The following is a 57671-nucleotide window of genomic DNA, read 5'->3' as shown; positions in this document are numbered from 1 at the left end:
GTCGCCGACCAGCTCGGCCGGGCCCGTCAGCGCCAGCGTCACCTTGCCGCCCGCCGACGCGCGCAGGGTGCCGTAGCGGTCCGTCACCGCCACGACGACGCGGGTCGCGTCGGCGCCGTCGGCCCGCAGGTCCGTGTCGTCCGGGACGCAGCTCAGCGCGTCCCGGCTCCGGTCGCCGCTGTAGCGCCGGGTCACGACCAGGCGGTCACCCAGGTAGCCGTCGATCCGCAGCTCGGCCCGGGTCAGCGGGAAGTCCACCGCGAACGGCGGGTGCGCCAGGTGCGGGAAGTCCGCGCGGCGGCTGCGGGCCGGGCCCGCGTGCCGGCCGCCGAGGAACAGCTCCAGGCGGTCGCAGTTCGACCAGATCGTCGCGCCCGGGCCCGGCAGCGGCACCCCGTCGTCCCACGCGAACCCGGCCTCGACGACCGCGCGCACCCGCGGGTCGCCCTGCGAGGCGTAGAACGCCGCGGCCGGCTTCGGGATCCGGAAGATGTCGGACACGCCGGCGAACTTCGAGCCGCCCAGCGAGCGCTGCCAGCCCGACGGGTAGTCGAACGCGCACCAGGCGAGCAGCCCGCTGTAGTGGTCGTCCGCCGCGGCCAGGTCGTGGGCCTTCGCGTGCAGCTCGGCCTGCAGCTGCTGGGTCGCGTTCGGGTCGGTCCGGCGGTACGCGCGGACGCCGGCGAGCGTGCCGATCGACTCCGTCACCAGGTACGGCACCCCGGGGCGCGGCGCCTTGAGCTGGAACGGCGCGCCGCGGTGCGCGGTGTAGTCGTTGTAGGCGAGGACCTGCTCGTCGGTGCCCGGCGGCAGCGCCAGCCGCGCGCCGGTGGTGCTGGCCAGCGCGCCGCTGGTCGGGCGCGACGGGTCCAGCTGCTTCGCCAGCTTGCCGGTCTTCAGGTACATCTCGGTCGTCCCGGCGGCCTCGTTGACGCGGGTGCCCCAGACGACGACGCTCGGGTGGTTGCGGTCCCGGATCACCATCGCGGAGACGTCACGCAGGTTCTGCTGCTGCCAGGCGGCGTCGCCGACCCGGCCCCAGCCCGGGATCTCCTCCCACACCAGCAGGCCCAGCTCGTCGCAGGCGTCGAGGAACGCGCTCGACTGCGGGTAGTGCGAGCAGCGGACCATCGTGCAGTTCAGCTCGCGGCGCAGGATCTCGGCGTCGCGCCGCTGGACGCGGTCGGGCATCGCGCCGCCGGCGAACGGGTACCACTGGTGGCGGTTGAGGCCGAACAGCTTGAGCCGGCTGCCGTTGAGGAAGAAGCCGTCCGGGGTGAACTTGGCTTCGCGGAACCCGACGCGCACCACGCGCTGGTCGAGCCGCCGCGGTCCGGAACGCACGCTCACCGTGACGTCGCACAGCGCGGGGTCTTCGACGTCCCACAGCCGGACCGCGCCGAGCCCGCTCACCTCGAACGTGACGGTCTTCGTGCCGACCGGCATCGGCCCGACGGTCGTGGCGGCCTGGGCCAGCTCGCGCCCGGCCTGGCTCACCGACGCCGTGAGCTGCAGCGGTTCGGCGATCACGGCCGTCGTGTCCAGTTCGCAGGTCAGACGCAGCGACCGGGCCGGGGTGAGGACGTCAGTGGGGCAGGCGAAGACGTCGGTGAGGCGGGTGCGCGGCACCGTGCCGATCGTGGCCGGGCGGTAGATCCCGGCCGGCTGGTAGAAGTCGATCACCGACGGGCCGGCCATCCGCGGCAGGTTGGGCGGGACGTCGAGCTGCCACCGCCCGTCGACCACCACGGCGAGGATGTTGTCGCCCGCCGTGACCTGCGGAAGCTCCACCTCGAAGGGCAGGTAGCCGCCGTTGTGGGAGGTGACGAGCGTGCCGTTGAGGTAGACGGCCGCGTTGGTCATGACGCCGTCGAAGCGAGCCCGGACGCGTTCGGCGACCATCGCCGGGGACACCGTGAAGTGCTTGCGGTAGATCCACCGGTCCTGCCACGACGCCGGGTCCCAGCCGGTCCACGACAACGGCGTCACGCAGTGGGGGAGCTGTACAGGCGAAAGGTCTTCTTCGTCGAAGTCGGCGTCGGCGCAGCCGTCCTCGTACCGCCCGAACAGCCAGAAATCGCCCAGCCGCACGGCATCGGGGTCGGGTTCCCCCATCCCCGCGGACCCGGCAACGGTGGTCCCCACGACGGCGGCCCCGAGCGCGGCCCCGCCCGCGGCGAGGAACCCGCGCCGCGAGAGCCGCCGTCCGTCCGCCATGCCGACCTCCGTGCCCGGGCGAGCACCGCGCTCGTCGGCTCCAGTGTGTCCCCAACGGACCCACCCTGGCATCGCACCTGATCAACACGCCATTACGGGGGCCAGGTCAGCGCAGGGTCGAGGTGCGCACCACCAGTTCCGGGGTGAAGACGACCTGCCGGTGCTCGTGGGCGGTTTCGGTGGTTTCGGCCAGTAGCAGCTCCGCCGCGGTACGGCCGAGGCGGTGGCGGGGCTGGCGGACCGAGGTGAGCGGGACCGCGGCCGCCGCGGCGAACTCGATGTCGTCGTAGCCCACTATCGCCAGGTCCTCCGGGACGCGCATGCGCAGGGTGGCGCACGTCTGCAGCAGGCCGAGGGCGACCAGGTCGTTGGCGCAGAACGCGGCGGTCGGGCGGATCGCCGACGGCAGGCCCGCCAGGCGCTCGCCGGCGCCGCGGCCGTCGGCGACCGTCAGCGCCGTCGTCGTGAGGTCGACCAGGCGGTCCGGGGCCAGGCCGGCCGCGGCCAGTGCGCGCAGCGCGCCCTGACGCCGGTCGCGCACCTGGCCGACCGTCGTGTGATTGCCGATGAACGCGATCCGCTCGTGGCCCTGCTCGATCAGGTGCCGGACGGCGATCTCGCCGCCGTAGACGTCGTCGACCGCGACCGAGCAGTGCGCGGTGCCGTCCGGGGTGCGGTCGACGACGACCACCGGCGTGCCGCGGCGGGCGATCTCGTGCAGCAGCGGCGCGTCCGGGTCGACCGGCGTGATGAGGATGCCTTGCACGCGCTGCTGTTCGAGGCGGCCGAGGTAGGCCTCTTCCCGGGACGGCTGGTGGGCGCTGTTGCAGAGGAACAGGGACAGGTCGCTCTCGTCGGCGGCGTCTTCCATGCCGGCCGCGACGTCGGTGAAGAACGGGTTGCTGCCGTCGAGCATCACGTAGGCCAGCACGCGGCTGCGGCCCGCCCGGAGCTGCCGCGCGGATTCGTTGCGCACGAAGCGGAGTTCGGCCATCGCGGCCTCGACCTTCGCGCGCGTGGCGGGGCTGACGCGGTCGGGCCGGTTCAGCACGTTGGACACCGTGCCGAGGGAGACGCCCGCGGCCGCGGCGACGTCCTTCATGCCCGCCGCTCTCGGCTCGGCGCCGGACTCCTGGACCGTCATCTGACCCCCTCCTGAGCACGCACCGTTGAAACGTAACATCGCCACCAACTGCGTGGTCCCGACGACGTTTGGCCACGGTTCGGCGGATGCATTGACTTGTTCTTCGGCTGCATAGTAGCGTCACCGCGCCAGGTTTGTGAAACCTTTCAATAGCCCTTCGAACCGGAGGTCGCGATGACGCGGCAGGACCCGGGCCGAGCCCCTCTGCTGGAGGTGCGCGGCGTGAGCAAGTCGTTCGGCGCCGTCGCGGCGGTCGCCGGCGTTTCGTTCCCCCTGCACGCCGGAGAGGCCCACGCGCTGGTCGGGGAGAACGGTGCCGGCAAGTCGACGATCGTCAAGATGCTGGCCGGCGTGCACAAGCCCGACGACGGCACGCTGCTGCTCGACGGCGAACCGGTCACGTTCGGTTCCCCGGCCGACGCCAAGGCCGCCGGCATCGCGGTGATCTACCAGGAACCCACGCTGTTCCCCGATCTTTCGGTGGCGGAGAACATCGTCATGGGCCGCCACCCGCGCAAAAGCCTCGGCCGCATCGACCGGGCCGCGATCCGCGCCGAAGCCGACCGGCTGTTCACGCGGCTCGGCGTCCGGATCGACCCGGCCCGCCCGGCCCGCGGGCTGTCGATCGCCGACCAGCAGATCGTCGAGATCGCCAAGGCGCTCAGCGCGGACGCCCGCGTGCTGATCATGGACGAGCCGACCGCCGCGCTGAGCCGCGTCGAGGTCGAGCGGCTGTTCACGGTCGCGCGGACGCTGCGCGAGGAAGGCGCGGCGATCATGTTCATCTCGCACCGCTTCGAGGAGATCACCGAGCTCTGCCAGCGCGTCACGATCATGCGCGACGGCAAGCACGTCTCCACCGACCTCGTCGCCGACGTCACGGTCGACGAGATGGTGAAGCGCATGGTCGGGCGCGACCTCGACGCGCTGTTCCCCAAGCAGGACGTCGAACCCGGCGCCGTGGTCCTCGAAGTCGAGGGCCTGGCCCGGGAAGGCGTCTTCCGCGACATCTCCTTCTCCGTGCGCGCGGGGGAGATCGTCGCGTTCGCCGGGCTCGTCGGGTCGGGTCGCTCCGAAGTCGTCCAGGCCGTGTTCGGGGTGGACGAACGCGACGCCGGAACCGTGCGCGTCAACGGGAAGAAGCTCAAGGCGCACTCGTCGCGCGCGGCGATGAACGCCGGGATGGCGCTGGTCCCCGAGGACCGGCGGCAGCAGGGCCTGATCATGGACCTCTCGATCGAGCGCAACGTGACGCTGCCGCGCTCCGGCGCGCTCGCGAACTTCGGGTTCCTCGGCGGCGGGACCGAACGGCAGGAGGCGCGGCACTGGACCGAGCGGCTGCGCACCAAGTACCGCCGCCTCGGCGACCCCGTCGGCACGCTGTCCGGCGGCAACCAGCAGAAGGTCGTGCTGGCCAAGTGGCTCGCGATGGCGCCGAAGGTGCTGATCGTGGACGAACCGACCCGCGGCATCGACGTCGGCACGAAGGCCGAGGTGCACCGGCTGATGTCGTCGCTCGCGGCCGAAGGCGTCGCCGTCGTCATGGTGTCGTCCGAACTGCCGGAGGTGCTGGGCATGGCCGACCGCGTGCTGGTGATGCGGGAGGGGCGGATCGTCGCCGAGCTCCCGCGCGCCGAGGCCACCGAAGACTCGGTCATGTTCGCCGCGATGGGACAGGGGGCCGCCGCGTGAACGCGACCAAGGTGGCCGCACCGCCCCGGGGACCGGTGACCGGGGACCGGCAGTCGTGGATCGCGAACGTCTTCAAGGCCCGCGAGTCCGGGATCGTGCTGGCCCTGATCGTGCTGGTCGTGTTCACCGCGACGCAGAACTCCCGGTTCCTGTCCGGGCAGAGCATCCGCGACATCCTGCTCGGCACGGCGATCCTCGCGGTGCTGGCCGTCGGGCAGGCGGTCGTGATCATCACCCGCAACATCGACCTGTCGGTCGGGTCCGTGCTCGGCCTGTCGGCGTTCGCCGTCGGCTCGCTGATGCGCGACAACCCCGGCCTGCCGGTGCTCGTCGCGGTGCTCGCCGGGATCGTCGTCGGCGCGGTCTGCGGCCTGCTCAACGGCGTGCTCGTCCGGTTCGGCCAGGTGCCGGCGCTGGTCGTCACCCTCGGCACGCTCTACGCCTTCCGCGGGGTCAGCTTCTTCTGGGCCGGCGGCCAGCAGATCAACGCCGACAAGCTGCCGCAGTCCTTCCTGGACTTCGGCACGGCGTCGATCCTCGGGATCCCGTGGCTGGTGCTGATCGCGGTGGTCGTGCTGGTGCTCGCCGGGATCGTGCTGCGCAGCTACCGCGCCGGCCGCGAGCTCTACGCCATGGGCTCCAGCCCGCAGGCCGCGAAGCTGGCCGGCATCAAGGTCGGCCGCAACACCAGCGCCGCGTTCCTGGTCAGCGGCGCGCTCGCCGGCCTGGCCGGGGTGCTGTTCGCCGCGCGGTTCGGCACCGTCGACGCGGCGGCCGGCACCGGCTACGAGCTGAACGTCGTCGCCGCGGCCGTCGTCGGCGGGGTCGCGGTGTTCGGCGGCAGCGGCTCGGTCTGGGGCGCCGGCCTCGGCGCGCTGCTGCTCACGGTCATCGGCAGCGCCCTGGCCGTGCTCGACATCAACCAGTTCTGGCAGCAGGCGATCGTCGGCGCGCTGATCCTGCTCGCGATCGGGGCCGACCGGCTGGTCGCCGTCCGGGTCGCCAAGGCACTGAAGAAGAGGGATTCCCATGTCTGACACCGGGAACCGGTTCGGCAGGCTGCTCAGCTGGGACGCCGCGGTCGTGCTCGTGACGGTCGTCGTGGTGCTGGTGGCCTCCGGCGCCGTCGAGAACTTCGGCACCAGCCGCAACTTCACGTTCCTGCTGCTCGACCTGCTGCCGATCGCGCTGATCGCGCTGCCGATGACGTTCATCATCGTCACCGGCGAGATCGACCTCTCGGTGGCGAGCACGCTCGGGCTGACGTCCGCGGTGATGGGCTCGCTGTGGGACGCGGGCCTCTCGATCGAGATGATCATCCCGCTGTGCATCGTGCTCGGCGCGATCCTCGGCGCGGTGAACGGCTTCTTCGTCACCGTCCTGAAACTGCCCGCCCTCGCCGTCACGATCGGCACGCTCGCGCTGTACCGCGGCCTGGCGTTCGTCGTCCTCGGCGACGGCGCCGTGGCCGACTTCCCGCGCGACTACACGAGCTGGGTCACCGGGACCATCGGCGACGGCCCGATCCCGAACGTCCTGATCCCGCTGATCGTGGTGGCGGCGCTGTTCGGCCTCGTGCTGCACGCGACGCCGGTCGGCCGCAGCGTCTTCGCGGCCGGCGCCGGTGAGCAGGCCGCGCGGTTCGCCGGCATCCGCACCGGACGGCTGAAGTTCTGGCTCTACGTCGTGAGCGGCGCGGTGGCCGGGGTCGCCGGGGTGCTGTGGACGCTGCGCTACTCCAGCGCCCGCGCGGACAACGGCTTCGGCCTCGAACTCGCCGTCGTGGCCGCGGTCCTGCTGGGCGGCGTGTCCATCTTCGGCGGCAAGGGCACCCTGCCCGGCGTGCTCGCCGGCGTGGTGCTGCTGGCCTCCCTGCAGAACGCCCTGCGCCTGCAGGACGTCTCGAACGAGGCGCTCAACATCGTGACCGGCGTGCTCCTGATCGTGTCGGTCCTGCTCCCCAACATCGTGTCCTCGGCCCGAACGGCGCTCCGGCGGCGGAACCGGGCCACAGCTACCGGCGCGGTATCCCCAGAAAGGTGACGAAGATGTCCCGACGGTTCATCACCGGCGCAGTGTCGGCCGGGCTGGTGCTCGTCCTGGCCGCCTGCAGCGGCACGACGAAGAACGACAGCACCGATGCCGGTGCCCAGCAGTCCACGGCGGCGGCGAACCCGAACGCCGCGGCCAAGGAGGGCGTCAAGATGGCGTTCCTCCCCAAGCAGCTCAACAACCCCTACAGCGACATCGAGGTCAGCGGCGGCAAGACCGCGCTCGACGAGCTGAAGGGCGAGTACAAGCTGGTCGGCCCGAACGACGCGAGCGCGTCGTCGCAGGTCAGCTACATCAACACGCTGATCCAGCAGCAGCAGAACGTGATCGGCATCGCCGCGAACGACCCGAACGCGGTCTGCCCGTCGCTGAATCAAGCCCGCACCGCCGGCATCAAGGTCGTCGCCTTCGACTCCGACGCCGCCAAGGACTGCCGCGACGTCTTCATCAACCAGGCCACCACCCAGGGCATCGGCGAGGCGCTGGCCAAGCAGGCCAAGGACCTCTCCGGCGGCTCCGGCGAGATCGCGGTCCTGTCCGCGACGCCGAACGCCACCAACCAGAACGCCTGGATCGACGTCCTCAAGAAGGAACTCGCCAAGCCGGACTACGCGGGCCTGAAGCTGGACAAGATCGCCTACGGCAACGACGACGACCAGAAGTCGTTCCAGGAGGCCCAGGGCCTGCTGCAGTCGTTCCCGAACCTCAAGGTGATCGTCTCGCCGACCACCGTGGGCATCGCGGCCGCCGCGCGCTACGTCAGCTCGTCGAGCTACAAGGGCAAGGTCGCGGTGACCGGGCTCGGCACGCCGAACCAGATGCGCGCGTTCGTCAAGGACGGCACCGTGAAGCAGTTCGCGCTGTGGAACCCGGCCGACATCGGCTACCTCGCCGCGTACGCCGGCGTCGCGCTGTCCTCGGGCCAGATCAGCGGCAAGGAAGGCGAGAAGTTCAAGGCCGGCAAGCTCGGTGAGTACACCATCGGCGCGAGCGGTGAGATCGTCCTCGGCCCGCCGACGACCTTCGACGCGAACAACATCGACAAGTTCAACTTCTGATCAGCTCCCGCGGCCGGACCGGATCGCCGCCCCGGTCCGGCCGCGGGTCCACAAAGGACTACGGAAGATGCCCCGTTACTGCTTCTGCCTGCAGGTGAAGCCGGACCGCGCGGCCGAGTACGCCGAACGGCACCGCGCGGTGTGGCCGGAGATGCGCCAGGCCCTGCACGACACGGGCTGGCGCAACTACTCGCTCTTCCTGCGCGAGGACGGCCTGCTCATCGGCTACGTCGAAGCCGACGACCTCGCCGCCGCGCAGGCCGCGATGGCCCGCACCGAGGTCAACACCCGCTGGCAGGCGGCGATGGCGGAGTTCTTCACCGGCCTCGACGGCGGCCCACCCGACGAGGGGTTCCGGCTGCTGCGCGAGGTCTTCCACCTCGAAACCCCCTCCGTCCGGGAAGGACAGTGATCGTCTTGCGCGACATGACGGCCGTGAAACAGGCCCTGCGGGCGCAGCGCATCGAGACGCCGTCGTGGGCGTACGCCAACTCGGGCACCCGCTTCAAGGTGTTCCCGCAGCCCGGCGTCCCGCGCACGGCCGAAGAGAAGATCGCCGACGCCGCGACCGTGCACCGGTTCACCGGCATCGCGCCGAGCGTGGCGCTGCACATCCCGTGGGACCGCGTCGACGACTACGGCGCCCTCACCGCGTACGCGCGCGACCTCGGCGTCGAGATCGGCGCCATCAACACCAACGTCTTCCAGGACGAGGACTACAAGCTCGGCTCGGTGACCAACCCCGAGGCCGGGATCCGCCGCAAGGCGACCGACCACCTGCTCGAGGCGATCTCCATCATGGACGCCACGGGCTCCCGCGACCTGAAGCTGTGGTTCTCCGACGGCATCAACTACCCGGGCCAGGACGACATCCGCGACCGCCAGGACCGCCTCGCCGCGGCCCTGAAGGAGACGTACGACCGGCTCGGCGACGACCAGCGGATCCTGCTGGAGTACAAGCTGTTCGAGCCCGCCTTCTACGCCACCGACGTCCCCGACTGGGGCACGTCGTACGCGCACTGCATGGAGCTGGGCGAGAAGGCCACGGTCTGCATCGACACCGGCCACCACGCGCCCGGCACGAACATCGAGTTCATCGTGGCGTTCCTGCTGCGCGCCGGGAAGCTCGGCGCGTTCGACTTCAACTCCCGCTTCTACGCCGACGACGACCTGATGGCCGGCGCGGCGGACCCGTTCCAGCTGTTCCGGATCATGTACGAGATCGTCCGCGGCGACGCCCTCGACCCGGCCTACGGCATCGCGTTCATGCTCGACCAGTGCCACAACATCGAGGCCAAGATCCCGGCGATCATCCGCTCGGTGCTCAACGTCCAGGAGGCGACGGCCAAGGCCCTGCTCGTCGACCGCGACGACCTGCGCGCCGCCCAGCAGGCCGGCAACGTCCTGGAAGCCAACGCCGTCCTGATGGACGCCTACAACACCGACGTCCGGCCGCTGCTGGCCGAAATCCGCGAAGAAGACGGGCTCGACCCCGACCCGGTCGCGGCCTACCACCGCAGCGGGTACCAGGACAAGATCGTGGCCGAGCGCGCCGGCGGCACGCAGGCCGGATGGGGAGCATGAGCATGACCGTGCCGGAGGACCTGGTAGCGCGCAGCAACGCGCTCGGCGCCGACCCGCGGAACACCAACTACGCCGGCGGCAACACCTCCGCCAAGGGCGACCTCACCGACCCGGTCACCGGCGCGCCGACCGAGGTGCTGTGGGTCAAGGGCTCCGGCGGCGACCTCGGGACGCTCAAGGAGTCCGGGCTCGCCGTGCTGCGGCTCGACCGGCTGCGTTCGCTGGTCGACGTCTACCCGGGTGTCGAGCGCGAAGACGAGATGGTCGCGGCGTTCGACTACTGCCTGCACGGCCGCGGCGGCGCGGCCCCCTCGATCGACACGGCGATGCACGGGCTCGTCGAGGCCCCGCACGTCGACCACCTGCACCCGGACTCCGGCATCGCGCTGGCCACCGCGGCCGACGGCGCCGCGCTCACCAAGGAGTGCTTCGGCGACCGCGTCGCGTGGGTCGACTGGCGGCGTCCGGGCTTCCAGCTCGGCCTGGACATCGCCGCGGTCAAGGCGGCCAACCCGCAGGCCATCGGCGTCATCCTCGGCGGCCACGGCATCACCGCCTGGGGCGCGACCTCGGAGGAGTGCGAGCGCAACTCCCTGGACATCATCCGCACGGCCGAGGAGTTCCTGGCCGCACGTGGTTCCGCCGAGCCGTTCGGCCCCGTCGTCCCGGGCTTCGAGGCCCTACCTGACGCGTCACGTAGGCAGCGCGCGGCCGCGTTGGCCCCGGTGGTCCGCGGGCTGGCGTCGACCGACCAGCGTGTCGTCGGGCACTACACCGACAGCGACGCCGTCCTCGAATTCCTGGCCCGCGAGAAGCTCGCGCCGCTGGCCGCGCTGGGGACGTCCTGCCCGGACCACTTCCTGCGTACCAAGGTCCGGCCGCTGGTGGTGGATCTCCCGGCGACCGCGTCGCTGGAGGACGTCGTCGCGCGGCTGAAGGAACTGCACGCCGAGTACCGCGACGAATACCGCGCCTACTACGAGCGGCACGCGACCCCGGACTCGCCCGCGATGCGCGGCGCCGACCCGGCGATCGTGCTCGTCCCCGGCGTCGGGATGTTCTCCTTCGGCAAGGACAAGCAGACCGCCCGGGTGGCGGGGGAGTTCTACGTCAACGCGATCAACGTCATGCGTGGCGCGGAGTCCGTCTCGACGTACGCGCCGATCGCCGAGAGCGAGAAGTTCCGCATCGAGTACTGGGCCCTCGAAGAGGCCAAGCTGCAGCGGATGCCGAAGGCCAAGCCCCTCGCCGGGCGGATCGCGCTGGTGACCGGCGCCGGTTCGGGCATCGGCAAGGCCATCGCGCTGCGGCTCGCCGCCGAGGGCGCGTGCGTCACGATCGCCGACCTGAACACCTCGGCGGCCGAAGAGGTGGCTTCGGAGATCGGCGGCCTCGCGGTCACCGCTGACGTCACCGACGCCGAGGCCGTGCAGGCCGCGGTCGACGCGACCGTGCTGGCCTTCGGTGGGATCGACCTGGTCGTCAACAACGCCGGGCTGTCCATCTCCAAGCCGCTGCTGGAGACCACCGAACGCGACTGGGACCTGCAGCACGACGTCATGGCCAAGGGCTCGTTCCTCGTCGCGCGCGCCGCGGCGAAGGCCATGATCGACCAGGACAGCGGCGGCGACATCGTCTACATCTCGTCCAAGAACGCCGTGTTCGCGGGCCCCAACAACGTCGCCTACGGCGCGGCCAAGGCCGACCAGGCCCACCAGGTCCGGCTCCTGGCCGCCGAGCTCGGCGCGTACGGCATCCGCGTCAACGGCGTCAACCCGGACGGCGTCGTCCAAGGCTCCGGCATCTTCGCCGGCGGCTGGGGCGCGCAACGCGCCGCCGTGTATGGCGTCGAGGAGGCGAAGCTCGGCGAGTTCTACGCCCAGCGCACCATCCTCAAGCGCGAAGTGCTGCCCGAGCACGTCGCGGCCGCGGTGTTCGCCCTCACCGGCGGCGACCTGACCCACACCACCGGCCTGCACGTGCCGGTGGACGCCGGGGTGGCCGCGGCGTTCCTGCGTTGATCCCGGCTGAAGGAGAGCGATGACCCCCGACCGCATCACGCCGCGCAAGACCCGCGTCGGGCTCGTCGCGGGCGGGCTCGGCGCGTACTGGCCGCAGTTCCCGAAGCTGCTGCCGCAGCTGCAGGCGTCCGCCCGGCGGGTGGCCGAACGACTGTCCGGAATGGACTGCGAGGTCGTCGACGTCGGGTTCGTGTCGGACGCCCAGGAGGGCGCGGCCGCCGCGGAGAAGCTGCGGGTCGCCGGCTGCGACCTGATCATCGGCTTCCTCACGACGTACCTGACCTCCAGCATGCTGGCGCCGGTCGCCCAGCGGTCCGGCGCGCCGGTGCTGCTGCTGAACCTGCAGCCCACCGAGGCGATGGACCACGAGTCCTTCGACACCGGCGCGTGGCTGGCCTACTGCGGCGCCTGCCCGCTGCCGGAGATGGCCAACACGTTCCGCCGGCTCGGCGTCGAGTTCCGTTCGGTGTCCGGGTACCTGGAGGACGCGCGCGCCTGGACGCGGATCGAGCGCTGGATCAAGGCGGCGGGTGTGCGCGCGGCGTTCCGCAACGGCCGCCACGGCCTGCTCGGGCACCTCTACCCGGGCATGATGGACGTCTCGACCGATCCGACGCTGGTGTCCGGCCAGCTCGGCGGGCACGTCGAGATCCTGGAGATCGACGACCTGCGCGTGCGCGTCGAGAAGGTGACCGAAAGCGAGACGGCCGACCGCGTCGCCCTGGCGTGCGACGTGTTCACTGTGGACGAGTCCGTTGTGGACGAAGATTTCGCTTGGGGCGCCCGGGTTTCGGTGGCACTCGACCGGCTCGTCGAGGACTTCTCCCTCGACTCCCTCGCGTACTACCATCGCGGCCTCGACGGCGAGACCCACGAGCGTGTCGGCGCCGGGTTCATCCTCGGCGCGTCGCTGCTCACCGCCCGCGGCATCCCGGCCGTCGGCGAGTACGAGCTGCGGACGTCGCTGGCCATGCTGCTGATGGACCGGCTCGGCGCGGGCGGCTCGTTCACCGAGCTGCAGGCGCTGAACTTCCACGACAACGTGGTCGAGATGGGCCACGACGGCCCGGCGCACCTCGGCATCAGCGCCCGCAAGCCGCTGCTGCGCGGCCTCGGCGTCTACCACGGCAAGCGCGGCTGGGGCGTCTCGGTCGAGTTCGACGTCAAGCAGGGGCCGGTGACGCTGTGCGGGCTGGCGCAGGCGCTCGACGGCACGTTCTCGCTCGTCGCGTCCGAAGGCACGGTCGTGCCCGGGCCGCTGCTGCGGATCGGCAACACGACGTCCCGCGTCGACTTCGGGTGCGACCCGGGGGAGTGGACCGACGCGTGGTCGGCCAGCGGCATCGCGCACCACTGGGCCTTGGGCACCGGCCACCGCGTCGCCGAGCTGACGGCGGTGGCGGACCTGCTCGGCCTGGAGCTGACCGTGGTGCGGGCGTGACGCGGGTCGCGGCCGTCGACCTCGGCGCGTCCAGCGGGCGCGTGATGGCCGGGACCGCGGGACCGGGCCGGCTCAGCCTGGAGGAGGTCCGGCGGTTCCCCAACGGCGGCGTCCAGGCGGGGCCGTTGCTCTACTGGGACGTCCTGGGCCTGTACCGGGAGACGCTCGCCGGGATCCGTGACGCCGGCGCGGTGGACGGCATCGGCATCGACTCCTGGGCCGTCGACTACGGGCTGCTCGACGCCTCCGGCGCGCTGCTCGGCAACCCCGTGCACCACCGCGACTCCCGTACCGACGGCGTGCCCGAGAAGGTGGCCGCGTCGGTCTCCGCCCGCGAGCTGTACGACGTCACCGGGCTGCAGCAACTGCCGTTCAACACGTTGTACCAGCTGGTGTCCGAGCAGGACCGGCTGGCCGCGGCTCACACCATGCTGCTCGTGCCGGACCTGCTGAACTACTGGCTGACCGGCGAGATCGGGGCGGAGCGCACCAACGCGTCGACCACCCAGCTCTACGACGTCCGCGCGCGGACCTGGGCCGCCGACCTGGCCGCGCGGGTGGGCATCCCGCCGCGGCTGCTGCCACCCCTGCGCGACCCGGGCATGGTGGTGGGCCCGGCGCGGGAGCTGTCCGGGGTGCCGGTGATCGCGGTCGGCTCGCACGACACGGCGTCGGCGGTGGTCGCGGTGCCGGCGTCACCCGGAACCAGCTTTGCGTACATCTCCTGCGGCACCTGGTCGCTGGCCGGGCTGGAGCTGCCCGAACCGGAGCTGGGTGACGCGGCGCTGGCCGCGAACTTCACCAACGAAGGTGGTGTCGACGGCACGATCCGCTTCCTGCGCAACGTGATGGGCCTGTGGGTTCTGTCGGAGACCCTGCGGACGTGGTCCCGCACGGACCTCCCGGACCTGCTGGCGGCGGCCGCGTCGGCCCCGGCCCTGGCGGCGGTCGTGGACATCGACGCGCCCGCGTTCCTGCCGCCGGGCGACATGCCCGCTCGCATCGCGGCGGCCTGCCGCGCCACCGGCCAGCGCCCGCCGTCGCGGCCGGCTGAGGTCGTCCGGTGCATTGTGGACAGTCTGGCCCTGGCCCACCGCCGCACACTCCGCGCGGCGGCCGCGATCTCCGGCCGTTCGTTCGACGTGGTCCACATCGTCGGCGGGGGAGCCCGCAACGAACTCCTGTGCCAGCTGACGGCGGACGCGTGCGGCGTCCCGGTCCTGGCCGGCCCAGTCGAAGCGGCCGCGCTGGGCAACGTCCTGGTCCAGGCCCGAGCCCTGGGCGAGGACCTCCCGGATCTGCCATCAATGCGCGCCCTGGTCCGCGAAACCCAGACCCTGAAGCGCTACGAACCCTCCGGCCGAGCCGACTGGGCCGCCGCAGAGTCCCGGCTCGGCTGAGGGTCGTGAGTGGTAATGAGGGTTCTAACCCTCATTACCACTCACGACCGTGGGTCTGGCGTGCCGGTGGACGGGGCAGGAGTGCGCGTTCGTCCCCTTGCGACGGTCCTCGGCGGGCATACTCCCCGCGAGTACCGTTGCGGACCCCGGGTGACCTGGTGACGCTGACGTCGGAACAGTGCCGACCGCGACCGAGGGAGTACGTAATGGCGCACCGATCCCGCACCCTGGCCGCTGTGGCCGCCGCCGCGCTGGGCCTCGCCGTGGCCTTCCCGGCGACGGCGTTCGCCGACCCGCCCGGCGCCCTGCCCGCCAGCGCGAGCGACTTCGAGAAGACGTTCCAGCCGGCCTTCGACTACGACAAGGACGGCTGTTACCCGACCCCGGCGATCGGGCCGGACGGGACCATCGCGCCCGGCCTGTCCCTCGGCGGCGACACCAACGGCCACTGCCGCGACTCCTGGGACCTCGACAACACCAACTCCTACTCGCGCCAGAAATGCAACAACGGCTGGTGCGCGGTGATGTACACGCTCTACTTCGAGAAGGACCAGGCCTCGCTCGGCCCCGGCAGCGCCGGGCACCGCAACGACTGGGAACACATCGTCGTGTGGGTCAAGGACAACCAGGTCGAGTACGTCGCGACGTCGCAGCACGGCGGTTTCGCGGTGCACGACCGCGCGAGTTTGCTGTTCGAGGGTACGCACGCGAAGGTCGTCTACCACAAGGACGGCGGCTCGACGCACTGCTTCCGCTCGGCCAACGGCAACGACGACCCGCCGGAGAACCACAAGGGCGTCTGGCAGTACCCGACCCTGGTCGGCTGGGACGGCTACCCGGCCGGGCTCCGTGACAAGCTCGTCGCCGCCGACTTCGGCAGCGCGACCTTCGGCATCAAGGACGACCAGTTCAACGGCAATCTCGGCAAGGCCAAGCCGGGCGGCATCCCGTTCGACGAGAACGCCTGACGCTCAGCTCGTGACCGGCCGGCCGCGGCCGCGCTTCAGCTCGAAGAAGCCCGCCGTGCCGGTCACGAGCACGACGCCGTCCCACAGCCGTCCGGCCGCCTCGCCGCGGGGGACCGGGCTGACGACCGGGCCGAAGAACGCGTTCACCGCGCCGTCGTCTCCGGGCAGGTGGAGGGCCGGGACGCCGAGGTCCTCGCCGATCGGGTCGAGCGCCGCGCGGTTGCTCTTCAGCAGATCCGCGTCGAACTCCTTGCTGCCGGCCGCGTCCGCGAGAGCGGCGGGCAGTCCCGCCTCGGCGAGGGCGGCTTCGAGCGTGGCCCGGTCGACCGGCGCCTTGTCACGGTGCACGCGGGTGCCGAACGCGGTGTAGAAGCCGCGCAGGACGTCGTTGCCGTGCGCCCGCTCGGCGGCCAGCGCGACGCGGGCCGGGCCCCAGCGCTCGTCGAGCCACTCCCGGTACCAGGCGTCCACTTCGCGGCCTTCGTTGTGCACGGCCAGGCTGAACACGTGGAACCGCGTCCGCACCTCGCGCACCTGTTCCACTTCGAGGAGCCACCGCGAGCCGATCCAGGCCCACGGGCACACGGGGTCGAACCACAGGTCGACGGTCTTCACTTCGGTCACGCCCCGCACGCTAAGCCCGGCGACCGGCCCGGCAGAAGATCCAATTCCACGTCAGCGGACCGGGCCAATCAGAGCCAGCCGCGGTCGTCGGCGATCCGGACGGCGTCGACGCGGTTGCGCCCGCCGGTCTTGGTGATCGCCGCGGAGACGTAGTTCCGCACGGTGCCTTCGGACAGGTAGAGCCGGGACGCGATCTCGGCGACGGTCGCGCCGGTCCGCGCAGTGATGAGGACGTCGCGTTCGCGCGCGGTCAGGGGGGATTCGCCCGCGGCCAGGGTCGCGACCGCGAGGGCCGGGTCGACCACGCGCTCGCCCTTCACGACCCGGCGGATCGCGTCGGCGAGGGCGTCGGCCGGCGCGTCCTTGACGACGAACCCGACCGCCCCGGCCTCCATCGCCCGGCGCAGGTAGCCGGCGCGGCCGAACGTCGTGAGCATGACGACGCGGCAGTCCGGCACCTGGGCGGCCAGCACGGCCGCGGCGGCCAGCCCGTCGAGGCCCGGCATCTCGATGTCGAGCAGCGCGACGTCGGGCCGGTGTTCGCGCGCGGCCGCGACGATCTCGTCGCCCCGCCCGACGGACGCGACGACCGCGAAGTCGTCCTCCAGGTCCAAGAGGGTGCCGAGGGCCTGGCGGACCATCTCCTGGTCGTCGGCCAGCAACAGCCGGATGGTCACGGCACCTCCACCGGGGTCAGGGACACGGCCAGCCGCCAGCCCCGCGGGCTCGCCGGCCCGGCTTCGACGCGCCCGCCCGCGTCGGCGACCCGTTCGCGCAGCCCCGCGAGCCCGCTGCCTTCGGTGGTCGCGCCGCCGACGCCGTCGTCGAGCACCTCGACCGACGACGCGGAAAGCGTGACGGCGCAGCGGGTCGCGCGGGCGTGGCGGGCCACGTTGGTGAGCCCTTCGCGCACGACCCAGCCGAACAGCTCCTGGTGGTCCGGGCCGACGACGTCGACGGCGGTGGGCAGGTCGGCGGTGACCCCGCACGCGCGCAGCAGCTCGCGACCGCGAGCCAGCTCCCCGGCGAGGGTGACGTCCCGGTAGCCCGAGACGGCGGCCCGGACGTCGGTCAGCGCCTGGCGGGCGAGCGTCTCGACGGCCGCCATCTCCTCGCCGGCCCGCGCGGTCTCGGTGCCGAGCAGCCGCCGGGCCAGCGTGCTCTTGACGGTGATCGCGGTCAGCGAGTGGCCGAGCAGGTCGTGCAGGTCGCGGGCGATCCGGGTGCGCTCGGCCTCCGACGCCAGCCGCGCGACCTCGGCGCGGGCCTCGACGAGGGCGATGTTGGCGTGGATGGCTTCGGCGAAGGCGTAGACCACGAGCACGGTGAAGAACAGGGCGATCGCCTGCGGCCAGCCCGGTTCGGCCCGCCACGACGGCACGGCCAACGGGACCAGGACGGCGGCCAGCGCGACGACGGCGCCCAGCGCCGGGGCGTAGCGGCCGATGCGCGGCGCGACCAGCGAAACGACGACCGCGGCGAGGAAAAAGGCCTCCCCGTGGGCGAAGGGGAGCGCCGCGGCGAAGAGCACCGTGCAGACGCCGAGGGACACCCAGTACCGCCGCCAGGTGCGGCGGGCGGCGGCGACCGCGCCGACGACGTAGGCGACGGCGAAGGCGGCCACGATCACGCAGCCGGCCACCGCGGCGGCGCCGCTCGAGTGCTCCAGCACCGCCGGCACCGTGACGATCGGGAAGGCGAGCAGGCCCGCGTCGAGGACCAGCCGCCGCCAGCCGCGCACCCACCGCTGCGCGTCGGCGGGTGCCGTCGAGTCGTTCATCAGCGGCACGCTACCGCGCCCGGCCTCAGCGGGCCGCGAACCGCGACCGCAGCTCGCGGCCGTTCACCAGCACGGTGACGCCGAGCAGCAGCAGCCCGCAGACCGCCTGCTCGAGCCGCAGCCACACCGGGAACGCGCCCGGCAGCGCGACGATGACGGCGATCGCCACCAGCATCACGCCCGAGACGATCCGCAGCCGCAGGAACGCCTTCTTCGACCCGCGTGCCGCCCGGCGGGCGAAGGAGAGCGTCAGGAGCGCGCTGGCGACCACGATCGTGGCGCGCACCCAGACGGCGTCGGTCACCATCGAGGGGTGGTCGCGGAGCAGGACGATCGCGCCGAGCGTCAGGACGCTGACGCCGAGGTAGGTGCCGATGAGGGCGAGCACGCGGCGGAAGGCCGGCGCGGTGGTCTGGACGGTCACGGTGTTCTCCCCGGGGAGTGCGGAACGGAGTTGCTTGCCCCGGAAATGCTCGTCGCGCGGGCTCCCGGCGGGCAGTGCCGTCCCGCACCGGGCGCTCATGACATTTGTCATCGTGTTGTCGGCCCAGGACTGGGAGAGCGCTCTCACAGGTGCTACAAAGAACGGGTGACGACGCATCCGCCTCCGGCGCCACCGACCCTCGAAGACGTCGCGCGGGTCGCCGGCGTCTCGCGCGCCACGGTGTCGCGGGTGGTGAACAGCGTGCGCAACGTCGACCCGAAGCTGCGCGAAACCGTCGAACGCGCCATCGCCGACACCGGCTACGTGCCGAACCGGGCCGCGCGGTCGCTGGTCACGCGGCACACCGGCGGGATCGCGCTGGTGGTGTCCGAACCCGAGCGGCACGTCGACGCCGAGGCGTTCACCGGCGGCGTGTTCGGCGACCCGTTCTTCGGCCGGGTGGTCGAGGGCGTCGTCGCGCACCTGCGCCCGCACGGCCGGCACCCGCTGCTGATGCTCGTCGACAGCGAGGACGAACGCGCGTCGCTCGTGGCGAAGCTGCGGCAGGAGCAGGTCAGCGGGGTGCTGCTGATCTCGCTGGCCCCCGACCGGGACCCGTTGCCGCTGATGCTGACCGAGGCGGGCGTCCCGACGGCGCTGTTCGCGCGGCCCGCCCGCCCGGCACCGGTCTGCTACGTCGACGTCGCCCACCAGGACGGCGCCCGGATCGCGGCGGACCGGCTCGTCGCCCGCGGCTGCCGGCGGGTCGCGACGATCGCCGGCCCGGGCGGCACCCCGGCGGGCCACGACCGGCTGGCGGGCTTCCGCGACGCGATGGCCCGCCACGGCCACGCGTACGTGGCCGTCGCCGAGGGCGACTTCACCCAGCACGGCGGCGAGCTCGCGATGGAGCGGCTGCTGGCGGCCGAGCCGGACCTGGACGGCGTGTTCGTCGCCAATGATCTGATGGCGTACGGAGCTTTGTCGGTGCTTTCCGACGCCGGGCGGCGGGTCCCGGACGACATCGCGGTGATCGGTTTCGACGACAGCCGCGTGGCGCTGAGCTGCCGCCCCCGCCTCACGACGATCCGCCAGCCGGTCGAGGCCATGGGCGCGGCGATGGCGCGGATGGTCCTGGACCGCATGGCGAACCCCACGCTGCGCGCAGAATCGGTGATCTTCGACCCGGAGTTGGTGGTCCGAGACTCCGCCTGACCCGCCGGCCCACGTACCCAGCCAGTCGGCTCGCGAACTCCGCCGGACGACACGCTGCCCGAGTTCGCCTTGCCGTGTCGTCCTTCCAATCACACGTGTCGACTCCCCAAACACGCGAGCCGACCCTCCAGGCACGCTAGCCGACTCCCTGGGTACGTGAGCCGACCCTCCGGGTACGCGGGTCGGGCGGTCGGATCGGTGGGGACCTTGGTGCGACGGCAACTCGGCGACGAGTGACGGGTTGCCGTCACTCGTCGCCGAGTACCTGCACCGGAGTCCGCGCTCCCGGCCGAGCCGCTCCCGTGGCCGGCCGGGGCCCGGCAGTGGGGCCGGGCGGCGGTCTCCGGTCAGCTCGTCCGGTCCAGGACCTCCGCTTCGCGCGTCGCGGCGGTGGCGAGGTCCCGGGCCAGCGCCTGGGTCGCCGGGTCGGCGCCCGCGGTCTGTTCGCCCTTCGCCAGCACCACGATCTGCTTCGAGTGCGCCCGCAGCAACGCGACGAGCCGCTGGTCGAAGTCGCCGCCGTGGCTGGTCCGGAGCCCGACCAGGTCGGCTTCGGTGATCATCCCCGGCATCTGGTGTCCACTGTGGACGTTCCCGGTCGGCAACCCCGCCCGGTCACGAGCCGCCCGCAGGCGGGTCAGGAACCCGTCCTGGGCCGGCTCGAGGGCCGAGGCGGCGGACCGCACGGCGGTGCTCGCCGCGTGGTCCGCCGCCAGGTGGGCCGCGGTGACGGCGTTCTCCGTCATCGGCACGGTCAGCTGCAACCACGCGATGTCGGTCGGGTTGAACGCCCCGGAGCCGGAACCCGCCCCGGGGCCGGGCGGCGGCGCCGGGGCCGCCGGCACGGCGGTGGTGGCACACCCGCCCATGGACATCGCCACCACCACCGCCGCGACCACCGGCGCCCGCCGCCTCACGGCCGGCCGGGCAGCCGGTAGTTCGGACCGAGGACGGTGCCGCGGTCCGGTTTGTAGAGGTCGAACCCGCGCGGGTCGCACTGGAGCCCGCCGTTGATGCAGTGCGTGACCAGTGCGGCGAGGGTGGGCGGGTCCCACGCGTTGAAGAAGTCGTAGTGCCACGAATACCCGCGCCCGCTGGCCAGGTGGACGCCGGACATGTCACCGCTGACCGGGAACGCGATCTTGAACTCCAGCATCGGCACCGCGACCGGGTGGTCGGCCGGGCACGTCAGCGTCGTCTTGTCCGGGTACGCCATGTGGCTCTTGTGATCGGCGGAGTCCAGGTGGACGCCGTCCCAGCAGCTCGGGGCCTGGTACCGGATGTTCAGCTGGCTGCCCGGCGTGCACTGCACCGGGATGTCCCAGTTGTGGAAGCTGTCCCCGCACTCCCAGCCCTCGATCGCGCCGGGCGCGTTCTGGAACTGGTCCTGCGTCGCCGTGACCGTCCCGGCGACGTAACGCAGGCCGGGCGGGAACGGCACGACCTTGGTGTAGTCGAGGATGCCGGACTTGTAGTACACGACCTGCGCGAAGTTCGGCAGGATCACCTGGTTGCCGTTGTAGACCGTCGGGAACCAGTACGCCGACAGGTCGTCGGGCGCCAGGCAGGTCGTGTTGCCCACGCCCGCGGCCTGCAGCGACTGGGTCGTCGTGGCCGCGTTGGTGGTCTTGTTGCCGATGAACGTGTGGTCGTGCGACGCGCCGGGCAGCCCGGGGAAAACGATCGGGTCGTCCGGCTGGTGGTGGCTGGGGGAGCAGTTGACCTGGAACTCGTGGTGCGTCACCAGGTTGTCGGCTCCGGCCGGCGACGACGTCGCCGCGGTCAGGAAGGCGCCTGCCAGCACGGTGGCGGCGGTGCAGGCGAGGAGCGCGGCTTTCGATGCCAAGGGTCCTCCACGGTGAGGGTGCCTGAGGAATGGGAGAGCGCTCTCCAAGAGCATGCGCACCGTGCTGCCACCCTGTCAAGGAGTACCCGCATCCCGGCGCGGACGGGCATTGTCCGTTTCCAGACGGGAAGCTTGACAACGCGGGCCGCCGTGACGAACGATCGGCCGTGCCGGAGAGCGCTCTCCAACCTCCGTCCCCCTTTCGCGCGGGAGTCATCGTGGACCGACCGTTGCCCCTTCGTGCCGTCCCGGCACTCGTGGTCCTGCTGGTATTGGGCCTGCTAGCCGGCCCGACCCCGGCACACGCCGCGACGTTGTTATCCCAAGGCAGACCTGTGACCGCCTCCAGCAGCGAAGGCGCGTCGACGCCGGCGTCCGCCGCGGTCGACGGCAACGCGGGCACCCGCTGGGCCAGCGCCTGGAGCGACCCGCAGTGGCTGCAGGTCGACCTCGGCACCGCCGCCGACATCAGCCAGGTGACCCTGAACTGGGAATCCGCCTACGCGACGGCGTACGAGATCCAGGTGTCCGACAACGCGTCGTCGTGGACCTCGATCTACAGCACGACGACGGCGACCGGTGGCGTGCAGAACCTCGCCGTCAGCGGCCACGGCCGGTACGTGCGCTTCTACGGCACCCACCGGGTCGGCGGCTACGGCTACTCGCTCTGGGAGTTCCAGGTCAGCGGCACCCCGGGCACGACGACACCGGGCGGCCCCGGCGTCACCAAGGTGACCGGCAGCCAGGGCAACTGGCAGCTGAGCGTCGACGGCCAGTCGTGGACCGTGAAGGGCCTCACCTGGGGCCCGCCGGTCAGCGAAGCCGCGTCGCGGATGCCGGAGCTGCACTGGATCGGCGTCAACACCGTCCGCACCTGGGGCACCGACGGCAGCAGCCAGCCGCTGCTGGACGCCGCCGCGGCCAACGGGATCAAGGTCGTCGCCGGCTTCTGGCTGCAGCCCGGCGGCGGGCCGGGCAGCGGCGGCTGCGTCGACTACACCACCGACACGACCTACAAGAACACGATGCTCGGCGAGATCCAGAAGTGGGTCAACGCCTACAAGGGCAACGCCGGCGTGCTCATGTGGAACGTCGGGAACGAGTCGATCCTCGGCATGCAGAACTGCTACTCCGGCACGCTGCTGGAGCAGAACCGCATCGCCTACGCCCGGTTTGTCGACCAAGCCGCGCAGGCGATCCACGCGATCGACGCCAACCACCCGGTCACCTCGACCGACGCCTGGACCGGCGCGTGGCCGTACTACAAGGCCTACACGCCGAACCTCGACCTGTACTCCGTGAACTCCTACGCGCAGGTCTGCCAGGTCAAGCAGGACTGGATCAACGGCGGTTACACGAAGCCCTACATCATCACCGAGACCGGCCCGGCCGGCGAGTGGGAGGTCCCGAACGACGTCAACGGCGTCCCGACCGAGCCCACCGACCAGCAGAAGCGCGACGGCTACACGAACGCCTGGAACTGCGTGCTGGCCCACCCGGGCGTGGCGCTCGGCGCGACGTTGTTCCACTACGGCAGCGAAGGCGACTTCGGCGGCGTCTGGTTCAACATCACCACGGGCAAAGAGAAGCGGCTGTCCTGGTACGCCGTCCGCAAGATCTACAGTGGACAGACCGGCGGCAACACGCCCCCGGTGATCTCGTCGATGAACCTCAGCCGCACCACCGACGTCCCGGCCGGCGGCACCTTCACCGTGACGGCGAACGTGTCCGATCCGGACGGTGACCCGATCACCTACACCATGGGCTACAACAGCAAGTACATCAACAACGCGGCCGGCCTGATCCCGGCGCAGTTCACCGGCAACGGCACGTTCACCGTCACCGCGCCGCAGGATCTGGGCGTCTGGAAGATCTACCTCTACGCCCGCGACGGGCACGGCAACGTCGGCATCGAGACGCGCTCGCTGCGCGTGGTCGCGCCGCCGGTGCCGGGCACCAACCTGGCCCGCGGCGCGGCGACCACGGCGTCGACCTACCAGGCCGACGGCCCCGGCGCGCCCTACCCGCCGCAGGCCGCGACCGACGGCAACCAGGCGACGCGCTGGGCGAGCGCGTGGGCCGACCCGCAGTGGCTGCAGGTCGACCTGGGCAGCCGGCAGGCGTTCAACCACGTCCAGCTGGTCTGGGAGTCGGCGTTCGGCAAGGCGTACGAGATCCAGGTCAGCGACGACGGGGCGAACTGGCGCTCGGTCTACGGCACCACGACCGGGGACGGCGGCGCCGACGACCTCGCGGTCTCGGCCACCGCCCGGTACGTGCGGGTGAACGCCACCCAGCGCGGGACGGCGTACGGGTATTCGGTGTACGAGTTCGGCGTCTACCGGAGCTGATGACAGGCAGTGGTGGCCCCTCCCGCGCCGGGAGGGGCCACTGTCGTCGGATCCGTGGGGACGGCGGCACTTTGCCGCGCCACACTGCGTGGTCCGCCATGGCGGACACCGTGACCCCTATCGTGCCGCCGTCCCGCGCTGGGCGGCCTGATCGTCGCGCTCCGCCCCGCCGCAGACTTCGACCGCGAAGTCGTCGAACTGCCACGGCTGAGCGACGACCTCACGAAGCCGGCGGGCGCGCACTGAACGGAAGAGGGCCGGCGCGGGGCCGCGGGTTCGGCGCGTGGCCACCCCCAGCGGCCACGTGAGTCACCTCGCGGCCGCCGAGCCGGCCCGGGCTGGTGTTCCGTTTCCGAAACACCTACCGTCGGTATCGTAGTCTTTCCGGTACATGCTGTGTCAAGTTTTCGGGACAGCTAGGCTGGCTGTTGTCACGTTTCACGGTTGAGGGTGGTGTGCGGTGAGCGAGGAGCGCAGTTTCGCCGAACGGCTGGCGCACTTGATCGCGACCGTGCACCCGCCGGACCGCAAGCCCTACTCCTACCGGGAGATCGCGCACGGCGTCGCGGAGCAGACCGGCGTCACGATGTCGGCGACCCATGTGCAGCAGCTCGCCGTCGGCGCGCGCAAGGACCCCAAGCGGTCCCACATCCAGGCGCTGGCCCAGTTCTTCGGCGTGCCGGTGACGTACTTCTTCGACGACGAGGTGGCCGGCGAGGTCGACAAGCAGGTCGAGGACGTCGTGGCCTGGCGTGACGGCGAGGCCCGGAAGATGGCGCAGCGGGCGATGCAGCTCTCGCCGCGCGACCGCGAGACCGTGACCGCCCTGATGGACCAGCTCGGCAGCTACGACGAGACCCGCCGCCGCGAGGGCCGGCGCCGGAAGCCTGAGTGACGTGCGTGCGGTGAACGGTCGGCTACGATGACGTCGTCCGTGATCGCGCCCCGGTGCACCCGGTTGGCGCCCGCTCAGCGGGGAGGGCCCATCGACGCGCACGGCCTGACGAAGCTGCGAGCCGGGGCCCGCGCCCGGGTGCTGGCGGTGCTCACCGCCGTCCCGCTGCCGCGGCCGTGGTCGATGAACCGCTGGGTCGACGGCCTGGAGGCGTGGCGCGGCCGCGAAATCGACCTCGTGCCGGTCGAGTACCGGCCCGGCCAGCCGTCCGGCGCCTGGCAGGCCCGCCCGGCGTACGACCTGATCGCCTACACCGAGCACACGTCGGCGCTGCACCAGGACCACATCATCGCCCACGAGCTCGCCCACATGCTGTGCGCGCACACCGGCAGCTGCCTGATGTCGGAGTCCGAGGCCGCCGAGCTCGCCCCCGATCTGGCGCCGCGGGCGCTGTCGCACCTGCTCACGCGCGTGACGAGCGGCCGCGACGAGTACGAGGCCGAACTGATCGCCGTGCTGCTGATGAGCGCGGCGACGAGCGAACCGCTCGCCGTCCAGCCCGGTGCGTCCGGCCGTGCGGCGGACCAGGCGAGACGGCTGGCGGCGCTGCTGGGATAGTCCGGTCCCGTGATCGACATTCTGTTCCTCGGGGTCGGGCTCTTCGCGCTGGCCGTCGGGATCTGGCGCGCGGTGCGGGCGCGACGGACCGGCGCCGGTGCGGGGCTCGCCGTTTCGCTCATCGCGCTCGGCGCGGCGTTCTGCTTCCTCTCCAATCGTGCGCAGGTCCTGGAGAGCGAGCTGTACCCGAGCCTCGGGCGGCTGCTCTCGAACCTCGCGACCATGGTCGCGGCCTACGGGATCGGGCTGACCGTCGCGGAGATCAGCGGCACCCGCGACCGCGGCCGGCGCACCCGGCTCGTCGCACTGGCCACGGCGTTGACCCTGCTGGTGGTGATGTTCTTCAGCACGCCGGACCTGCCACGCGGCCTCGGGTTGTTCGACGAGCTGTACCGGACCCACCCGACGCTCGTCGTCTACGTCTTCGCCTACACCGTCTACCTCGGGTTCGCGGTGCTCGACATCGGGATCGTGTCGGCGGTGACGATCCGGGCGAGCGGCGGCGCGTTGCGCGCCGGGCTCGCCTTGCTGCTGCTGGCGTCCGCGTTCGCCGTCGCCTACCTCGGCGGGAAGGTCGTCGCGACGATCAAGGCGCTGCAGGCCGACCACCCGGCCAAGGCGTTGTGCGCCGGGCCGTTCTCGACGCTGCCGTGCGCGCTCGACGTCGGCTTCCCGGCCGTGTCGGTGCTGCTGATCGTGCTGGGGCTGACGATCCCGTCGATCCCGGGGCTGGCGGCCGGCCGCCGCGACGCGCGGACCCTGCGTGTGCTGCGACCACTGCGAGAGCACCTCACCCGCCGGTTCCCGGAGATCGTCCGCATCGATCCGGGTGGCCCGTCGCGCCGCGAACGGCTGCTGACGGCGATGAGCGAGACCAACGACGGCCTGATCCTCGCCGGGGTGACGCCGGAGCTGGCGGCGCCGGCGGCCGCGCGGCTGGTGCGCGACCTGCCGGACGAGCCGGGGGAGAACGCACCGCCGGTCGCCGGTGCGGAACCGTTCGCCGCGGACGTCGCGCGGCTGCGGGCGATCGCGCAGGCCTACCGGAGCGGCACCACCGGGTGAGTCACGCGCCGAACGGCGCGGTGAGCCGGGTTTCCCAGCCCTCGTCGTCGAGGGCGACCAAGTGCAGGGCCTCCGCGCGGGCGGTCAGCGGGAGCAGCGGCCGGACCTCGGCCGCGACCCGCTCGAGGTCGGCGTCGGTCCCGCCCATCGCGACGGTCAGGTGAGCGTCGGGCGTCGCGCCGAACCGGCTGCCGTAGGGCGGGACGTCCGGCCAGCGCGCGCAGACCGCGTCCGCGATCGCCTGCAGCGCGGGCACGGGGATCGCCGAGAAACCCGGCGCGGTGACCAGCTCGGTGAGCGGGACGCCGACCGGCGCGGCGGCGGCGGCCAGCGCGCGCACGGCGTCGAGGACCTCGTCGGTCACCTCGGACGCGGGGAGGAACGGGTACAGCGCCGTCACGTGCGCGGGCAGGCCGGGGCGGACCAGCTCGGGGGCGGTGCGCCGGGCCGCGGCGAGCACGGGCTCGGCGGCGGGCAGCAGGATCACCAGCGCGGTGGTTCCGGGTCGGGGCACCTTCGCATCATGGCAGTGCGCCCGGTCGGACCGCCGCCCGCGGCAGCACAGGCGCGCGGACCAGCGGGGTCCCTCGGAACGGAACCCGCTCAGGCGGCGGCGCTTTCCGGGAACCGGCTCGCGCGGGACAGGGCCAGGCTGCGGCGGCACAGTGCGACCAGCTCGTCGTTCGCGCGGCTGCGCGGGCTGCGGCCGCAGAGCCCGCAGCGGATGGCGACCTCGCCGGTGAGCTCGTCCACCGCGACCAGGGCCTGGTGGTCGCACCGGCGGCACCAGCGGTAGCCGATCGCGGAGTTGGCGTGCACCGGGGACGAGACGCACTCGTGCAGCCAGCGGCGGTGCGTCCGGCAGGTGACCCGGTCGGTCGGGTCGAGCCCGCCGGTGTCCTCCAACCGGTCCTCGCGGGCCAGCGTCGTGGCCAGCAGCGGCTGGCGCGGGGCGGCCGGCCTGTCCTGCGGGTTCGGCCCGGCCCACGCGTGGTGGTCGCCGCAGCGGCACTTCTCGGTCATGTCGCTCCCAAGTTCCGGTAAGTCGATGTCTTCGAGTGTGGGCGCGGTCACGCTCGGGGACTACCGGGAAAACGCTCAGTTTCGCCCAGCGGCGCGACGGTGACGGCGGACGGACGAGCGGATTTCGGCGCGCGGGTATGCGAACATATGTTCTATGACCGCCGAGGGCCCCATCCTCCACGCCGACCTCGACTCCTTCTACGCGTCGGTCGAGCAGCGCGACGACCCGGGGCTGAAGGGCCGCCCGGTCATCGTCGGCGGCGGGGTCGTGCTGGCCGCGAGTTACGAGGCCAAGGCCTACGGCGTGCGCACCGCGATGGGCGGCGCGCAGGCCCGGCGGCTGTGCCCGCACGCCGTCGTCGTGCCGCCGCGGATGTCGGCCTACTCGGCCGCGAGCAAGGCGGTGTTCGAGGTCTTCCGCGACACCACCCCGCTGGTGGAGGGCATCTCCATCGACGAGGCCTTCCTCGACGTCGGCGGATTGGCCAAGATCGCCGGACGGCCGAGCGCGGTCGCCGAACGGCTGCGGCAGGCGGTCGCCGAGCGGGCCGGGCTGCCGATCACCGTCGGCGTCGCGCGGACGAAGTTCCTCGCCAAGGTCGCCAGCCGGGTGGCGAAGCCGGACGGCCTGCTCGTCGTGCCGCACGACGCGGAGCTGGCGTTCCTGCACCCGCTGCCGGTCGGCGCGCTGTGGGGCGTCGGGAAGGTGACCGAGGAGAAGCTGCGGGCGTGCGGGATCACCACGGTGGGCCAGCTGGCCGCGTCCGAGCCGGTGGACCTCGCCGGCCTGCTGGGCCGCGGCGCCGGGCGGCACCTGCACGCGCTGGCGCACAACCGTGACCCGCGCGTGGTCGAGACCGGAGTGCGGCGCCGGTCGATCGGCGCCCAGCGGGCCCTCGGGCGCGGCCGGCGGACCCCGGCCGAACTCGATGTCGTCCTCGTGGCCCTGATCGACCGCATCGCCCGGCGGCTGCGCGCCGCCCACCGCATCTGCCGGACGGTGACGATCCGCCTGCGCTTCGCCGACTTCACCCGGGCGACGCGCTCGTGCACGCTGACCGAGCCGACCGAGGGCACCGGCCGGCTGCTCGCCGCGGCGCGCGAGCTCCTGGAGGCCGCGCTGCCGCTGATCGCCGACCGCGGGATCACGCTGCTCGGCGCGTCCCTGTCCAACCTGACCGGTGACGACCACGTCCAGCTGGCCCTCCCGTTCGAACGCCAGCGGGCCACCCAGCTCGACACGGCCGTGGACTCGGTGCGGGACCGGTTCGGGAAAGCGGCCGTCACCCGCGCGGTTCTGCTGGGCCGTCCGGCCGAGCCGGAGATGCCGCTGCTGCCCGATTGACAGAGAAGCGCGACGGTGCGTCGGGAAAGTGTTCAGCTTTCCCGGGGTGGTGCGGGAATGCGCGCGTGGGTCAGGTGGGAAAGCCGGCTCGGCTTCAGCGCGTCGTCGCGATTCCACTCATCCGCACCCACGCTGCCGCGCTGACCGGTCTGTTCGATCACTTCGAAACCGGTGCCGCGCAGGAGGTCCGCCATGGCGGCGGGGGAGAGGAACGTCCGCCAGGGCTCACCCTCTTCGGCGGCCATCGGCGCGACGGCTTCGGCGTAACCGTTTCCGGCCGCGTCGCGCAGTTCCGCGGGGAGCAGGTGGTCGGCCACGATTTCCGACCCGGGGGCGAGGCCGCCGAGCTCGGTCAAGGTCGTCAGGATCGCCGCCCTGGTCAGGTACATGGTGACGCCGAGCCAGCTGACGAACACGGGACGGCGCGGGTCGAGTCCACTCTGGACGAGCCGGTCGGCGAGCGTGTCGGTTTCGAAGTCGACCGCGACGAAGATCACCGACGGCGGCTCGGTGATCCCCGCGGCTTCCAGGAGTGCGCGTTTGGCCGCTTGGGTCGCGGCCCGGTCGACCTCGAACACGCGGAACCGGCCGGGCGGTGTCCGATAGGCGAACGAATCGAGTCCGGCGCCGAGAATCACATACTGGTATATACCGGAATTGGCCCGCAGAAGACGCTCTTCGGTGAACCGGCTGCGGCAGACGGCCTCGGCTCGCGCGCCGGCGAGGACCGGATGGGTGCCGTGGAGCCGGTGATACGCCAGCAGTTCCTCCGCGCGGGCGCCGAGCAGCGGTGCGGCGAGCGGGTCTGAGAAGAGGGGCGGTGCGGCGTCGACGAGCAAATGTGCGGCCCGTGCGGCGGCCGCCGTGAACGCCGTGCGGCTGACACCGGGCGCATTGCCGGGGGAATCGAGCGAAGTCATGCCGCAACGGTACCGATTTGATTTCGAGCATATCACGAAAACAAAAAGTCTACAAGATCACGCCCATTTCGACTAGGTTGCGATCACGTCTGTACGCGGGCGGCCCCGGCGCCCGAGCGGCCATTGTGGACGCCCCGCGTGCTTGACGGGATTCGACAGGTTAGGGTCTGTCCGACCGTGTTCTGGAGAAGATGAGGAACGACGAACCATGGCGCAACGGGTGCACGTCGAGATGGTGGACGACCTCGACGGGAGCGAGGCGAACCAGACCGTCCCCTTCGCTCTCGACGGGGTGAGCTTCGAGATCGACCTCTCCGAGGAGAACGCTTCGGCGCTGCGGGACGAGCTCGCCCGCTACGTCGGCGCCGCACGGCGCATCGGCGGCCGCAAGGTCCGCCTCGCGACGGGCCAGTCGCTGACGGGCGCGTCGGGCTCGGGCACCGACCGCGAGCGCAACCGGCAGATCCGGGAGTGGGCGCAGGACAACGGCTACGAGGTAGCCGAGCGCGGCCGCCTCTCCAGCGAGATCATCGCCGGTTTCGAGGAACACCAGGCCGCGGCGGCCGAACCGGTAGAAGCCAAGCCGGCCCGCAAGCGCGCAACCCGCAAGAAGGCCTGACGCGGATCCCGTGCTGTGCAAGGGGTCCGGCGCCTGGGGGCGCCGGCCACCCGAAGCGCGGTCGCGTCGAGGAAGTTCCGGACGTCGGGTGCCGGCCTGGAGAAGCGCTGCCAGCAGTGCGAATCCCGGTAGGCACCCGGCGAGCTGCTTGTCTCATCCCGCTGGATGATTGAGTTGAGCGTCGGGAAAGTCGATCGGTCCGGCGCGCAAGCCGGTCGGCCGAGAAGAGCCCGGCGCGCCGCCACGTTTTGAGGAGGCGATCGCCGCTTCCGCAGGGCTGCTGCGATACGCGCCGGCACGACCGCGGCGCGGCTTCAGGCCATGACGATGGTGTCCGGTCGGCAGGCGGAGCGCTCCGCCGATCGAGTTCCCGCTGTAGGCCGAGGACAGTCTGGGGCGATGGTGTCCGGTCGGCAGGCTTGGCACTCCGTCGACCGAGTTGCCGCTGTGGGCCGAGGGGAGTCCGAGGCGATGGTGTCCGGGTGGGCAAGCGGAGCGGTCCCGATCGAGTTGCTGCTGCAGGCCGAGGTGGGTCCGGCGCGATGGCGCCCGGTCGGCAAGTTGAGCGCCTCGCCGATCGAGTTGCCGTTGTGGGGCGAGGAGTCCGGCGCGATGGTGCCCGGCGGGCAGGCTGAATGTTCCGCTGACCGGGTTGCCGCTGTAGATCGAGGAGTCCGGCGCGAGGGTGTCCGGCCTGCAAGCTGAGGGCTCCGCTGACCGAGTTGCTGCTGTGGGCCGAGGAGTCCGGCCGGCAGGCTGGGCGTGCCGTCGATCGAGTTGGCGCTGTAGGCCGTGGAGAGTCCGGCGCGAGGGTGTCCGGCCTGCAAGCTGAGGGCTCAGCTGACCGAGTCGCCGCTGCAGGCCGATGCGGCCGTTGTCAAACCTCGCTCCCGAGCCACGCCCCTCACGGTGTCCCGCTCCGGCCGTCGTGTCGGACTGAAGTCTGCTGCTTCCTCGGCGTGACCACATCGGACCCCCTGGTGGTCCGGCCTGCGATGATCGGCTGGAAAACCGGCACTTCCCAGGTGCCCAAAGGCTTGTCGGAGGGGGTCTCCGCTGGCCAGACTGTCAGTGCTCCTACGCGGCCGGTACCGCGCCGGAGCACCGGCCCGGTGGCCGCCTCCTCCCTCGATGGCCACCGGGCCGCCTTCCGCCCGGCGCCCGGCGTGGGCCACCCCGGAATCCCTGCACCGCACCGAAACCCGTGCTCGCGGCGCGTCCGGCTCACGAAATTCGCAGCACGGACCGCCGATCGGGTCCGGTGGGTGGACATCGCCGCCGTCAAAGGCGCACACTCTGACTACTCCATACTGCATACAATCGGCAGTCGAAACGGGTGGTGGTTGGGATGTCCCAAGTCCGCGAGCTCCGGGACGTCTACGGACGGCGGTACCGGGTCGGGGAGACCGACCTCGAGCTGCTCGGCCGGCCGCGCGGCCGGATCACCTGGCTCGCCGCGGCGGGGATGCTCGCCGCCGGGGTGCAGCAGTACGGCTTCGGCGCGATCGTGCCCGAGCTAAGCCGGGCGCACGGCTGGACGTTCGGCGCGATCGTCCTCACCTTCGCGCTGTGGGCGATCTGTCAGGCCGGGGTCGCCTTCCCCGCCGCGTGGCTGCGCGAACGCGGCACACTGCCCGCGCCCGCCGCGATGACGTTCGGCGCGGTCCTGTGCGCCGCCGGGCTGGTCACGCTCGGGCACGGCGGCAGCCTGCTCACCGTGTTCCTCGGCTACTCCGTGCTCGGCGGTCTCGGCACCGGCCTCGTCTACGCCACCTGCGTGGGCGCCGTGCTGGCCTGGTTCCCGGACCGCTCCGGCCCGAGCGCGGGCGTCGTCAGCGGTGCCTTCGCCTGGGGGAGCGTGCCGTTCGTCGTGCTGGCCGCCCTGCTGCCGGACGTCGGCCCGGTGCTGCTCGACGCGACCGCCGCCGTAGTGCTCGTCGTGATCGCCGGGTGCGGCGCCCTGCTGCGCTACCCGCCGCGGCACTGGTGGCCCGCGACGCCGGAACCGCGCACGTGGGCCCTGGACAAGACGCACAACCGGCACCCGGCGATCCGGCACTACCGGCCCGCCGAACTGTTCCGCTGCGGCACCACCCTCGCGCTGTACCTCGTCGTCGTGCTCGCCGCCGCCGTGCTGTTGTTCGACCTCGCGTACCTGGCGACCTTCGTCGCCGAGCGCAGTGGACCCGGTCTCGCCGCCGCCGCGCTGGCCCTGCTCGCCGCGGCCACCGGGTCCGGCCGGCTGCTCATCGGACGGCTGGCCGACCGGCTCGGCCGCCGCCGGATCCTGCGCCTCGCCCTGCTCGCCGGCGGCATCGCGCAGTTCGTCCTGTACTACTCGGGCGAGCACCGCCACGCCGTCGGCCTGCTGCTCGGTGTCACGCTGGCCGGGCTCGGCAACGGCTGCTGCTACACGCTGCTGGTCGGCTTGGTGCGCGAGTACTTCGGTGAGGAGTCGGCCCTGCAGAACTTCGGGGTCCTCTACAGCGCCAAGGCCGTCGGCGGCGTCGTCGGGGTCGGGCTCGCCGCGGTCGGTCTGCTGGGCGCGTTCGCCGTCGCCGGGGTGCTGAGCCTCGCCGGGGCGCTGCTCACCGGCCGTCTCACCCAGCCCGGCCGGCCGAAGTCCCTGCTGCCCGCGGCGTAGGCCCGGTGGGCGGGGACCTCCCCGCCCACCGGACGCGGGCTCAGCGCGTCGAGTAGGAGTGCGCGCCGGTGCCGGCGAGCTTGCCGCCGTCGACGATCAGGTACTCGTCGCGGATCGGCGACCCCCCGAAGTAGTCCTCCAGGATCTCGCGCGTCCCCGCCGCATAGCGCGCCTGCGCCGAGAGCGACGACCCGGAGATGTGCGGGGTCATGCCCTGGTACGGCATCGTCCGCCACGGGTGGTCGGCCGGCGCCGGCTGCGGGTACCAGACGTCGCCCGCGTACCCGGCCAGCTGCCCGCTCTCGAGCGCGCGGACCACGGCGTCGCGATCAGCGATCTTCGCCCGCGCCGTGTTGATCAGGTACGCGCCGCGCTTCATCGACGCGATCAGCTCGTCGCCGAACAGGCCCTCGGTCTCCGGGTGCAGCGGCGCGTTGATCGTCACGACGTCGCAGTGCGGCACCATCTCCGCGGCACTCGGGTGGAAGGTCAGGTTCAGTTCCCGCTCGACCTCGGCCGGCAGCCGGTGCCGGTCGGTGTAGTGCAGGTGGACGTCGAACGGGGCCAGCCGCCGCAGCACGGCGGTGCCGATCCGCCCGGCCGCGACCGTGCCGATGTGCATGCCCTCGACGTCGTAGGAGCGCGCGACGCAGTCGGCGATGTTCCAGCCGCCGTCCAGCACGACCTGGTGCGACGGCAGGTAGTTGCGCACCTGCGAGAGGATCATCATCACGACGTGCTCGGCGACGCTGATGCTGTTGCAGTAGGTGACTTCGGCGACCGTGACGCCGTGGGCGATGGCCGCGTCGAGGTCGACGTGGTCCGAGCCGATCCCGGCCGTGACGGCCAGCTTCAGCTTCGGCGCCCGGGCGATCCGCTCGGGGGTGAGGTAAGCGGGCCAGAACGGCTGGGAGATCACGATCTCGGCGTCGGCGAGCTCGCGGTCGAACTCCGAGCCGTCGCCGTCCTTGTCCGAGGTGACGACGAGCGTGTGTCCCCGCGACTCCAGGAACTTCCGCAGCCCGAGCTCACCGGAGACGCTGCCGAGCAGCTGCCCGGGCGTGAAGTCCACGCCCTGCGGGGTGGGCAGGGTCTGGCCGCCGGGGTAGCCGTCCAGGTGCGGCAGGTCGTCGCGCGGGTAGGTCTTCGGGTAGCCGTCCACCGGGTCGTCGTAGAGCACGCACAGCACCTTTGCCACGGCGTCACACTCCAGGTTTTTTGTTGCGGGACAAGTACTTTCACCGTCCTCCGCGCGCGCGAGCGGGTCAACGTGAAGGTTTCTATCCCGGGATAGGCACCGGCTATCGGGCCTGTTCGGCGAGGTGCCGGTGCAGCAGCGCGTCGAGGGTGCCGCGGACGTCGACGCCGCGGACGACCTCCAGCAGCGCGCGGGCGAGGATCGGCTCGGGCGAACCCGCCGTCACCACCAGGCCGATCCGGTGCGATCGCGACGGCGTTTCGAGCGGCACCACGCGCATGCCCGGCGGCACACCGAACAGGTGCAGCCAGGCGTGGGAGATGACGCTCGACCAGTGGTGGGTGGCGACGTGCGAGTAGAGCGCGGAGACGGTGTCCGTCTCGATCGCCGGCACGACTGTGGCGCCGGCCTCGGCGAACAGCGCGTCGAGCACGCGGCGGTTGCGCATGTGCGGCATGAGCAGGCACAGCGGCAGCGTGGCGACCTCGGCCCAGCGCACCAGCCGGCGTCCGGCCAGCTCGCCGTCGGACGGCGTCAGCAGCAGGTACCGCTCCTCGTAGAGCGGGACGCAGCGCAGTCCGTGCGGTGGTTCTTCGTCCACATAGGTCAGTCCGGCGTCGAGCTCGAACGCGGTCAGCCGGCGGGCGATCTCGTCGGAGGACAACGACTCCAGCGTCACCCGGGCGTGCGGGTGCCGCTCGCAGAAGGGCGCGGTGAGCATCGACATGGCGGTGAGCGCGGTGGGGATGGCGCCGACGCGCAGCACCCCCGAGAGACTGTCGCGCATCGTCGAGAGGTCCTCGTTGAGCGCGTCGCGCTCGGCCAGGATCCGCTGCGCCCACACCAGGACGCGCTCGCCTTCGGGCGTCAACCCGGCATACCGCGCGCCGCGCTGGACGACCTGGGTGCCGAGCTCGCGTTCGAGCTTCCGGATCCCGGCCGAGAGCGACGGCTGGGACACGTGGCACGCCTCGGCGGCCCGGGCGAAGTGTCCCTCACGGGCCAGCGCGACGAGGTATTCGAGCTGGCGCAGCAGCATGGGTTCAGCCTAGGTGAGCGAGCACGGCGGCGACGGGCGCCGGCGGCTCTTCGCGGTGGCTCGCGGCGAGCTGCCAGAGCGGGGGAGCGGCGAACCGCCGCGCGGTGACCTCGGGAAACCGCGCCGCGGCCGACGCCGGCAGGACGCAGGCGGCCAGCCCGGCCCGCACCAGCGAAGCCGCGGCGGTCAGGTCGTCGGCCTCCAGGCTGACCCGGCGGTCGGCGAACGCGCGGTCGACGGCCTCCCTGATCGCCCACCCGGCCGGGAAGTCGACGAGCGAGAGCCCCGAGAGGTCGCCGGGCGCGGAGCGGGAGCCGCCGGGGGTGGTGGCGAGGACGAGTTCTTCACACGCCAGGGGAGTGGTGACCAGGCCGCTGGAACCCGGCAGCGACGCGGATCCGAGCCCACCCGAGCCGGTCCCGGTGCGGGGATCCGGGGCGTCCCCGGCCGGGCTGGGAGCACCGCAGGATCCCGGCTTGGCGCCGGCCGTGTCCCGCGGATCGGCGAACCCGGGCCCGGTGAACACCGCCAGCGTGATGTCCACTGTGGACTCGGCGAGCGCGCACCCCAGCCGGTCCGCCGGCAGCTGGCGGACCTCGACGACCAGGCCCGGGTGCGCCTGCCGCAACGCGGAAAGGACCCGGTGCAGGTCGAGCAGCAACCCGGGCGCCAGGCCCAGCCGGACCCGCCCGTGGACGGGGGAGATCGCCGCGCGGGCGCGTTCCACCGCTTCGAGGGCCGCCCGCGCGGCGGGCACGAAGGCCTCGCCGGCGGGCGTCAGCGCCACACGGTGCGTGGTGCGGTGGAACAGCGGCGTGCCGAGGTCGCGTTCCAGCGCCCGCACGACGGTGGACACCGTCGACTGCACGGTGTGCAGGCGCAGCGCGGCCGCGGTGAAGCCGCCTTCCTCGGCGACCGCCACCACGACCGCGAGCTGGCGCAGGTCCATCACGTCACCTCGTCCAGCACGCCGGTCCGCTCGTCGAGGACGAACCCGCGCACCGCGCCGGTGTGCGGCAGGAACGGGCTGGCCCGCAGCCGCGCGATGCACTGCCGGACGTCCTGGGCCGGGTCGGTGAACGACTCCGCGGCCCAGCCCGGCCGGATCCCGGTGCGTTCCTCCAGCCGTCGCGCGAACTCCGTGTCGGTGAAGGTCCGCATCCCGCAGTCGTGGTGGTGCAGCAGCACGATCTCGCGGGTGCCGAGCAGGTGCTGGCTGACGGTCAGCGACCGGATCGCGTCGTCGGTGACGGCGCCGCCGGCGTTGCGGATGACGTGCGCGTCGCCTTCCTGGAGCCCGAGCAGGCGGTAGACGTTCATCCTCGCGTCCATGCACGCGAGCACCGCCAGGCCGAGCCGCGGCCTCGCCGACATCAGCCGAGGATTTCGCGGGCGAGGGCCGCGGTCTCGCTCGGCGTCCGGCCGACGCGGATCCCGGCCGCCTCCAGCGCCGTCTTCTTCGCCTCCGCGGTGCCGGACGAGCCGGACACGATCGCGCCCGCGTGGCCCATGGTCTTGCCTTCGGGCGCGGTGAAGCCCGCGACGTAACCCACGACCGGCTTGGACACGTGGGCGCGCACGTACTCCGCGGCCCGCTCCTCGGCGTCGCCGCCGATCTCGCCGATCAGCACGATCAGGTCGGTGTCCGGGTCCTTCTCGAACGCCTCGACGGCGTCGATGTGCGTCGTCCCGATGATCGGGTCGCCGCCGATCCCGACGCACGTCGAGAACCCGATGTCGCGCAGTTCGTGCATGAGCTGGTAGGTCAGCGTGCCGGACTTCGAGACGAGCCCGATCCGCCCCGGTCCGGTGATGTCGGCGGGGATGATCCCGGCGTTCGACTTGCCGGGGGAGATGACGCCGGGGCAGTTCGGCCCGATGATCCGGGTCCGCCCGCCCGCGGCGACGGCGTGCGCCCACAGCCGCGCGGTGTCGTGCACCGGGACGCCCTCGGTGATCACCACGGCGAGGCCGATCCCGGCGTCGACGGCTTCGACGACGGCGTCCTCGACGAACGGCGGCGGCACGAACAGCACGCAGACGTCGGCGCCGGTCCCGGCCATCGCGTCGGCGACACTGCCGAAGACCGGCAGCGTCGCCGAGGCGATCTCGACGTGCTGCCCGGCTTTGCGCGGGTTCACCCCGCCGACGACGTTCGTGCCGGCGGCCAGCATCCGCGCGGTGTGCTTCGCGCCTTCGGTGCCGGTGATGCCCGAGACGACGATCCGGCTGCTCTCGTCCAGGAAGATGGCCACGGGTCAGACCTCCGCGATCGCGAGCTTCGCCGCTTCGCGCGCGGCGTCGTCCATGGTGGCCACCACGGTGACCAGCGGGTGCGCGGCTCGTTCGAGGATTCGCCTGCCCTCGGCCACGTTGTTGCCGTCGAGCCGCACGACGAGCGGTTTCGTGGCCCGCTCGCCGAGGACCTCCAGCGAGCGCACGATCCCGGTCGCGACGGCGTCGCAGGCGGTGATGCCGCCGAAGACGTTGACGAACACGCTCCGGACCTGCGGATCCCCGAGGATGACGCTCAGCCCGGCGATCATCACCTCGGCCGAGGCGCCACCGCCGATGTCGAGGAAGTTCGCCGGTCCGCGCGCGCCGACCGCGGCGGCGGCCGCCGCGACGACGTCCAATGTGGACATGACGAGCCCGGCGCCGTTGCCGATCACGCCGACGTCGCCGTCCAGCTTGACGTAGTTGAGGCCCTTCTCCCGCGCGGCCCGTTCCAGCGGGTCGCCGTCGTGCGGGTCGTCGAACGCCGCCGAGCGGCGGAAGTCCGCGTTGTCGTCGAGGGTGATCTTGCCGTCCAGGGCGACGATCCCGGTGGCGGTCTTCGCCAACGGATTCACTTCGACGAGCGTCGCGTCCTCGGCGACGAAGACGTCCCACAGCTTCTGGACGACCTCCGCGGCTTCCTCCCGGACGTCGGCCGGGAAGGCTTCGGCCACCGCGGCAGCGTCCACTCCGTGCACGGCGTTCACCGGAACCCGCAGCAGTGCTTCGGGTTTCGTCGCGGCGACCTCCTCGATCTCCATGCCGCCCTCGGTCGACGCCATGGCCAGGAACGTGCGGCCGGCGCGGTCGAGCAGGAACGAGACGTAGTACTCCTCGGCGATCTCGCTCGCCTCGGTGACGAGCACCCGGTGCACGGTGTGCCCCTTGATGTCCATGCCGAGGATGTCGTCGGCGGCCTGCTCGGCGTCGTCGGCCGTGCGCACGACGCGGACGCCGCCCGCCTTGCCGCGGCCGCCGGTCTTCACCTGGGCCTTGACCACCACCGGCCCGCCGAGGGACACGGCGGCGTCGCGGGCGGCGGCGGGATCGGCGGCGACGCGGCCGCGGGGGACGGGCACGCCGTGTTTCTCGAAGAGATCTCGGGCTTCGTGTTCGAAGAGGTCCATGCGGGGCGTCCTTCCGCGGCGCTGCAGGGCAAGGAGGTCCGCCGTGTCCGGGGCAGGCGATCGCACCCCGCGGGGCTGGGAAAAACCCTGCGGATGGGCCTGGACACGGGCTGCTAGAAGGGTGACTATATGCCTACCCCATACGGTATGCAATCTACAGTCTGCCGCGAAGAGGCCGCTGACCTCGGCTGTAACAACCGGACCTTCGGCCCGGGCCGGGGGCTCCGCCACCCGGAACCCCCGAAGGACCGGACAGGGGAGCGGCGACGAGCGAACGCCGGGCCAGAGAGACCCGGCGTGGACCAGAGGAGTCGAGCGAATGACAACCACAGGCACCACCGCGGGGGAGAGCGCCCGGTCGACGAACGGCGCGGAACCCGCGCCGGCGGAGATCTCGGGCGGCCACCTGGTGGCCAAGGCCCTCAAGGCCGAAGGCGTCGACACCATCTTCACGCTCTGCGGCGGCCACATCATCGACATCTACGACGGCTGCGTCGACGAGGGCATCAAGGTCATCGACGTCCGGCACGAGCAGGTCGCCGCCCACGCGGCCGACGGTTACGCGCGGATCACCGGCAAGCCGGGCTGCGCGGTCGTCACCGCCGGGCCCGGCACGACCGACGCGGTCACCGGCGTCGCCAACGCCCTGCGCGCGGAGAGCCCGATGCTGTTGATCGGCGGCCAGGGCGCGCTCACCCAGCACAAGATGGGGTCCCTGCAGGACCTCCCGCACGTGGACATGATGACGCCGATCACCAAGTTCGCCGCCACCGTGCCGCACACCGCCCGCGTCGCCGACCTGGTGTCGATGGCGTTCCGTGAGGCCTACGCCGGCGCGCCCGGGCCGTCGTTCCTGGAGATCCCGCGTGACGTCCTCGACGCGCGGGTCCCGTTGTCCCAGGCGCGCATCCCCGAATCGGGCCGCTACCGGGCGTCCACCCGCAACGCCGGTGACCCCGCCGACATCGAGAAGCTCGCCGATCTGCTGGTGCACGCCCGGAAACCGGCGATCCTGCTCGGCAGCCAGGTCTGGACGACCCGCGCCACCGAACCCGCCGTGGACCTCGTGCGGACGCTGAACATCCCGGCGTACATGAACGGCGCCGGCCGCGGCACGCTGCCGCCGGGCGACCCGCACCACTTCCAGCTCTCACGCCGGTACGCCTTCGACAACGCCGACGTCATCGTCATCGTCGGTACCCCGTTCGACTTCCGGATGGGCTACGGCAAGCGGCTGTCGCCGGACGCGACCGTCGTCCAGATCGACCTCGACTACCGGACCGTCGGGAAGAACCGGGACATCGACCTGGGCATCGTCGGCGACGCCGGCCAGGTGCTGGCCGCCGTCGCCGAGGCCGCGTCGGGCCGCTCCGACAACGGCTCGGTCGGGCGCAAGGTCTGGCTCGAAGAACTGCAGGCCGTGGAGGAGAAGGCGAAGCAGAAGCGGTTGCCGCTGCAGCACTCCGACGCGACGCCGATCCACCCGTACCGGCTTGTCCACGAGATCAACGAGTTCCTCACCGAGGACTCGATCTACATCGGCGACGGCGGTGACATCGTCACCTTCTCCGGCCAGGTCGTCCAGCCCAAGTCGCCCGGTCACTGGATGGACCCCGGTCCACTCGGGACACTCGGCGTCGGCATCCCGTTCGTGCTGGCCGCCAAGCACGCCCGGCCCGACAAGGAGGTCGTCGCCCTGTTCGGCGACGGCGCCTTCAGCCTCACCGGCTGGGACTTCGAGACGCTCGTGCGGTTCGACCTGCCGTTCGTCGGGATCGTCGGCAACAACTCGTCGATGAACCAGATCCGCTACGGCCAGGCCGCGAAGTACGGCCTCCCGCGTGAGCGCGTCGGCAACACCCTCGGCGACGTCCGGTACGACGAGTTCGCCCGGATGCTCGGCGGGTACGGCGAGGAGGTCCGCGACCCGGCCGACATCGCGCCGGCGCTGCAGCGGGCCCGCGAGTCGGGCGTGCCGTCGCTGATCAACGTCTGGGTCGACCCGGACGTGTACGCCCCCGGAACCATGAACCAGACCATGTACAAGTGAGCGGAGACAAGATGGGTAAGGCACTGGAGGGCGTCCGTGTCCTCGACATGACGCACGTGCAGTCCGGTCCGTCGTCCACGCAGCTGCTCGCCTGGCTCGGCGCCGACGTGATCAAGCTGGAAACCCCCGGCCGAGGCGACATCACACGCGGCCAGCTGCGCGACCTGCCTGGGGTGGACAGCCTCTACTTCACGATGCTGAACGCCAACAAGCGCAGCATCACCCTCAACATGAAGAGCGACGAAGGCAAGGAAGTCTTCGAAAAGCTCGTCTCCGGCGTGGACGTCCTGGTCGAGAACTTCGGCCCCGGTGTCGTCGACCGGTTCGGCTACCCGTGGGAGAAACTGGCCGCGCTCAACCCGCGGCTGATCTACGCCTCCATCAAGGGCTTCGGTCCCGGCCGCTACGCCGACTTCAAGGCCTACGAGGTGATCGCGCAGGCGATGGGCGGCGCGATGAGCACCACCGGCTTCGAGGACGGCCCGCCGACCGCGACCGGCGCGCAGATCGGCGACTCCGGCACCGGCATCCACCTGGTGGCCGCCATCCTCGCCGCGCTGTACCAGCGGACGTCCACCGGCCGCGGCCAGCGCGTCCAGGTCGCCATGCAGGACGCCGTGCTCAACCTTTGCCGGGTGAAGCTGCGCGACCAGCAGCGGCTGGCGCACGGGCCGCTCGGGGAGTACCCGAACGACCACTTCGGCGACGAGGTCCCGCGCTCGGGCAACGCGTCCGGTGGCGGTCAGCCGGGCTGGGCGGTGAAGTGCGCGCCGGGCGGCCCGAACGACTACATCTACGTCATCATCCAGCCGGTCGGCTGGGCCCCGCTCACCCGGCTGCTGGGCAAAGCCGAGCTGGCCGAGGACCCGGCCTGGTCCACCCCGGAGGTCCGGCTGTCCAAACTGGACAAGGTGTTCGCGCTGGTCGAGGAGTGGACCGAGACGCACACCAAGTGGGAGGTGATGGAGGCGCTCAACGCCCACAGCATCCCGTGCGGCCCCATCCTGTCGACGCAGGAGCTGATCGAGGACGAGACCCTCGCCGCGCTCGGCTCCGTCGTCGAGGTCGCGCACCCGGAGCGGGGCAGCTTCAAGACCGTCGGCTGCCCGCTCAAGCTGTCCGACTCGCCCGTCGAGATCGAACGCTCGCCGCTGCTGAGCGAGCACACCGACGAAGTGCTCGGCGAACTCGGTTACGGCGAAGCCGAGCTGGACAAGCTCCGTTCGGCCGGGGTGATCTGAGTGGCGGATCGCGCGGCGGTCGAGAAGATCCTCGAACAGGCGGCGGCCGAGGGACGGTCTTCGCTGACCGCGCCCGAGGGGCGTGCGGTGTGCGAGGCGTACGGCATCCCGACGCCGGCCGAACGGCTGGCGGCCACGGCCGAGGAAGCCGTGACGCAGGCGCTGGAGATCGGGCTGCCGGTGGTGCTCAAGATCGTCTCACCGGACATCCTGCACAAGACCGAGGCCGGCGGCGTCCTCGTCGGCCTGAAGGATCCGGAGGCGGTGTCGGCCGGATTCGCGAAGATCGTCGAGAACGCCAAGGCGTACAACACTGATGCGGAGATCCTCGGCGTCCAGGTGCAGCGGATGCTCACCGAGGGCCAGGAGGTGATCATCGGCTCGGTCACCGACCCGACGTTCGGCAAGATCGTCGCCTTCGGGCTCGGCGGCGTGCTCGTCGAAGTCCTCAAGGACGTCACGTTCCGGCTGGCGCCGACCAGCACCGAGGAAGCGCTTTCGATGCTCGACGGCATCCAGGCCGCGGAGATCCTGCGCGGGGTCCGCGGCGCCGAACCGGTGGACCGGGACGCGCTGTCGGGGGTGATCCACGCCCTCGGGCAGCTGGTCACCGACTTCCCGCAACTGTCCGAAGTGGACCTGAACCCGGTGCTGGCCACGCCGTCGGGCGCCACCGCCGTCGACGTCCGGATCCTGATCGACCCGGACGCGGCGAAGGAGCCGGTGCGGTTCACCCAGGAGGAGATCCTCGCGTCGATGACGCGGATCATGAAACCGGCGTCGATCGCGGTGATCGGCGCGTCCGCCGAGGCCGGGAAGATCGGCAACTCGGTGATGAAGAACCTGGTCAACGGCGGGTACGCGGGAGAGATCCACCCGATCAACCCCAAGGCCACCGAGATCCTCGACCGCAAGGCCTACGCGAGCATCGCCGACGTCCCCGGCGACGTCGACGTCGCGATCTTCACCATCCCGGCGAAGTTCGTCGCGGCCGCGCTGGAGGAGGCGGGGGCGAAGGGTGTCGCCGGCGCCATCCTCATCCCGTCCGGCTTCGGCGAGACCGGCAACATCGCGCTGCAGGACGAGGTCGTGGCGATCGCGCGCAAGCACGGCGTGCGCGTGCTCGGGCCGAACATCTACGGCTACTACTACACGCCGGAGAACCTGTCGGCGACGTTCTGCACGCCCTACGACGTCAAAGGAGGCGTGGCGCTCTCGTCGCAGAGCGGCGGGATCGGGATGGCGATCCTCGGATTCAGCCGCTCGGCGAAGATGGGCGTGTCCTCGATCGTCGGCGTAGGGAACAAGGCCGACATCGACGAGGACGACCTGCTCACCTTCTTCGAGCAGGACGAGCACACCGAGCTCATCGCCATGCACCTCGAAGACCTCAAGGACGGCCGGTCGTTCGCGGAGACGGCGAAGCGGGTGTCGCGGCGCAAGCCGGTCGTGGTGCTCAAGGCGGGCCGGACGTCGCAGGGCGCGAAGGCGGCGAGCTCCCACACGGGCGCGCTGGCCGGGAACGACAAGGTCTACGACGACATCCTGCGCCAGAGCGGCGTCATCCGGGCGCCCGGGCTGAACGACATGCTCGAGTACGCCCGGGGCATCCCGCTGCTGCCGACGCCGAAGGGCGAGAACGTCGTCATCATCACCGGTGCGGGCGGATCCGGCGTGCTGCTCTCGGACGCCTGCGTCGACAACGGCCTGAGCCTGATGGAGATCCCGCCGGACCTCGACACGGCGTTCCGGAAGTTCATCCCGCCGTTCGGCGCGGCGGGCAACCCGGTGGACATCACCGGCGGCGAGCCGCCCTCGACCTACCGCAACACGATCGCGCTGGGCCTCGAGGACGACCGCATCCACGCCCTGATCCTGGGCTACTGGCACACCATCGTCACCCCGCCCATGGTGTTCGCCGAGCTGGTTTCCGAAGTCGTCGCCGAATACCGCGCGAAGGGCATCCACAAGCCCGTCGTCGCGTCGCTCTCGGGGGACGTCGAAGTCGAGGAAGCCAGCGACTACCTCTACCAGCACGGGGTCGTGGCCTACCCCTATACGACAGAAAAGCCCGTTGCCGTACTAGGCGCGAAGTACCGCTGGGCGCGGGCCGCGGGACTGCTTTGAACCACCTCCACAGGGGCTGTTCCCACAACCAGGAAAGGACGAAGATCCACCGCACGACTGCACGCAGAGGGACATGAGTCAACGGTGACGAAAGAGAACTCTTATGACCGCAGCGACGTACCAGGAGATCGTTGACGAGAACGGACGGGTCTACCGAGTAGGCGAGACGCCGCAGGACATCATGGGGCGTTCGCGAAGCTGGATGGTGTGGCTGCCCTGGATCGCCATGATGGCGGTCAGTGTCTTCGAATACGGCTGGGGCGCCGTCGAAGGCACGTTGGAAGAGAAGTACGGCTGGTCGCTCAGCGACGCGTTCTGGCTGGCCAGCATCTGGGCGGTGTTCCAGGCCGGGGTCGCGTTCCCGGCGGGCCGGCTGCGCGAGAAGAACATCGTCTCGGCGAAGACGGCCATGCTGGCCGGCGCGGTGTGCAGTGGCATCGGCTACTTCACCATCTCCCACAGCGGCAACCTGGCCGTGGCCTTCATCGGGTATTCCATGCTCGGCGGGACCGGGGCCGGGCTGGTGTACGCGACCTGCATCAACATGGTCGGCAAGTGGTACCCCGAGAAACGGGGTGCGAGGACGGGCTTCGTCAACGGCGGGTTCGCCTACGGCGCCGTCCCGTTCATCTACGTGTTCGCCGCGTTCCTCACCCCGACGAACTACACGGTGATCCTCGACGTCATCGGCGTCTACATGCTGCTCGTCGTCGGGATCTGCGGGTTCCTGTTCAAGGACCCGCCGAAGAGCTGGTGGCCCCGGGAGGTCGACCCGAAGAACTGGGCCGCGAACCGGCGGACCAAGAGCGGCGGGCTGGCCAAGAACCCGCCCGCGGTCAAGCAGTTCTCCCCGATGGAGGCGATCCGGACCGGCATGCTCCCGCTGATGTGGGTGTGCCTGGTGATCATCGGCGGGGTTTCCCTGTTCGGCATCAACTTCCAGGTGCCGTTCGCCAAGGAGAGCGGGTTCGGGGCGTTCGTCGCGGCGTCGTCGGCCGGGGTGCTCTCGATCGTCAACGGCACCGGCCGCGCCGTGGTCGGCTGGGTGTCGGACCGGATCGGCCGGCGGCAGACGCTCACCGTCGTGCTGGTGATCGCCGGTGGTGCGCAGTTCGGCGTGATGTACGCCGGCAACACGCACAACCTGGTGCTGTTCATGGTGTTCGCGTTCCTGACCGGGTTCGGCGGCGGGGCGTTCTACCCGCTGTTCGCCGCACTCGTGCCGGACTACTTCGGCGAGAACAACAACGCGTCGAACTACGGCCTGGTCTACAGCGCGAAACTGATCGGTGGCGTCGGCGGCGGTGGCCTCGCCGCGGGGGTCATCAGCGCGTGGGGCTACACCGGCGCGTACATCCTCGCCGGGTGCATCGCGCTGCTTTCGGCGGTGCTGACGCTGTTCCTGCGCCAGCCCAAGCGGACGCACCACCAGCTCGCCGAAACCGAGCTGGTGGCGCGACCGTCCGCCGCCACTGGCGGCTAGTCCGGTAGCCCGCGCCCCGGTCCTGCGGACATCAGGACCGGGGCGCGTCCGGACGTTCGTGGTAGGCCTGGCGGGTCCGTTCGGTGTGCTTGGTCATGATCTGCTCGGCGGCACCGGTGTCCTTGGCCGAGATGGCGTTGATCAGCTCTTCGTGTTCGTGCCACGCGTCCTGGCCGCGGGGGCGGGCGATCGGCGTGTAGTACCAGCGGACCCGGCGGTCGACCAGGCCGATGAGTTCCGCGAGCACGGCGTTACCGGACAGTTCCGTGATGTACGCGTGCAGGGCGGCGTTCGCGGCGACGAGCCCCTCGGTGTCTTCGTCGGCGAGCGCCTTGACGCCGATGTTCTGCAGATCCCACAGGCGTTTGACGTCGTCCGCGGTGGCCCGCCCGGCGGCCAGCTTCGCGGAGTGCGTCTCCAGCACGCTGCGGACGCTCAGCAGCTGGTCGGCCTCTTCGTCGGTGGGCAGGTGCACGAACGCGCCCTGGGCGGGGCGGAGGTCGACCCAGCCTTCGCTCTGCAGCCGCTGCAGGGCCTCGCGGACGGGCTGGCGGCTGACGCCCAGGTACTCGGCCAGGTCGGCTTCGACCAGGTGCTGCCCGGGTTCGAGGGTGCGGTTGATGATCAGCTCGGCGAGGGCCTCGTAGACGACCTGGCGCAGTGGCGCGGGCCGTTCGACGCGCTTGGCGGGGGTCGAGCCGAGCGCGCCCTTGGTCGTGCGGCGGCCGGTCGGGCCGCGGTCGGGGAGCGGGGAAGCGGGCTGGCTCACGGGACACCTCGAGACGGAGTGGAACACGGCTGTCTGCTCTTAGGATACAGGTTTTGGTATGCAAAATCCCGGAATCTCACCCGGAGCGGGCGTTTTCGGTCGATGTGGATCAGCGGTCACCAGCGGAAATGACCGGTTGTGCCGGATTGTCACGCTTCGCTGCGCCGCCCGGGTGGCACGCCTGGTTCCGATCGTGGATCCAGGATACTGTATGCAATCACGTGCTCGACCGAAGTGGGAGGCACATCATGAAGGTGGCTGTTCTCGGAGCCGGGGCGATCGGAGCCTACGTCGGTGCCGCGCTGCACCGCGGCGGGACCGAGGTGCACCTGATCGCCCGGCGGGCCCACCTCGCGGCGATGCGCGAGCACGGCGTCCGCGTGCTGAGCCCGCGTGGCGACTTCACCGCGCACCCGCACGTCACGGACGACCCGGCCGACGTCGGCGAGGTCGACTACGTTTTCCTTGGCCTGAAAGCGAATTCCTACGCCAGCAGCGGTCCGCTCCTCGCGCCGCTGCTGGGCCCGGAGACGGCGGTCGTCGCCGCGCAGAACGGCATCCCGTGGTGGTACTTCCACGGCCTGAAGGGGCATCCGCTCGAAGGCCGCCGCGTCGAGACGGTCGACCCGGGCGGCGCGGTGACGGCCGTGCTGGAGCTGCGTCGCGCGATCGGCTGCGTCGTCTACTGCTCGACGGTGATCGAGGAACCCGGCGTGATCCGGCACCTGGAAGGCACCCGGTTCTCCCTCGGCGAACCGGACGGCGAGATCTCCGCGCGCTGCACGGACTTGAGCGCGGCGATGGTCGCCGGCGGCCTCAAGGCGCCGGTGGAACCCGCGCTGCGCAACGACATCTGGGTCAAGCTGATGGGCAACGTCGCGTTCAACCCGCTCTCGGCCCTGACCCGGGCGACCATGGCGCAGATGTGCGAGCACGACGACACCCGCGCGCTCGTCGCCACGATGATGACCGAGGCACTGGAGATCGCCCGCGCCGCGGGCAGCGACCCGCAGGTGTCGGTGGAGAAGCGCATCGACGGCGCGTGGCGCGTCGGCCACCACAAGACGTCGATGCTGCAGGACCTCGAGGCCGGCAAGCCCCTGGAGATCGACGCGATCATCGGCGCGGTCGTCGAGCTGGCCGAGCTGACCGGCGTCACGGCACCCGCGCTGCGGCACGTCCACGCCGCCGTCGGCCTGCTCGACCGCACGGTCAACGCCCCGGTCCCGGTCGGATGACCGTCGAATTCCCCGACGTCCGCCAGGCCCGCGAGGAACGCGAGGTGATCGGCGGGTTCACCGCCCACGACCAGCTGCTGCCCGTCCTGCACGCGCTCACCGACCGGATCGGCTGGATCAGCCCGGACGCCCTGAGTCTCATCGCGTCGACGTGGGGCATCCGTCTGGCCGAGGTGGCGACGGTCGTCCGCTCGCATCCGCGGTTCTCGCTGGAGGAGCGCCCGGGACGGCAGCTGCGCGTGTGCACGGACGTCGCTTGCCGGGACGCCGGGGCGGACACCGTGTGCGACGTCCTCACCGAGCACGTCGGCGCCGCGGGGAAGGCGGTCGCCGGGGTCATGTGGCTGCGTAGCCCGTGCCTCGGCGCCTGCGAAGAAGCCCCCGCGGCGCTGGCGTTCCAAGCCGGCGACCCGCCGGTGACCGAACGGCTCGCCCCGGCGACGGGCGCGTCGGCGGTACTGAGCACCCGGCGCCCGCTGGTCCCCGAGTCCGATGTGGACGGCTCCTAGGCGCACGCGTCCGAGGTTTCGTCGACAGGGGTTCGGTAGTGCCCCGGGTGCGTGGGCGCCGTCCGCGCGGGGATCTTCCGGCTGGGACATGGCCGCGAGGTGTCGACGGAGGATTTGGGACGTCGAGCGTCCAGCATCCTCCATCGAGGAAAGCCGAGGACCCTCTGCCGTGGCGCGGCACCGCAGGCCACCTTGGGTGCGTGGGCGCCGTCCGCGCGGGAATCGTCCGGCTGGGACATGGCCGCGAGAAGCGCTGAGGATCCATGCCGCGCCGCGATCGAGGGCGGGCCGGCACCCGTTGACCTCAGCGCAGGTCGCGAGCTATTCTCGATATGCGAAAGAAAAATTCCGGATAGCGAAATTTGAGGACACGATGCCAGAAGAGGGGCACACCCTGCCGTACGTCGCGAACCTGTCGATCCTGTTCAAGGAGGTACCGCTGCTCGACCGGGCGGCGGCGGCGCGCGCGGCGGGCTTCACCGACGTCGAGTACTGGTGGCCGTTCGACGTGGCGGTCCCGGAGCGGGACGACGTCGACGCCTTCGTGGCGTCGATCGAGCGGGCCGGGGTGGCGTTGCGCGGGCTGAACTTCTACGCCGGTGACATGGCGGCGGGGGAGCGCGGCCTGGTGTCGTGGCTCGGCCGGGAAGCCGAGTTCGCCGACAGTCTCGTCGTGGCTCTCGGGATCGCCGAACGCACCGGGTGCCGCAGCTTCAACGCGCTCTACGGCAACCGGCTCGACGGCGAAGACCCCGCCAAGCAGGACGACCTCGCGCTGGTCAACCTCGCGAACGCGGCCGAAGGCGCGGCGAAGATCGGCGCGCAGCTGGTCCTCGAACCGCTCTCCGGCGCGGACCGCTACCCGCTCAAGACCGCCGCGGACGCCGTGGCCGTGCTCGACGACCTCGGGCGCGGCAACGTGCGGCTGCTGGCCGACCTGTACCACCTGGCAGTCAACGGCGACGACCTGGACGCCTTGTCGACGACCCACATCGCCCGGATCGGGCACGTGCAGATCGCCGACGCGCCCGGGCGCCACCAGCCCGGCACCGGGACCGTCGACCTCGGCGGCCACCTCGTGAAGCTGCAACAGGCGGGCTACGCCGGGTTCGTCGGGATCGAGTACGTCCCGGAACCCGACACCCTCGCCTCGCTGGACTGGCTGCCGATCACCCGAAGGGGACGAGCATGAAACTGGGATTCATCGGACTGGGCGTGATGGGCGCGCCGATGGCCGCGCACCTGGTCGCGGCCGGGCACGACGTCAGCGGCTTCGACGTCACCGCCGCGGCCGGCGAGAAGCTGCAGGCCGCCGGCGGGCACGCCGCCACCGACGTGGCCGACGCCGTCGCCGGCGCGGCCGTCGTGATCACGATGCTGCCGAACCACCCGCAGGTCGAAGCGGTCGCGCTCGGCGACGGCGGGGTCCTCGCCACTGCTGCGCCTGGCACGCTGCTGATCGACATGAGCACCATCCGGCCCGAGACGTCGATCGAGGTCGCGAACGTCGCGCGGGACAAGAAGATCCGCGTGCTCGACGCACCCGTGTCCGGCGGCCAGGCCGGCGCCGAGCAGGCCGCGCTGTCCATCATGGTCGGCGGCGACGCGGCCGATTTCGAGGCCGCGAAGCCGCTGTTCGAGGCGCTCGGCAAGACCATCGCGCACGTCGGCCCGCACGGCGCCGGCCAGGTCGTGAAGGCCGCCAACCAGCTCGTGGTGGGCGGGATCTACGGTCTGGTCGCCGAGGCGATCGTGCTGCTGGAAGCGTCCGGAGTGGACGCCGCGACGGGCCTCGACGTGCTCGCCGGCGGCCTGGCCGGCAGCCGGATCCTCGAGCTCAAGCGCAAGTCCATGGTCGGCCGCCAGTTCGCGCCCGGCTTCCGGATCGACCTGCACCACAAGGACATGGGGATCGCGTTGGCCGCCGCCCGGCAGGCCGACGTCGCGCTCCCGCTGACGGGCCTGGTCGCCCAGCTCGTCGCCGCCGGCCGTGCCATGGGGTACGGCTCCCTGGACCACTCGGCCCTGCTCAAGGTCGTCGAACAGTTGTCGGGCCGCGTCCCGGCGGAGGTGTGACATGCCCCGGATCCCCGTCATGCAGGCAGTCGTCGACGTCCTGGAGAGCGAAGGCGTCGACACCGTCTTCGGCTGCCCCGGCGCCGCGATCCTCCCGCTGTATAACGCCCTACAAGGCCGCGCGATCGAGCACCTGATCGTCCGGCACGAAGAAGGGGCCACGCACATGGCCGACGGCTGGTCGCGCACGACCGGCAACGTCGGCGTGGCGATCGGCACGTCCGGGCCGGCCGGCACGAACATGATCACCGGCCTCTACACCGCGCACGCCGACTCGATCCCGATCATCTGCATCACCGGGCAAGCGGCGTCGGACAAGCTGCACACCGAGGCGTTCCAGGCGGTCGACATCGTCGAGATCGCCAAGCCGGTCACCAAGTGGGCGGTGCAGGTCAAGGAAGCGGCGCAGCTGCCGTGGATCTTCCGGGAGGCGTTCCGGATCGCCCGCTCGGGGCGCCCCGGCCCGGTGCTCATCGACCTGCCGATCGACGTCCAGAAGCAGGACATCGAGTGGGACTCCTCGATCGACTCGGCGTTGCCGGTCCCGACGATCAGCCCGGCGCCCGCGCGGGTCGAGCGTGCCCTCGACCTGCTGCTGGCGGCCGAGCGCCCGCTGATCCTGGCGGGTGGCGGGGTCGTGCTCGGCGAGGCGAGCGAGCAGCTGCGGGCCGCGGCCGAGCGGCTCGACGTCCCGGTGCAGGTCACGCTGATGGGCAAGGGGAGCTTCCCCGAGGATCACGAACTGTTCGCCGGGATGGCCGGCATCCAGACGTCGCAGCGCTACGCGAACGCCGCCTTCCTGGAGGCCGACCTGGTCCTGGCGCTGGGCGCCCGGTTCGGCGACCGGCACACCGGCGAGCTGTCGGTGTACCGGGGTGACCGGAAGTTCATCCACGTCGACATCGAGCCGACCCAGCTGGGCAAGGTGTTCGGCCCGGACCTCGGGATCGTCTCGGACACCGGCGAGTTCCTCGACGCGCTGCTCGCGGCGCTGGAGAAGCGCGAGTTGAAGGCCCGACGCGAGTGGGTCGGCCGGATCGCGGAGCTGAAGGAAGCGCTTCCCCGCCGGGAGGACTTCGACACCCTGCCGATCAAGGCGCCCCGGGTGTTCAAGGAGATCAACGAAACCTTCGGCGAGGACACCTACTTCGTCACGGCGATCGGGCTCTACCAGATCTGGTCGGGCCAGTTCCAGAAGGCGCACAAGCCGCGTCACTACCAGGTGTGCGGCCAGGCCGGCCCGCTCGGCTGGGAGATCCCGGCCGCGATCGGCGTCAAGAAGGCGCGGCCCGAGGCCGAGGTCGTCGGCGTGGTCGGCGACTACTCGTTCCAGTTCCTGGTCGAGGAGCTGGCCGTCGCCGCCCAGTACGACGTCGGGTTCGTCCTGATCATGCTCAACAACGAGTACCTCGGCCTGATCCGCCAGGCCGAGACCGGATACGACATGAACTTCGAGGTCGACATCCACTACGACGCGATCGGCACGGACAACGTGAAGATCATGGAGGCCTACGGCTGCTCGGGCACCCGCGTGCACGAGCCGGGGGAGATCCGGACGTCGCTGGAGTGGGCCCGCAAGGAGGCCGAGCGGACCAGCCGCCCGGTCCTGGTGGAGATCATGATCGAGCGTGAGGGCAACGCCGCGATGGGCGCCGCCCTCGACTCGGTCCGCGAGTTCGAACCGGCGGGCTGAGCAGTCTGCCGCAGCTCGTCGTGAGTGCGTAACAGTGTTCTAACACTGTTACGCACTCACGACCCCCAGCGTGACCCAGGCCGCCGTGCGAGACCCCGACCTCGCACGGCGGCCTTTCCGCGTCCGCGGGACGGCGGTTGTCGGAAAGTACAAACGCGGGCCCGAAATTCACCCCTCTTTCAGGGGTTTTGCCGTGGTCCCGGCCACAGCCGAGCGTGTGTACTTCTTCACGAAGCACCCCCGAAAGGACGTCCACAGTGGAATTCCTCCGACCCGCCTCGCTGGCCGACGCGCTCGCCGCGAAGGCCGCGAACCCCGGCGCGGTCCCCCTCGCCGGCGGCACGGACGTGATGGTCGAGATCAACTTCGACCACCGCAGGCCCGAAGCGCTGCTCGACCTCGGCCGCGTGGCCGAGCTGCACGAGCACGGCACCGACGGCGGCCGGATCCGGATCGGGGCCGCCGTGCCCTACACCCGGATCATCACCGAACTGGGCGCACAGCTGCCCGGCCTCGCGATGGCGTCGCGGACCGTCGGCTCCCCGCAGATCCGCAACCGCGGTTCCGTGGGCGGCAATCTCGGCGCGGCTTCGCCCGCGGGCGACTCACACCCGGCGTTGCTCGCGGCCGACGCGGAGGTCGAGATCGCCTCGGTGCGCGGCACCCGGATCGTCGCGGCGAAGGACTTCTACGTAGGGGTCAAGAAGAACGTCCTGGAGCCGGACGAACTCATCACGGGCGTGCTGCTGGAACCGGCCACCGGGCCCCAGCAGTTCAGCAAGATCGGCACCCGCAACGCGATGGTCATCGCCGTCGCCGCCTTCGGGCTGGCGCTGCACCCCGCCGAAAAGCGGGTCGGCACCGGCGTCGGCTCGGCCGCACCGACCCCGCGCCGGGCGTTCGACGCCGAGGAGTTCCTGGCCGGCGAGCTGGACTGGGACTCACCCCGAGCGCTGACAGACTCCGTGAAACGCCGCTTCGGCGACCTGGTCGCGGCAGCCGCCACGCCGATCGACGACGTCCGGGGGAGCGCCGCCTACCGCCGTCACGCCCTGAGCGTGATGGCGCGGCGCACCCTGACCTGGGCCTGGGGCGAATACTGCGAAGGGAGCGCGAAGTGCGCGTGAACGTCACCGTCAACGGCGAACCCCGCCGGGCGGACAACGTCTGGGAAGGCGAAAGCCTGCTCTACGTGCTGCGTGAGCGGCTCGGCCTGCCGGGCTCGAAGAACGCCTGCGAGCAGGGCGAATGCGGCTCGTGCACGGTCTACGTCGACGGCGTGCCGGCCTGCGCCTGCCTGGTCGCGGCCGGGCAGGCCGAGGGCCGCGACGTCGTCACGGTCGAAGGTCTCGCCGAGGGCGACGCGCTCGACCCGGTCCAGGAGTCCTTTGTGGAACAGGGCGCCGTCCAGTGCGGCTTCTGCACCCCGGGCCTGCTGGTCGCCGCGCACGACCTGATCGAGCGCGTCCCTGACCCCAGCGACGTCGAGATCCGCGAGGCGCTGGCCGGGAACCTCTGCCGCTGCACCGGCTACGAGAAGATCCTGGACGCCGTCCGCGACGCCGCCGCGAAGAAGGCGGTCCGATGAGCGCCCCGGCCCGCTCCCCGCAGGAGCTGCACGACACGATCGCCGGCGGCATCGGCGAGAGCCCGCTGCGCCCGGACGGCACGCTCAAGGTGCGCGGCGAGTTCGCCTACTCCTCCGACCTGTGGCACGAGGACATGCTGTGGGGCGCCACCCTGCGCAGCCCGCACCCGCACGCCCGGATCGTCCGCCTCGACGTCTCCCGCGCGCTGGCCCAGCCGGGTGTGCACGCGGTGCTCACCCACGAGGACGTGCCCGGCGAGAACGTCTACGGCCTCAAGTACCAGGACACCCCGGCCCTGGCCGGCGACCTGGTCCGGTTCCAGGGCGAGCCGGTCGCGATCCTCGCCGCGGACCACCCGGAGATCGCGCGGCAGGCGCTCAAGGAGATCGTCGTCGAGTACGACGTCCTCGAGCCCATCACCGACCCCGAGCGGGCCGCGCACGACGACACCCTGCCGAAGCTGCACCCAGGTGGGAACCTGGTCCGCCACCAGCGGATCGTCAAGGGCGACCCGGCCGCGACGGCCGACGTCGTGGTCTCCGGCGTCTACGAGATCGGCATGCAGGACCAGGCGTTCCTCGGCCCGGAATCGGGCCTCGCGGTCCCGGCCGAGGACGGCGGTGTCGACCTCTACCTCGCCACCCAGTGGCTGCACGTCGACCAGCGCCAGACGGCGAAAGCCCTCGGCTTGCCGCTGGAGAAGGTCCGGCTGACGCTGTCCGGTGTCGGCGGCGCGTTCGGCGGCCGCGAGGACCTGTCGATGCAGATCCACTCGTGCATGCTCGCGCTGCGCACCGGGCGCCCGGTGAAGATGAGCTACAACCGCCTGGAGTCGTTCTTCGGGCACGTCCACCGCCACCCGGCCAAGATGTACTACGAGCACGGCGCCACTCGCGAAGGGAAGCTCGTCTACGTCAAGGCGAAGATGTACTTCGACGGCGGCGCGTACGCGTCCAAGACCCCGGTGGTGGTCGGCAACGGCACCACGCTGAGCGTCGGCCCGTACGACGTGCCGAACGCGCACATCGAGGGCTGGGGCGTCTACACCAACAACCCGACCTGCGGCGCGATGCGCGGGCTCGGCGCGGTGCAGCCGACGTACGCCTACGAGTCCCAGATGGACAAACTGGCCGCCGCACTGGGCCTGGACCCGGCCGAACTGCGGATCCGCAACGCGATGAGCGAAGGGTCCACTGTGGTCACCGGCCAGGTGGTCGACTTCCCGGCGCCGGTGGCCGAGCTGGTCCAGCGCGTTCGCGACCTGCCGCTGCCGCCGGAGCCCACGGGCGAGCGCGACATCCGGGACCTGCCCGGCGGCGCGTCCAACACCACCCACGGCGAAGGCGTCGTCCGCGGTATCGGCTACGGCGTCACGATCAAGAACATCTCGTACGCCGAAGGCCTCGACGACTACTCGACCGCCCGCGTGCGGCTGGAGGTGATCGGCGGCGAGCCGGTCGCGCTGGTGCACACCGCGGCCGCCGAGGTCGGCCAGGGCCTGGTGACGCTGCAGCAGCAGATCGCCCGCACCGAGCTGGGCCTGACGCGGGTGAGCGTGCACCCGGCCGACACGAGCGTCGGCGACGCGGGCTCCAGCTCGGCGTCACGGCAGACGTACGTCACCGGCGGCGCGGTCCGCAACGCCTGCCGCGCGGTCGCCGACGCGGTGTACGCGCTCGCCGCGCTCCGGCTCGGCCGCGCCGTCGACGGCGCGACCCTGGCCGGCGGCAAGATCGTCGCGGCCGACGGCGAAGTCGTCGCCGACCTCGCCGACCTGCTCGGCGGGACCGCCATCGAGGAGACCCGCGAGTTCCACCACCGCAAGACCTACCCGCTCGACCCGGAGACCGGCCAGGGCGACGCCCACGTGCAGTACGGCTTCTCCGCCCACCGCGCGATCGTCGACGTCGACCTGGACCTCGGCCTGGTCAAGGTGGTGCAGCTGGACTGCGCCCAGGACGTCGGCAAGGCGATGAACCCGGACGCCGTCGTCGCCCAGATCCAGGGCGGCTCGGCCCAGGGCCTCGGGCTCGCGGTGATGGAGGAGATCCTGGTCAAGGACGGGAAGGTGCGGAACCCGTCGTTCACCGACTACCTGATCCCGACCATCCTCGACATGCCGCCGATGCGCGTCGACGTCCTGGAGCGCCCTGACCCGCACGCGCCCTACGGCGTCCGCGGCGTCGGCGAACCACCCACGATCTCCGCCACGCCGGCGATCGCCAACGCCATCCGCGCGGCCACCGGCCTCGAGCTGCCGCGCGTCCCCATCCGCCCCGAACACATCACTGGAGTTTGAGATGACCACGTCGATTTCCGCCGAGCAGGAGTGGCTGGCGGAAGCCATCCGCATCGCGGAGACGAACGTCGCGAACGGCGGCGGCCCGTTCGGCGCGCTGATCGTGCGGGACGGCGAGATCGTCTCCACCGGCGTCAACCGCGTCACCGCGAACCTCGACCCGACCGCGCACGCCGAGGTCGTCGCCATCCGCGCGGCCTGCCAGGCGCTGGGCACCTTCACGCTGGACGGCTGCGTGCTCGTCTCCAGCTGCGAGCCGTGCCCGATGTGCCTGTCCTCGGCGCTGTGGGCGCGCGTCGACAAGGTCGTCTACGCCGCCGACCGCGACGACGCGGCCAAGGCCGGCTTCGACGACCGTGCCTTCTACGAACTCTTCGACCGTCCCCGCGACACGTGGACCGTCCCCGTCACGCGACTGTCCGCAACGGACGGTTTCGCGCCCTTCGCGGCCTGGCTCGACAAGAGCGACCGCACCGACTACTGACCCGCCGCTTACTGACCCACAAGGCCAGCTGACCGGAGCATTCCCGAAGAGAACGTCCCGCTCGCCCAGGCACGGTGTTGTGCCTTGGCCTGGCCGAGCACACCCACCGGCAAGGGCAGGACGCATGACCCAGGCAGAAATCAAGGACCCCGTACGCGACGAAGTACCCGAACCGCCGCCCGGCCGCAGGACGCTGCTGGACCGGCTCTTCGAGATCCGCGCCCGGCAGACGACGATCGGCCGCGAAGTCCGCGGCGGCCTCACGACGTTCGTCGCGATGGCGTACATCGTGCTGCTCAACCCGCTCATCCTCGGCGCCGCCACCGACATCACCGGCGCCCGGCTGTCCGCCGCGCAGGTCACGACGGCGACCGCGCTGGCCGCCGCCGTGATGACCATCCTCATGGGAGTCGTCGGCAACGCGCCCCTCGCGCTGGCCGCCGGCCTCGGCATCAACGGCATCGTCGCGTTCCAGATGGCGCCGACGATGACCTGGCCCCAGGCGTTCGGGCTCGTCGTGCTCGAAGGCGTCTGCATCGTGCTGATGGCCGTCAGCGGCGTCCGCGAGCGGATCATGAACGCCATCCCGCGGCCGCTCAAGACCGCGATCACCGTCGGCATCGGGCTCTACATCGCGCTGGTCGGCCTGGTCAGCGCCGGGTTCGTGACCCGGGTGCCGGACGCGGCGGAGACCACCGTCCCGGTGCGCCTCGGGGCGAGCGGGCACCTGCACGGCTGGCCGATCGTGGTGTTCTGCTTCGGCCTGCTGCTGATGATCGTGCTGATGGCCCGCAAGGTGCCGGGCGCGGTGCTGATCAGCATCGGCGTGGCGACGGTGTTCGCCGTCGTGCTGCACGAGGGGTTCGGCGTCGGCGGCTGGGGCCTCACCTCCCCGGCCTTGCCCGACCACGTCGTCGCGGCGCCGGACTTCGGCTTGTTCGGCCACATCGACCTCTTCGGCGGGTTCGCCTCGGCGGGCGCGCTCGCGGCCACGGTCTTCCTGTTCACGCTGGTGCTGTCCGGGTTCTTCGACGCGATGGGCACGATCACCAGCGTCTCCGACGAGGCCGGCCTGTCGAAGAACGGCAAGGTCCCGCGGATGGGCCGGATCCTGCTGGTCGACGGCGCGGGCGCGATCGCCGGCGGCGTCACCGGCTCGTCACCGAACACGGTGTTCCTGGAGTCCGCGGCCGGCGTCGGGGAGGGCGCCCGGACGGGCCTCGCCAGCGTCGTCACCGGGCTGCTGTTCGCCGGGACGCTGCTGTTCACGCCCCTCGCCGGGGTCGTCCCGGCCCAGGCCGCGGCACCCGCGCTGGTCGTCATCGGCGGCATGATGGTCGCGCAATGCCGCAACATCCCGTGGCACGACCCGGACTACACCATCCCGGTGTTCCTGACCGCGGCGCTGATCCCGTTCACCTACTCGATCACCAACGGCGTCGGCGCGGGCCTGATCGCGTTCGTGCTGATCAAGATCGGCCGCGGCAAGTGGCGTGAGGCCGGCTGGCTGCTTTCGCTGCTGGCCT

The 57671-nt window shown here is 71.6% G+C and carries 50 protein-coding genes (2 of these 50 running past the window's edge); 32 read left to right on the top strand and 18 right to left on the bottom strand.

Going from position 1 to position 57671, the window contains the following annotated elements; all coding sequences use genetic code 11:
* Positions 1–2217, bottom strand: partial view of a glycoside hydrolase family 2 protein gene (locus OHS58_RS14105; protein ID WP_328648516.1) — the 5' portion only. Its footprint begins 174 nt before the window's first position; 2217 of the gene's 2391 nt are visible here — the first part of the coding sequence; its start codon is at positions 2215–2217; the stop codon falls past the left edge of the window.
* Between the two features lie 106 nt (positions 2218–2323).
* The gene (locus OHS58_RS14100; protein ID WP_247051581.1) at positions 2324–3361 is read right to left on the bottom strand and encodes a LacI family DNA-binding transcriptional regulator; all 1038 of its coding nucleotides are present in this window, start codon (positions 3359–3361) and stop codon (positions 2324–2326) included.
* A gap of 174 nt (positions 3362–3535) precedes the next feature.
* On the opposite strand from OHS58_RS14100, the gene OHS58_RS14095 reads away from it, so the two are divergent.
* The 10 genes from OHS58_RS14095 (at position 3536) to OHS58_RS14050 (ending at position 15577) form a co-directional block, all read left to right on the top strand.
* On the top strand, positions 3536–5053 hold the full coding sequence (locus OHS58_RS14095; protein ID WP_328648515.1) for a sugar ABC transporter ATP-binding protein: 1518 nt from the start codon (positions 3536–3538) through the stop codon (positions 5051–5053).
* Positions 5050–6090 carry an ABC transporter permease gene (locus tag OHS58_RS14090; protein ID WP_328648514.1) on the top strand — a complete coding sequence of 347 codons (1041 nt, stop codon included), beginning with the start codon at positions 5050–5052 and terminating at the stop codon, positions 6088–6090. Before OHS58_RS14095 ends, OHS58_RS14090 begins: the two co-directional genes overlap by 4 nt.
* Positions 6083–7096 (top strand): ABC transporter permease, encoded by a 1014-nt coding sequence (locus OHS58_RS14085; protein ID WP_326953438.1) that lies wholly within the window; start codon positions 6083–6085, stop codon positions 7094–7096. Before OHS58_RS14090 ends, OHS58_RS14085 begins: the two co-directional genes overlap by 8 nt.
* Positions 7097–7101: 5 nt before the next feature.
* Positions 7102–8163, top strand: coding sequence for a rhamnose ABC transporter substrate-binding protein (gene rhaS, locus OHS58_RS14080; protein WP_328648513.1), 1062 nt, complete (start codon positions 7102–7104; stop codon positions 8161–8163).
* 67 nt (positions 8164–8230) lie between these two features.
* Positions 8231–8575 (top strand): L-rhamnose mutarotase, encoded by a 345-nt coding sequence (locus OHS58_RS14075; RefSeq protein ID WP_328648512.1) that lies wholly within the window; start codon positions 8231–8233, stop codon positions 8573–8575.
* Between the two features lie 14 nt (positions 8576–8589).
* Positions 8590–9747 carry an L-rhamnose isomerase gene (gene rhaI, locus OHS58_RS14070; RefSeq protein ID WP_247051587.1) on the top strand — a complete coding sequence of 386 codons (1158 nt, stop codon included), beginning with the start codon at positions 8590–8592 and terminating at the stop codon, positions 9745–9747.
* A gap of 2 nt (positions 9748–9749) precedes the next feature.
* Positions 9750–11768: a bifunctional aldolase/short-chain dehydrogenase gene (locus OHS58_RS14065; protein WP_328648511.1), complete on the top strand. Its 2019-nt coding sequence runs from the start codon at positions 9750–9752 to the stop codon at positions 11766–11768.
* Between the two features lie 19 nt (positions 11769–11787).
* Positions 11788–13209, top strand: coding sequence for an L-fucose/L-arabinose isomerase family protein (locus OHS58_RS14060; protein ID WP_328648510.1), 1422 nt, complete (start codon positions 11788–11790; stop codon positions 13207–13209).
* 44 nt (positions 13210–13253) lie between these two features.
* Positions 13254–14609, top strand: coding sequence for a rhamnulokinase (locus tag OHS58_RS14055; protein WP_328649805.1), 1356 nt, complete (start codon positions 13254–13256; stop codon positions 14607–14609).
* A 206-nt stretch (positions 14610–14815) separates the two neighbouring features.
* Positions 14816–15577 carry an NPP1 family protein gene (locus tag OHS58_RS14050; protein ID WP_328648509.1) on the top strand — a complete coding sequence of 254 codons (762 nt, stop codon included), beginning with the start codon at positions 14816–14818 and terminating at the stop codon, positions 15575–15577.
* Positions 15578–15580: 3 nt separating this feature from the next.
* On the opposite strand, the gene OHS58_RS14045 is transcribed toward OHS58_RS14050, so the two are convergent.
* The 4 genes from OHS58_RS14045 to OHS58_RS14030 form a co-directional block, all read right to left on the bottom strand.
* Positions 15581–16201, bottom strand: a complete 621-nt coding sequence (locus OHS58_RS14045; RefSeq protein ID WP_328648508.1) for a mycothiol-dependent nitroreductase Rv2466c family protein — start codon at positions 16199–16201, stop codon at positions 15581–15583.
* Positions 16202–16269: 68 nt separating this feature from the next.
* Positions 16270–16878, bottom strand: coding sequence for a response regulator transcription factor (locus tag OHS58_RS14040; RefSeq protein ID WP_328648507.1), 609 nt, complete (start codon positions 16876–16878; stop codon positions 16270–16272).
* Entirely contained in the window at positions 16875–17981 is a 1107-nt protein-coding gene (locus OHS58_RS14035) for a sensor histidine kinase (RefSeq protein WP_328648506.1), read from the bottom strand. Before OHS58_RS14035 ends, OHS58_RS14040 begins: the two co-directional genes overlap by 4 nt.
* Positions 17982–18006: 25 nt before the next feature.
* Complete coding sequence (locus OHS58_RS14030; RefSeq protein ID WP_328648505.1) at positions 18007–18405, bottom strand: hypothetical protein; 399 nt, start codon at positions 18403–18405, stop codon at positions 18007–18009.
* 165 nt (positions 18406–18570) lie between these two features.
* On the opposite strand from OHS58_RS14030, the gene OHS58_RS14025 reads away from it, so the two are divergent.
* A complete protein-coding gene (locus tag OHS58_RS14025) occupies positions 18571–19620 on the top strand; it encodes a LacI family DNA-binding transcriptional regulator (protein ID WP_326953432.1) in 1050 nt (349 codons plus the stop codon).
* A 347-nt stretch (positions 19621–19967) separates the two neighbouring features.
* Here OHS58_RS14025 and OHS58_RS14020 read toward each other — a convergent pair whose 3' ends face one another.
* A complete protein-coding gene (locus OHS58_RS14020; RefSeq protein WP_328648504.1) occupies positions 19968–20537 on the bottom strand; it encodes a DUF305 domain-containing protein in 570 nt (189 codons plus the stop codon).
* The gene (locus OHS58_RS14015) at positions 20534–21466 is read right to left on the bottom strand and encodes a DUF1996 domain-containing protein (RefSeq protein WP_326949441.1); all 933 of its coding nucleotides are present in this window, start codon (positions 21464–21466) and stop codon (positions 20534–20536) included. The genes OHS58_RS14020 and OHS58_RS14015 overlap by 4 nt, the downstream gene beginning before the upstream one ends.
* Before the next feature lie 335 nt (positions 21467–21801).
* Here OHS58_RS14015 and OHS58_RS14010 point away from each other — a divergent pair, with 335 nt between their 5' ends.
* From OHS58_RS14010 to OHS58_RS13995, 4 genes are all read left to right on the top strand, one after another.
* Positions 21802–23817 carry a discoidin domain-containing protein gene (locus OHS58_RS14010; protein ID WP_442875533.1) on the top strand — a complete coding sequence of 672 codons (2016 nt, stop codon included), beginning with the start codon at positions 21802–21804 and terminating at the stop codon, positions 23815–23817.
* 460 nt (positions 23818–24277) lie between these two features.
* Positions 24278–24712, top strand: a complete 435-nt coding sequence (locus tag OHS58_RS14005; RefSeq protein ID WP_326949443.1) for an XRE family transcriptional regulator — start codon at positions 24278–24280, stop codon at positions 24710–24712.
* A 27-nt stretch (positions 24713–24739) separates the two neighbouring features.
* Positions 24740–25330 carry a hypothetical protein gene (locus tag OHS58_RS14000; protein WP_326949444.1) on the top strand — a complete coding sequence of 197 codons (591 nt, stop codon included), beginning with the start codon at positions 24740–24742 and terminating at the stop codon, positions 25328–25330.
* Positions 25331–25339: 9 nt separating this feature from the next.
* The gene (locus tag OHS58_RS13995; RefSeq protein WP_328648502.1) at positions 25340–26395 is read left to right on the top strand and encodes a hypothetical protein; all 1056 of its coding nucleotides are present in this window, start codon (positions 25340–25342) and stop codon (positions 26393–26395) included.
* Position 26396: 1 nt separating this feature from the next.
* Here OHS58_RS13995 and OHS58_RS13990 read toward each other — a convergent pair whose 3' ends face one another.
* Complete coding sequence (locus tag OHS58_RS13990) at positions 26397–26909, bottom strand: 2'-5' RNA ligase family protein (protein ID WP_328648501.1); 513 nt, start codon at positions 26907–26909, stop codon at positions 26397–26399.
* 89 nt (positions 26910–26998) lie between these two features.
* The gene (locus OHS58_RS13985) at positions 26999–27418 is read right to left on the bottom strand and encodes a hypothetical protein (RefSeq protein ID WP_328648500.1); all 420 of its coding nucleotides are present in this window, start codon (positions 27416–27418) and stop codon (positions 26999–27001) included.
* 154 nt (positions 27419–27572) lie between these two features.
* Here OHS58_RS13985 and dinB point away from each other — a divergent pair, with 154 nt between their 5' ends.
* The gene (gene dinB, locus OHS58_RS13980; protein ID WP_328648499.1) at positions 27573–28763 is read left to right on the top strand and encodes a DNA polymerase IV; all 1191 of its coding nucleotides are present in this window, start codon (positions 27573–27575) and stop codon (positions 28761–28763) included.
* Between the two features lie 32 nt (positions 28764–28795).
* On the opposite strand, the gene OHS58_RS13975 is transcribed toward dinB, so the two are convergent.
* The gene (locus OHS58_RS13975) at positions 28796–29683 is read right to left on the bottom strand and encodes a class I SAM-dependent methyltransferase (RefSeq protein ID WP_328648498.1); all 888 of its coding nucleotides are present in this window, start codon (positions 29681–29683) and stop codon (positions 28796–28798) included.
* 208 nt (positions 29684–29891) lie between these two features.
* Between OHS58_RS13975 and OHS58_RS13970 the strand changes: the two genes are divergently transcribed.
* Positions 29892–30302, top strand: a complete 411-nt coding sequence (locus OHS58_RS13970; protein ID WP_328648497.1) for a histone-like nucleoid-structuring protein Lsr2 — start codon at positions 29892–29894, stop codon at positions 30300–30302.
* A gap of 1348 nt (positions 30303–31650) precedes the next feature.
* Positions 31651–32946, top strand: a complete 1296-nt coding sequence (locus tag OHS58_RS13965; RefSeq protein ID WP_328648496.1) for an MFS transporter — start codon at positions 31651–31653, stop codon at positions 32944–32946.
* Between the two features lie 40 nt (positions 32947–32986).
* On the opposite strand, the gene OHS58_RS13960 is transcribed toward OHS58_RS13965, so the two are convergent.
* The 6 genes from OHS58_RS13960 to sucC form a co-directional block, all read right to left on the bottom strand.
* Positions 32987–34144, bottom strand: a complete 1158-nt coding sequence (locus OHS58_RS13960) for an NAD-dependent formate dehydrogenase (RefSeq protein WP_326949451.1) — start codon at positions 34142–34144, stop codon at positions 32987–32989.
* 103 nt (positions 34145–34247) lie between these two features.
* Positions 34248–35183, bottom strand: coding sequence for a LysR family transcriptional regulator (locus OHS58_RS13955; RefSeq protein WP_247051608.1), 936 nt, complete (start codon positions 35181–35183; stop codon positions 34248–34250).
* Between the two features lie 4 nt (positions 35184–35187).
* A complete protein-coding gene (locus OHS58_RS13950; protein WP_328648495.1) occupies positions 35188–36132 on the bottom strand; it encodes a LysR family transcriptional regulator in 945 nt (314 codons plus the stop codon).
* Complete coding sequence (locus OHS58_RS13945) at positions 36132–36557, bottom strand: beta-class carbonic anhydrase (RefSeq protein ID WP_305879324.1); 426 nt, start codon at positions 36555–36557, stop codon at positions 36132–36134. Before OHS58_RS13945 ends, OHS58_RS13950 begins: the two co-directional genes overlap by 1 nt.
* On the bottom strand, positions 36557–37438 hold the full coding sequence (gene sucD / locus OHS58_RS13940) for a succinate--CoA ligase subunit alpha (RefSeq protein ID WP_328648494.1): 882 nt from the start codon (positions 37436–37438) through the stop codon (positions 36557–36559). The genes OHS58_RS13945 and sucD overlap by 1 nt, the downstream gene beginning before the upstream one ends.
* Positions 37439–37441: 3 nt before the next feature.
* A complete protein-coding gene (gene sucC, locus OHS58_RS13935; RefSeq protein ID WP_328648493.1) occupies positions 37442–38587 on the bottom strand; it encodes an ADP-forming succinate--CoA ligase subunit beta in 1146 nt (381 codons plus the stop codon).
* 319 nt (positions 38588–38906) lie between these two features.
* On the opposite strand from sucC, the gene OHS58_RS13930 reads away from it, so the two are divergent.
* From OHS58_RS13930 to OHS58_RS13915, 4 genes are all read left to right on the top strand, one after another.
* Positions 38907–40637: a thiamine pyrophosphate-binding protein gene (locus tag OHS58_RS13930; protein WP_326953419.1), complete on the top strand. Its 1731-nt coding sequence runs from the start codon at positions 38907–38909 to the stop codon at positions 40635–40637.
* Positions 40638–40648: 11 nt separating this feature from the next.
* Positions 40649–41878 (top strand): formyl-CoA transferase, encoded by a 1230-nt coding sequence (gene frc, locus OHS58_RS13925; RefSeq protein WP_326953418.1) that lies wholly within the window; start codon positions 40649–40651, stop codon positions 41876–41878.
* The gene (locus OHS58_RS13920; RefSeq protein WP_328648492.1) at positions 41879–44005 is read left to right on the top strand and encodes an acetate--CoA ligase family protein; all 2127 of its coding nucleotides are present in this window, start codon (positions 41879–41881) and stop codon (positions 44003–44005) included.
* A gap of 103 nt (positions 44006–44108) precedes the next feature.
* Positions 44109–45488 carry an OFA family MFS transporter gene (locus OHS58_RS13915; RefSeq protein ID WP_328648491.1) on the top strand — a complete coding sequence of 460 codons (1380 nt, stop codon included), beginning with the start codon at positions 44109–44111 and terminating at the stop codon, positions 45486–45488.
* Positions 45489–45519: 31 nt separating this feature from the next.
* On the opposite strand, the gene OHS58_RS13910 is transcribed toward OHS58_RS13915, so the two are convergent.
* Entirely contained in the window at positions 45520–46257 is a 738-nt protein-coding gene (locus OHS58_RS13910; protein ID WP_328648490.1) for a GntR family transcriptional regulator, read from the bottom strand.
* A gap of 248 nt (positions 46258–46505) precedes the next feature.
* Here OHS58_RS13910 and OHS58_RS13905 point away from each other — a divergent pair, with 248 nt between their 5' ends.
* From OHS58_RS13905 to OHS58_RS13860, 10 genes are all read left to right on the top strand, one after another.
* A complete protein-coding gene (locus tag OHS58_RS13905; RefSeq protein ID WP_328648489.1) occupies positions 46506–47495 on the top strand; it encodes a 2-dehydropantoate 2-reductase in 990 nt (329 codons plus the stop codon).
* Positions 47492–48004, top strand: coding sequence for an NADH-quinone oxidoreductase subunit NuoE family protein (locus OHS58_RS13900; protein WP_328648488.1), 513 nt, complete (start codon positions 47492–47494; stop codon positions 48002–48004). Before OHS58_RS13905 ends, OHS58_RS13900 begins: the two co-directional genes overlap by 4 nt.
* A gap of 373 nt (positions 48005–48377) precedes the next feature.
* Positions 48378–49196, top strand: a complete 819-nt coding sequence (locus OHS58_RS13895) for a hydroxypyruvate isomerase family protein (RefSeq protein ID WP_328648487.1) — start codon at positions 48378–48380, stop codon at positions 49194–49196.
* The gene (locus OHS58_RS13890; protein WP_328648486.1) at positions 49193–50080 is read left to right on the top strand and encodes a 2-hydroxy-3-oxopropionate reductase; all 888 of its coding nucleotides are present in this window, start codon (positions 49193–49195) and stop codon (positions 50078–50080) included. The genes OHS58_RS13895 and OHS58_RS13890 overlap by 4 nt, the downstream gene beginning before the upstream one ends.
* A gap of 1 nt (position 50081) precedes the next feature.
* On the top strand, positions 50082–51773 hold the full coding sequence (gene gcl / locus OHS58_RS13885) for a glyoxylate carboligase (protein ID WP_326953410.1): 1692 nt from the start codon (positions 50082–50084) through the stop codon (positions 51771–51773).
* 257 nt (positions 51774–52030) lie between these two features.
* Positions 52031–52900 carry an FAD binding domain-containing protein gene (locus tag OHS58_RS13880; protein WP_328648485.1) on the top strand — a complete coding sequence of 290 codons (870 nt, stop codon included), beginning with the start codon at positions 52031–52033 and terminating at the stop codon, positions 52898–52900.
* Entirely contained in the window at positions 52891–53361 is a 471-nt protein-coding gene (locus OHS58_RS13875; protein WP_326953408.1) for a (2Fe-2S)-binding protein, read from the top strand. Before OHS58_RS13880 ends, OHS58_RS13875 begins: the two co-directional genes overlap by 10 nt.
* On the top strand, positions 53358–55661 hold the full coding sequence (gene pucD, locus OHS58_RS13870) for a xanthine dehydrogenase subunit D (RefSeq protein ID WP_328648484.1): 2304 nt from the start codon (positions 53358–53360) through the stop codon (positions 55659–55661). The genes OHS58_RS13875 and pucD overlap by 4 nt, the downstream gene beginning before the upstream one ends.
* Before the next feature lies 1 nt (position 55662).
* Complete coding sequence (locus tag OHS58_RS13865) at positions 55663–56145, top strand: nucleoside deaminase (RefSeq protein WP_328648483.1); 483 nt, start codon at positions 55663–55665, stop codon at positions 56143–56145.
* Positions 56146–56269: 124 nt separating this feature from the next.
* Positions 56270–57671 carry the 5' portion of an NCS2 family permease gene (locus tag OHS58_RS13860; RefSeq protein ID WP_328648482.1) on the top strand. 53 nt of this gene lie beyond the right edge of the window, so only the first 1402 of its 1455 coding nucleotides appear in the window; the start codon lies at positions 56270–56272; its stop codon lies beyond the right edge, outside the window.

The organism is Amycolatopsis sp. NBC_00348 (assembly GCF_036114655.1).
Taxonomy (GTDB): Bacteria; Actinomycetota; Actinomycetes; order Mycobacteriales; family Pseudonocardiaceae; genus Amycolatopsis.
The sequence above is the reverse complement of the archived record's forward strand: the minus strand, read 5'-3'. Positions and strand labels throughout refer to the sequence as shown.

What these genes read in the sequence shown, in the direction of transcription:
- pucD (WP_328648484.1), top strand. Translation starts at nt 53,358, where the DNA reads ATGAGCGCCCCGGCCCGCTCCCCGCAGGAGCTGCACGACACGATCGCC.
- OHS58_RS13950 (WP_328648495.1), bottom strand. Translation starts at nt 36,132, where the DNA reads ATGGACCTGCGCCAGCTCGCGGTCGTGGTGGCGGTCGCCGAGGAAGGC.
- OHS58_RS13890 (WP_328648486.1), top strand. Translation starts at nt 49,193, where the DNA reads ATGAAACTGGGATTCATCGGACTGGGCGTGATGGGCGCGCCGATGGCC.
- OHS58_RS14100 (WP_247051581.1), bottom strand. Translation starts at nt 3,361, where the DNA reads ATGACGGTCCAGGAGTCCGGCGCCGAGCCGAGAGCGGCGGGCATGAAG.
- OHS58_RS13985 (WP_328648500.1), bottom strand. Translation starts at nt 27,418, where the DNA reads ATGACCGAGAAGTGCCGCTGCGGCGACCACCACGCGTGGGCCGGGCCG.
- OHS58_RS13955 (WP_247051608.1), bottom strand. Translation starts at nt 35,183, where the DNA reads ATGCTGCTGCGCCAGCTCGAATACCTCGTCGCGCTGGCCCGTGAGGGA.
- OHS58_RS14075 (WP_328648512.1), top strand. Translation starts at nt 8,231, where the DNA reads ATGCCCCGTTACTGCTTCTGCCTGCAGGTGAAGCCGGACCGCGCGGCC.
- OHS58_RS13915 (WP_328648491.1), top strand. Translation starts at nt 44,109, where the DNA reads ATGACCGCAGCGACGTACCAGGAGATCGTTGACGAGAACGGACGGGTC.
- OHS58_RS14085 (WP_326953438.1), top strand. Translation starts at nt 6,083, where the DNA reads ATGTCTGACACCGGGAACCGGTTCGGCAGGCTGCTCAGCTGGGACGCC.
- rhaI (WP_247051587.1), top strand. Translation starts at nt 8,590, where the DNA reads ATGACGGCCGTGAAACAGGCCCTGCGGGCGCAGCGCATCGAGACGCCG.
- OHS58_RS14050 (WP_328648509.1), top strand. Translation starts at nt 14,816, where the DNA reads ATGGCGCACCGATCCCGCACCCTGGCCGCTGTGGCCGCCGCCGCGCTG.
- sucC (WP_328648493.1), bottom strand. Translation starts at nt 38,587, where the DNA reads ATGGACCTCTTCGAACACGAAGCCCGAGATCTCTTCGAGAAACACGGC.
- OHS58_RS13900 (WP_328648488.1), top strand. Translation starts at nt 47,492, where the DNA reads ATGACCGTCGAATTCCCCGACGTCCGCCAGGCCCGCGAGGAACGCGAG.
- gcl (WP_326953410.1), top strand. Translation starts at nt 50,082, where the DNA reads ATGCCCCGGATCCCCGTCATGCAGGCAGTCGTCGACGTCCTGGAGAGC.
- dinB (WP_328648499.1), top strand. Translation starts at nt 27,573, where the DNA reads ATGACCGCCGAGGGCCCCATCCTCCACGCCGACCTCGACTCCTTCTAC.
- OHS58_RS14000 (WP_326949444.1), top strand. Translation starts at nt 24,740, where the DNA reads ATGACGTCGTCCGTGATCGCGCCCCGGTGCACCCGGTTGGCGCCCGCT.
- OHS58_RS13965 (WP_328648496.1), top strand. Translation starts at nt 31,651, where the DNA reads ATGTCCCAAGTCCGCGAGCTCCGGGACGTCTACGGACGGCGGTACCGG.
- OHS58_RS14060 (WP_328648510.1), top strand. Translation starts at nt 11,788, where the DNA reads ATGACCCCCGACCGCATCACGCCGCGCAAGACCCGCGTCGGGCTCGTC.
- rhaS (WP_328648513.1), top strand. Translation starts at nt 7,102, where the DNA reads ATGTCCCGACGGTTCATCACCGGCGCAGTGTCGGCCGGGCTGGTGCTC.
- OHS58_RS14035 (WP_328648506.1), bottom strand. Translation starts at nt 17,981, where the DNA reads ATGAACGACTCGACGGCACCCGCCGACGCGCAGCGGTGGGTGCGCGGC.
- OHS58_RS13930 (WP_326953419.1), top strand. Translation starts at nt 38,907, where the DNA reads ATGACAACCACAGGCACCACCGCGGGGGAGAGCGCCCGGTCGACGAAC.
- OHS58_RS13945 (WP_305879324.1), bottom strand. Translation starts at nt 36,557, where the DNA reads ATGTCGGCGAGGCCGCGGCTCGGCCTGGCGGTGCTCGCGTGCATGGAC.
- OHS58_RS13975 (WP_328648498.1), bottom strand. Translation starts at nt 29,683, where the DNA reads ATGACTTCGCTCGATTCCCCCGGCAATGCGCCCGGTGTCAGCCGCACG.
- OHS58_RS14055 (WP_328649805.1), top strand. Translation starts at nt 13,254, where the DNA reads ATGGCCGGGACCGCGGGACCGGGCCGGCTCAGCCTGGAGGAGGTCCGG.
- OHS58_RS13905 (WP_328648489.1), top strand. Translation starts at nt 46,506, where the DNA reads ATGAAGGTGGCTGTTCTCGGAGCCGGGGCGATCGGAGCCTACGTCGGT.
- OHS58_RS14065 (WP_328648511.1), top strand. Translation starts at nt 9,750, where the DNA reads ATGACCGTGCCGGAGGACCTGGTAGCGCGCAGCAACGCGCTCGGCGCC.
- frc (WP_326953418.1), top strand. Translation starts at nt 40,649, where the DNA reads ATGGGTAAGGCACTGGAGGGCGTCCGTGTCCTCGACATGACGCACGTG.
- OHS58_RS13970 (WP_328648497.1), top strand. Translation starts at nt 29,892, where the DNA reads ATGGCGCAACGGGTGCACGTCGAGATGGTGGACGACCTCGACGGGAGC.
- OHS58_RS13895 (WP_328648487.1), top strand. Translation starts at nt 48,378, where the DNA reads ATGCCAGAAGAGGGGCACACCCTGCCGTACGTCGCGAACCTGTCGATC.
- OHS58_RS14095 (WP_328648515.1), top strand. Translation starts at nt 3,536, where the DNA reads ATGACGCGGCAGGACCCGGGCCGAGCCCCTCTGCTGGAGGTGCGCGGC.
- OHS58_RS13865 (WP_328648483.1), top strand. Translation starts at nt 55,663, where the DNA reads ATGACCACGTCGATTTCCGCCGAGCAGGAGTGGCTGGCGGAAGCCATC.